This is a genomic window from Nocardiopsis terrae (assembly GCF_014651695.1).
GTDB lineage: Bacteria > Actinomycetota > Actinomycetes > Streptosporangiales > Streptosporangiaceae > Nocardiopsis > Nocardiopsis terrae.
On record NZ_BMXJ01000003.1, the window covers coordinates 312,345 to 368,528 of the forward strand.

Here is a 56,184-nt window from a genome sequence, read left to right on the forward strand (position 1 = left end):
ACCACCCCGGAGACGACCCCGCAGACGTTCTCGGTTCCGGCTGAGGCCGTCGCGTGTGAGTGAGCCCCGGACGCGCTTGCTTCTGCCGAACCGGACAGGGCAGCGGCGGCTGCCCTGATCTGCACCGCCCCGAAGCTCGGAAGAAAGGTGAGGTGAGGGCTCTGGCCAAACGGAAATTCGCAAACCACATGTTCGTTCTGTGGGCGGCTCCGTGGATTCTGGTGACGCTCGCCTGGTTCGTCCTTCTCGGGTTCGAGTGGTACATCAGCGGCCCGTCGTCCTGTCCGCTGGAGGACGGAACATCCCTGTACGGCACGAGCGCCTGGTCCTGGTTCCCTCCGGGGCAGGTGTGCGTCTGGGAGGTGACGGTGGGTGGAGAGCCCTACACCGTGACCGAGCGGCCCCCTGTGGCGCGGCTGGGAATCCTGGCCGTCCTTCTGCTCTGGGGTGTCTCCGTGCTGACTCTGGTGCTGCGGCGCAGGTCGGGCGCGGAGTGAGGACAGGCATCAGCCCGCTGGCCTCCAGGGTGTTGGCCAGCCCTCTCTGAACCCTGTCCGGGCCCGGCGCAGAGAGGGAAGGGGAAGGGAGGGGAGCCCTCGTGCGGAATTAGTTTAAGATTCAACTTGTTGGAGCGGGTGACCGGAAGCCACAGGAAGGGTGAAGGACATGGACGTGCGCCCCTCGGGGATCCACCACGTGACCGCGATCGCGAGCGACCCCCAGGCCAACGCCGACTTCTACCTGAACGCGCTGGGCATGCGCATGGTCAAGCGGACCGTCAACTTCGACGCTCCGGAGACCTACCACTTCTACTACGGCGACCGCGCGGGCAACCCCGGCACGATCATGACCTTCTTCCCCTGGCCCGACGCGCCCAAGGGCAGGCTCGGCGCCGGTCAGGCCACCACCACGACCTTCTCCGTCCCCGAGGGCTCCCTCGGCTGGTGGGCCGACCACCTCTCCGCCCTGAACGTGCCGATCACCCGGCCGAGCGAACGCGGCGAGGAGGACGTGCTCAGCCTGCGCGACCCCGACGGCCTGGTCATCGAACTGGCCGCCAGCGCCGACTTCCACGACACCGACCCCTGGGACGGGGGAGTGGTCCCCACAGAGCACGCCATCCGCGGCATCCGCGCCGTCACCCTCACCGAGCAGGACGCCGAGGGCACCGCCCGGATGCTCGGCGACCAGCTGGGGTTCCGCCTGCACAGCGAGGACGGCAACCGGATGCGTTTCCGCACCAACGACACCGGCGACGGGGTGGGCACCATCGTCGACGTCCTGGCCGACCCCGGGGCCGAGCGCGGCCTGGTCGCTGCCGGAACCGTCCACCACGTCGCCTACCGCGCCCCCGACACCCCCGTCCAGGACTCCTGGCGCCGGCGTCTGGAGCAGGACGGTGTGGGCGTCACCGAGATCCGCGACCGCACCTACTTCACCTCCATCTACTTCCGCGAGCCCGGCGGCGTACTGCTGGAGATCGCCACCGACGGCCCCGGTTTCGACTACGACGAACCGCTGCTGGAGCTGGGCCGCTCGTTGAAGCTCCCGCCGTGGCTGCAGCCCGACCAGGAGCAGATCGCCGCGAACCTGCCCCGCGTGGAGGTGCGCCAGTGACCGTCCTGGAGGAGTTCACGCACGTCTTCGAACCGGCGACCCGCCCGGGCGCCCCGACCCTGCTGCTGCTCCACGGCACCGGCGCCGACGAACACGACCTGCTGCCGCTGGGCCGGGCCCTGGCATCCGGGGCCGCCCTGCTGTCCCCGCGCGGCAGGGTCGACGAGAACGGCATGAACCGCTGGTTCCGCCGCCTGCGGGAAGGCGTCTTCGACGTCGAGGACCTCATCGAGCGCACCGCCGAACTGGCCGGGTTCGTCAGAGCCGCCACCGCTGCTTACGACCTGGACCCCGAGCGAATCGTGGTCAGCGGGTTCTCCAACGGCGCCAACACCGGCGCGGGCCTGCTGCTGCTCCACCCGGGGCTGGTCGCGGGCGCGGCGCTCTTCGCGGGCGGTGCCCCGCTCCAGGGGCGCGAACCCGGCCCGGTCGAGCTCTCGGGCACCCGGGTGTTCCTGGGCAACGGTGTCGCCGACCCGATCACCACCATCGACCAGGCCCGTCTGCTCGCCGACCAGTTGGGGGAGCGGGGAGCGGAGGTCGAGGCCCACGAGCACCCCGGGGGACACCAGCTGCCCCCGGACGTGCTGGGCCGGGCCAGGGACTGGTTCGACCGCGCCGGGTTCTGAGCGCGGCCCCGATCCGGGGCTCCGCAGAGGAGCACCCACCAGCGGCGGTGGCGCCCCGTGCACCCGGGCGTCACCGCTTCTCTCACCGCAATAACGAATCTACGTCGTAAAGGCGAGGGATTTCAGCAGCAGAAGAACATCAGGGGTCACCGCCCGCATGTAAGGGGACTAATGCCCCGGTCCCCTGACAAAGCGGTCCATGCCGCTGGCTAGATTGGCTCGCGCACCGATCCCCGCCACGGAAGAGAACCGATGATCCCCTCCCGCAGTGAGCAGTCCCGGTGATGGACCCCGAGATCCTCGGCCTGCTGTTGCTGGCCGCCGTCGCCGCGGGCTGGATCGACGCCGTCGTCGGGGGAGGGGGCCTACTGCTGCTCCCCGCCCTGATGGTCGCCGCACCCCACCTGCCCCTGGCCACCCTGCTGGGCACCAACAAGCTCGGCGCGGTCTTCGGCACCACCTCCGCCGCCATCGCCTACGCCCGCAAGGTCACGATCGACCGCCGCGTCGTGATCCCCACCGCGGGACTCGCCCTGCTCGGCTCGGGGCTGGGCGCGGGCCTGGCCGTCGCCCTGACCGCCGACGTGCTCAAACCGATCATCATGGTGGTCCTGGCCGGAGTGGCCCTGCTGGTGGTCTTCCGGCCCGCCATGGGCACCTCCCCGAATCCGGCCCTGCGCACCCGCAACCGGATCCTGGCCGCCGTGGCGCTGGCCGGACTCGGGGTGAGCTTCTACGACGGCATCATCGGCCCCGGCACCGGAGTCTTCCTCATCATCGCCTTCACCGCCGTGCTCGGCATGGACTTCCTGCACGCCTCGGCCTCGGCCAAGATCGTCAACGTGTGCACCAACATCGGCGCCCTGGTGGTCTTCGCCCTGGGCGGCCACGTGGACTGGCTGCTCGGTCTGGGCCTGGCGCTGTGCACCATCCTGGGCGCCCAGGTCGGCGCCCGGATGGCCCTGCAGCGGGGATCGGGGTTCGTGCGCGCGGTGCTACTGGTGGTCGTGCTGGCCCTGCTCGTCCGGATGGGCTGGGACGTCTTCGCCTGAGCCCTACACCGCCGGGTCCGTCTCACCGGTCAGCGCCGCAGTGACGTCCTCGATGATCCGGTGCGCACCGTGGTGGTTGGCCGAGCCCCAGAAGTCGTAGTCCACCCGGTAGATCTGCTCGTCCCCGACCGCGTCCAGGTTGGCCCACAGCCCGTCGGAGAAGGTCTCGGGGGCGTCCGGGTAGCCCGAACCGGCCAGGGCGAAGACCACGTCGCCGTCGGCCTGGTCCAGGTTCTCGTAGCTGCGCGGGACGAAGTCGGTGTCCCCCTCACCCTCCAGCTGGGTGTCGGGGCGGGCGAAGCCCAGGTCGCCGATGACCTGGCCGGGGAAGGACTCGGGGGTCTCCAGGCGGATCTCGGTGCCGCTCTGCAACCGCACCAGGGACAGCTCGGTCCCGGCGGGGTCCACACCGGCCGCCTCCAGCTCCCCGCGGGCCCCTTCGACCGCCTCCTCGTAGGCGGACACGGCCTGCTCGGCCTCGGTCTCGGCGCCCAGGACCCCGGCGACCTCCTCCAGGTGGCCGCGCCAGGAGCCGGTGCCCTCCCACTCCAGCAGGACGGTGGGCGCGATCGCCTCCAGTTCGTCGGCCATCTCGGCCTGGGCGCCCATCGGGGTGCTCACCCCGATGATCAGGTCGGGTTCGGCGGTGGCCAGCTCCTCGATGTTGACGTCGTCCTCGGCGGGGGAGTTGGTGACCAGGGTCAGGTCGGCGCCGTCCACGTCCTCGGGCAGGAAGGGCGCCAGCCCGTACCCGTCCGCGCCGGGGGTGCCCATGGTGCCCACCACGCCGTGGCCCAGCTGGGTGACGGCGGCCAGGGTGGGGCGCCACAGTACGGCGATCCGTTCGGGGGAGGCGGGCACCTCCACCGTTCCGTTGGCCGCCTCCACCGTGCGGGTCTCGGCGGTACCGTCGGGGGCGGAGCCGCCGCCACCGGTACCGCAACCGGTCAGGGCAAGCGCCCCGGCCAGGGCGAACACGCTCAGCGAGCGCAGGAGAGGTGTGCTGTGCGACATCTACGGGGACCCTTCCGTGCGAGCATGATGTAGGTAAGGCTAACCTGTCCGGGTGGGATTGGGTCGATCCCGGCCGATGACATACGATGCTTCGTCGGTTCAGGTGCAGGTCAGCCTCACCCACCACCCGCACCATTCACCACCCAGCAAGACGAACGGGGAAGCCGTGCTCCTGCGCGCGCCCACACCAACGCGCCCCACCCTCACCAGACGAGTCATACGCCCCATCGGTCTCGTCATCGCCCTGGGCGCCCTGGCCGTCTGCGCGCTCCTCAGCGTCACCGTCGGAGCCAAACCCATCCCCGCCGCCGACGTGTGGGCCGCACTCACCGACTACAACGGTTCCTACGACCACGACGTCATCCGCAGCCTGCGCGTCCCCCGCACCGTCATCGGCGTCTTCGTGGGTGCCGCCCTCGGCCTGGCCGGGGCCCTCATGCAGGCCCTGACCCGCAACCCCCTCGCCGAACCCGGCATCCTGGGCATCAACTCCGGAGCCGCCGCGGCCGTGGTCGTCGCCGTCTTCGTCCTCGGCGCCAGCGGATCCGCCCTGGTCTGGCCCGCCTTCCTCGGCGCGGCCCTGGCCGCCGTCGCCGTCTACGCCCTGGGCTCACGCGGGCGCTCCAGCGCCACCCCCGTACGCCTGGCCCTGGCCGGAACCGCGTTGGCCGCCGTCCTGCAGGGCCTCATCTACGGCGTCATCGTCCTCAACGACTTCGTCTTCGACCGCATCCGCTTCTGGCAGGTCGGCTCCCTCACCGGACGCGACCTCGACATCTTCCTCCAGGTCGCCCCCTTCCTGGTGGTCGGGATCATCGTCACCCTGGCCCTGGGACCCTCCCTGAACGCCATGGCCCTGGGCGACGACCTGGCCGCCACCCTGGGCGCCCGGATCCCCCTCATCCGCGCCGGAACCGCCGTCGGAGTCATCCTGCTGTGCGGGGCCGCCACCGCCGCCGCGGGCCCCATCTGGTTCGTCGGCCTGATCATCCCGCACGCCGCACGCGTGATCACCGGCCCCGACCAGCGCTGGCTCCTGCCCTACGCCGCGGTCCTGGGCGCCGTCCTGCTCACCGCCGCCGACACCGTCGGACGCGTCATCCTGCCCGGCTCCGAACTGGAGGTGGGCATCATCACCGCACTCGTCGGGGCTCCCCTGTTCATCGCCCTGGTCCGCAGCAGAAAGATGGCCCAGCTGTGAGCGACACCCTCGCACCCGCGTCCAGCGCCACCGGGTCCGCACGCCCCGCACCGCGGGGTGCGCGCGCCTGGCGCTCACCGGGCGGCCGGATCTCCTTCCTGGTACGCCCGCGCACCCTCGTGGTCTGCCTGACCCTGGCCCTGGTCAGCGCCCTGACCCTGGTCGTGTCGGTCTCCGTCGGTGACTACGGGGTCCCGCTCTCCGCCGTGCCCGCCGCCCTGATGGGCTTCGGTGAACGCCTCGACGTCTTCTTCGTCCAGGGGGTGCGCCTGCCCCGCGCCCTGACCGCCATCGGTGTGGGCGCGGCCCTGGGCATCGCCGGAGCGGTCTTCCAGAGCCTGTCCCGCAACGCGCTGGGCAGCCCCGACATCATCGGTTTCACCTCCGGAGCCGCCACCGGAGCCGTCGCCGCCATCCTCATCCTGGGCGCCGGACGCCTCGTGGTCTCCCTGGGCGCCATCGCCGGAGGCATGATCACCGCGGCGGTGGTCTACCTGCTGGCCATGAAGAACGGCGTCCAGGGCTACCGGCTGGTCCTGGTCGGTATCGGCGTCAGCGCCATGCTCGCCTCCGTCCGCGACTACCTGATGACCCGCGCCGACCTCACCGACGCCCTGGGCGCCCAGATCTGGATGATCGGCAGCCTCAACAGCCGCGGCTGGGCGGAGGCGGCCGCCGTCTGGATCGGCCTGGCCGTCCTGGCCCCCGTCATCTTCGCGGTGGGACAGCGCCTGCGCTTCCTGGAACTGGGCGAGGACACCGCCCGCGGCCTTGGCGTGTCCGCCCAGAGCACCCAGATCATCGCACTGGCCGCGGCCAGCGCCCTGACCGGCGCCGCCATCGCAGTGGCCGGCCCCATCGGCTTCGTGGCCCTGGCCGCGCCCCAGCTCGCCCGGCGCCTGACCCGCACCGGCGGCACCACCCTGGCCGGCGCCGCGCTCATGGGCGCCGCCCTGCTCGTGCTGGCCGACCTGGTCGCCATGCGCCTGATGGCCCCCACCCAACTGCCCGTGGGCGTCGTCACCGCCGTCATCGGCGGCAGCTACCTCATCTGGCTGCTCTACACCGAGTGGCGGGGCGGCCGCGCCTGACGCGCTTCCCCGCCCCGCAGCCACCGCCGAGCCACACCCGAAAGAGAACGATGACCGACGACGCCAGCACCCGCCTCAACGGCCGGGACCTGACCCTGTCCTACGACCAGCGCGTCATCTCCCGCGACCTGGCCGTGCGCATCCCCGACAACTCCTTCACCGTCATCGTCGGCCCCAACGCCTGCGGCAAGTCGACGCTGCTGCGCGCCCTGTCGCGCACCCTCAAACCAGCCCGGGGCAACGTACTCCTGGACGGCGAGGTGATCAGCTCCTACCCGGCCAAGGAAGTCGCCCGGCGCCTGGGCCTGCTCCCGCAGTCCTCCATCGCCCCCGACGGCATCGGTGTGGCCGACCTGGTCGCCCGCGGCCGCTTCCCGCACCAGAGCTTCCTGCGCCAGTGGTCCCAGCAGGACGAGGCCGTGGTCGCCGAGGCCATGGCCTCCACCGGTGTCTCCGCGCTGGCCGACCGTTCCGTGGACGAGCTCTCCGGCGGCCAGCGCCAGCGGGTGTGGCTGGCCATGGTCCTGGCCCAGCAGACCCCGCTGCTGCTGTTGGACGAGCCGACCACCTACCTGGACATCGCCCACCAGATGGACATGCTCGACCTGTGCGCCGACCTGCACGCCGAGCGCGGCCACACCCTGGTCGCGGTCCTGCACGACCTCAACCACGCCTGCCGCTACGCCACCCACCTGATCGTGATGCAGGACGGCGCCATCGTGGCGGAGGGCGAACCCGCCACCATCGTGACCGCGGACCTGGTCGAGAAGGTGTTCGGGCTCCCGGTGCGGATCATCCCCGACCCCGAGACGCACACCCCGATGATCGTCCCGGTGGACCGCAGGGGCGCCCGGCGCGAGCACGACTGACCCGAGGGCCCGCACCCTCGCACGGGACCCTCGCCCGCACCCCTGCGTGCCTCCGGCTCCGGTGGGGCCAGGTCAGCGCTCGAGCAGTTCCCTGACCTCCCGCACGACCCCGGCCGGGTCCTGCTCGGCCATGAAGTGCCCCGAACCCACCGTGGAGTGCCGCAGGTCCCGGGCCCACGCACGCCACAGCGCGAGGGCGTCGTAGCCCAGGGCCGCACCCCAGTCCTGCTGGAGTACCGTCACCGGCATCTCCAACCGCCTCCCCGCGGCCCGGTCGGCCGCGTCGTGCTCGATGTCGATCCCGGCCGAGGCCCGGTAGTCGGCCACGATCGAGGGCACCGCCCCGGCACTGGCGTCCAGGTAGGCCCTGCGCACCTCGGCGGGGAAGGCCCCCGGCCCGGTGGACCACGCGTCCAGGAAGTACCCGAAGAACGCCTCCGCGCTGGCGGCGATCATCCGCTCGGGCAGCCCCGGAGGCTGGGCCATCAGGTACAGGTGGAAGCCCACCGCCCCGCCCACCCCGCGCAGCGCCTCCCACATGTCCAGGGTCGGCAGCACGTCCAGGCTGGCCAGGTGCGTGACCGCCGCCGGGTGGTCCAGCCCGGCGCGCACCGCCACCAGCGCCCCGCGGTCGTGCCCTGCCAACGCGAACCGCTCGTGCCCCAGGACCCGGGCCAGCTCCACCACGTCCGCGCCCATGGTCCGCTTGGAGTACACCCCGGGCCCGGACTCCTCCGGTTTGTCACTGTCCCCGTACCCGCGCAGGTCAGGGCAGATCACCGTGTGGTCCGCCGCCAGGTCCGCGGCCACGTGCCGCCACATCAGGTGGGTCTGCGGGAACCCGTGCAACAGCACCAGGGGCGGCCCCGAACCCCCGACCGCCACGTTCAACGACACGTCCGGGGCCACCCGCACCCGCTCGTAGTCGAAACCCTCGATGACCGCAGCCATGATCACGCCCTGCTTTCTCTCGGTTGGTCCTTTCCCGCCGGTCCCTCGCCCGGGGGAGCGGTTCCAGCCTGTCGCCGCCCGATGAGCAACCGATGAGCGAGCGCTGCGCACCCCGGGGGGCGGCACGGGTCCGGGCCGACACGCTGTACGTTGACCACGGACCACACCGACCAGGGGAGGTGACGCCGGTGCGGGTGGGTTTCGGGGTGCTCGGACCCGTCACGGCCTGGGACGAGGCCGAACGGCCCCTCGCGCTGCGAGGACCGCGCCACCGCGCCGTCCTGGCCCGGCTGATCGTGGCCCGCCGCCGCATCGTGCCCGTCGAACTCCTCATCGAGGACCTGTGGCAGGGCGCCGCGCCCCCCGGGGCCATCAGCGCAGTCCGCACCTTCGTCGCCGCCCTGCGTCGCGCCCTGGAACCGGACCGCCCGCCCCGGACCCCCGCCGCCCTGCTCACCACCCGGGGGCCCGGCTACGCCCTGAGGGCCGCCCCCGACACCGTCGACGCCTGGCTCTTCGAGCAACGCTTCCGGCAGGCCTCCGCCCTTCCGCCCGCCCAAGCCCTGCCCCGACTCCAGCAGGCCCTGGAACCCTGGCGCGGCCCCGCCTACGCCGACTTCGCCGACGCCCCCTGGGCCCGCACCGAACGCGCCCGCCTGGCGGAACTGCGCCTGCACGCCCTCGAACGCCTGGCCCAGGCCCGCCTGGACCTGGGCCAGGCCGCACAGGCCGTCCCCGACCTGGGCGCGCACGCGGCCGAACACCCCTGGCGCGAGGACGCCTGGCGCCTGCTGGCCCTGGCCCTGTACCGCACCGGCCGCCAGGGGGAGGCCCTGGCCGTCCTGCGCCGATCCCGTGCCCTGCTCGTCGAACAACTGGGCGTGGACCCCGGCCCCGCCCTGAACCGCCTGGAACAGGACATCCTCCACCAGGCCGAACACCTCATCCCCGAACCCGCACCGGAGCACACCGGCGACCAGCTCTGGACCCGGGCGGCCGCCGCCTACCAGCGCACCGTCACCCCCGGCGCCCGTGCGCGGCTCGAATCCACCGTCAGCCTCCTGCGCGAGATGGCCGTCACCGGGCCCGAAGGCCTCCGGACCGCACGCTCCCAGCGCCTGGCCGCCGTCACCGCGGCCGAGGAACTCGGCGACCCCCGCCTCACCGCCCGCGTCATCGGTGCCTACGACGTCCCCGCCAACTGGACCCGCGTGGACGACCCCGACCAGTCCGCCCGGGTGGTCGCCGCCGCCGAACGCACCCTGGCCGTGCTGCCCGGCCCGGGCCACGAGGCCGCCCGCGCCCGCCTGCTGGCCACCGTGGCCCTGGAGTCACGGGGCTCCCGCCGGGACCGCGGACCCCGGGCGGCGGCCGAAGCCGAACGGCTCGCCCGTGAACTGGGCGACCCCACCCTGTTGGCCTTCGCCCTCAACGCCCGGTACATGCAGACCTTCCACCGCACCGGGCTGGCACCCGAACGCGACGCCCTGGGCGCCGAACTCCTCACCCTGGCGGACCGCCACGACCTGGTCACCTTCCAGATCCTGGGGCACCTCGTCCGGTTGCAGTCCCTGGCCGCGTCGGCCGACTGGCCCGGAGCCGACCACCACGCCCAGGCCGCCCAGGCGCTGGCCCGCCACCACGAACGCCCCCTGGCCGAGGTGTTCACCACCTGGTATCGGGCGCTGCGTACCGCCACCGACCCCCGCGTCCCGTTCGCCACGGCCGAGGCCGCCTACCGCGGGGCCGCCGACGGCCTGCACGGCGCGGGCATGCCCGGGCTCGAACAGGGGCTGTACCCCCTGGCCCTGCTGTGCCTGTGCCTGCGCCACGACCGCCCCGCGCCCACCGACCCGGGTACCGACCACGGCCCCCACGAACCCTGGGCCCGCCCCCACGTGCTGCTCGCCGAGGGACGCCGCACCGAGGCCGCGGCCGCCCTGGACGCCACCCCCGAACCGCCCCGCGACCTGCTCCTGGAGACCCGGTGGGCGCTCACCGCACGTGCCGCCCTGGCCCTGGACGACCGGCCCGCCATGCACCGTGCCCTGGCAGCGCTCACCCCCGCAGCCGGGGAGCTCGCCGGGGCCCAGACCGGCATGCTCGCCCTCGGGCCGGTCGCCGACCACCTCCGGGACCTCAACCGCGCCCTTCACTCATAGCGGCAAAGCTGCTTTGAGGGTTTGTGGAAAATCTCCCGGGGCCGGACAGAAAAATCCTCACCGGAGATTCAGGAGGAAAATAAAGACAATCCGCCAGGAGCATCGTGCCCCAGCGGGCGCGGGCCACGACGACCCGCACCCGACCGCCGACATCCGGCCCGCGAGCTACTCCCCGGCGAGAGCGGCCACCACCGGGCACGGGTCGTCCGGGTCCACACACGGCGCTTCCAGGACCCCGAGCAGCGCCGCGCGCATCCGGAGCAGGTCCTCGATACGCCCGTCGATCTCGGCCACCTTGGCCTGCCCGCGCCCCCTGACCCGACCGGGCAGGACCGTCCCGTCGCGGGAGCGGTCCGAGAGGGAAACGAACTCGGCGAGCTCGGCCAGGGTGAACCCCAACTCCTGCCCCCGGCGCAGGAACCGCACCCGGCGCACGTCCTGCGTGTCATAGGACCGGTAGCCGTTGGGCGAGCGCAACGGTACCGGCAGCAGTCCGCGGCGTTCGTAGAACCGCACCGTGGACACCTTGGCACCCGAGCGGCGCGCGAGCTCAGCGATCCTCATGCCGTGATCCTAGGACGTCCGCCACGGCCCCGTCCCCGGACCGCAGCGCCGAGAACACCACGGCACCCTGCACCGCCCCCCAGGCGACCTCGGCCACCAGGAGCCCCACCAAAACCGTGGAACCCCCGGCGACCAGGGCCGCCCCCATACCCAACGAGAACAGGAACCGGGCACAGGTGTCGGCCGCCCCCAGCGCCAGGCTCGGACGCAGCAGCCGGACCACGGACCAGACCACGACCACACTGCCCATGAGGTTGGCGAACAGGGCCGTGAACACCGTGTCGGTCGAGGGCAGCGCACCGGACAACCCCAGGGCCCCGTGGGTCCAGCCCACCGTCTGGAAGGCGAGGCCGACGGTCCAGGGCAACGCGAAGGCACCGGTGACCACCAGGTCGTACACCGCGGACGCACGGACCACACGCAAAGCTGTTGAAAGGTTCATGTCCGCCATGGTCGACCCCGCACCACGGTGCGGGGTCAAGCCCGCCGCGCCCGCATCCTCCGTCAGGCGCCCGACAACTCCAGGCGCAGCACCAGCGACACCAGCTCCACCACGACTTCCTTGACCGACTCACGCTCACGCGCGTCACACAACAGCACCGGCACCCCCTCGGCCACGTCCAACGCCACCCGCACGTCCTCCGCCCGGTGCGTGCGCTGACCGTCGAAGCAGTTCACCGCCACCACGAACGGCACCCCGCGCGACTCGAAGAAGTCGATCACGTCGAAGGAGTCCGCCAACCGGCGCGTGTCGGCCAACACCACCGCGCCCAGCGCACCCTGAGCCAACTCCTCCCACATGAACGCGAACCGCCGCTGCCCCGGCGTCCCGAACAGGTACACCACCGTCGAGGCATCCAACGTCACCCGGCCGAAGTCCAACGCCACCGTCGTCGTGGACTTGCCCTCCACCCCGCCCAGGTCGTCCACACCCACACTCTCGGAGGTCATCACCTCCTCGGTGTGCAACGACTCCACCTCGCTCAACGCCGAGACCAGTGTCGTCTTGCCCGCACCGAAACCACCCGCGACCACGATCTTCAACGTGTCCGGAACCGGGCTCTGCCCGGCCGGGTCCACCGATCCTCCCAACACCGCCACCTCACAACTCCCGAATGCGTTCCAGGACCATACGCAACGTCTGCGCGTCCGGACGCTGCCGCTCCCAACCCGAGGTGTGCACCATCACCTGCCCCCGGTCCAACAGGTCAGCCAGCAGAACCCGTAACACACCCAACGGAAAACCCGACCGTGAGGCCAGCTCCGCCACCGACACCGGACGCGCACACACCGACAGGATCAGCTCCAGCTCCGGGTCCACCTCCTGCGCATCCACCGACGGAGCAGCCACCACCTGCGAGGTCATCGAGAAGTCCGACCGCGAGGGCCGCGTGCGGCCCCCCGTCAACGAGTACGGGCGGATCAGGCTCGACTCCGCCGACCACCCCTCTTCCTCCGAGGACCCCGCGCTCACCCCTCACCTCCCCTCCCGCGCGGCAGCGCCGACAGGTACGGCCCCACCTGCCGCACCAGCCGGTGCACCTCGAACGCCGCCTGCCCCATGTCACAGGAAGCATCAGCCACCAGCGCCAACTGTGCACCCTGCCCCGCGGGCAGGACAAAGAAGAACACACTGTCCATCTCCACCACGCTCTGGCGCACCTCACTGGCCCCCAGCTGCGCACGCGCACCCCGCGCCAGGCTCGCCACCCCCGACGCGACCGCCGCCAACCGCTCACCCTCCTCCCGCTCCAACCCGGGAGAGGCCGAGAGCAGCAACCCGTCCGCCGACAGCAGCAGCGCGCTGCGCGCCCCCGCCACCCGCTCCACCAGATCACCCATCAACCAGTCCAGCCGCTGTCCCGCAGACGGATCCTCCGCGCCGTTCCCAACGACCCGGCCGCCCGTGGTGGCACCAGACGACATCGACATCACCCTTCCGAACTCTCGTCACGGGGCGCCTCCTGATCGAGGACACCCCCCTCGTCCTCCCCCTCGGCCGGTTCCGCGCGTCCGCGCTCCGTCCCGGCCTGGAAGGCGCTCATCATCGACCGGATCTGCGACAGCGACCGCTGCCCTCCGGTGCTCTCGGTACCGGGGTGCTCGTGCGCACCACGGGGGCGGACCGCCCCGGGAACCGCGGGGTCCGCCCTGTTGCGCCTGCGCAGGGGCAGCCCCTTGTAGGTCTGACCCGGTGCGGCAGGGGAGGGGGCGGGCCCGTCCGGGCCCTGCCCTGGCGGGTCCGCGCCGACCGGCGCGGGCGCCAGGGCCGCCGTCTCACGGGGGGCCTGCGCTCCGAGGGGGCGCACCGGCCCGGCGCCGGGGGAGTGCTCCGCCACCGCCGACGCCGGGATCCGCACCTGTGCCCTGGTGCCCTGGTAGGGCAGAGCCCGCAGCTCCACCTCGAACCCGTGCCGGGCGGCGACCGTGGCGACCACGAACAACCCCAGCTGGGAGTCCTCGCGGATTCGGGCCAGGTCGAACCGGGGCGGGTGGGCCAGCAGCGCGTTGGCTGACTCCAGCCGGCCTGCGGTCATACCCAACCCCCGGTCCTCGACCTCCACCAGGTGACCGCCTCCCTCCAGGGGCCGCCCGCCCACCGTCACCTCGGTCCCCGGGGGTGAGAAGGACGCGGAGTTCTCCAACAGTTCGGCGATCAGCCGTACCAGGTCGGCCCCCGCCCGCCCGGACAACCTCACCCGGGGCAGTGTCAGCACCCGCACCCTGGAGTAGTCCTCGATCTCGCTGGCCGCGGCCCGTACCGCCTCGTGCAGTCCGACCGGGACCGCCCCGCTGCGGGTGGGCTGGTCACCGCTGAGCAGCATCAGGTTCTCGGCGTTGCGCCGCATCTGGGTACTGAAGTGGTCGATGCGAAACAGCGACTCCAACACCTTGGGATCGGTCTCGGAGCGCTCCAACCGGTCCAGCAGCGCCAACTGGCGGTGCACCAGTGACTGGGTGCGCCGGGCGATGTTGCGGAACATGTTGCGCACCCCCGCCCGTACCTGGGCCTCCTCCACCGCGGCCACCACCGCGGCCCGCTGGGCGTCGTTGAACGCCTCGGCCACCTGGCCGAGTTCGTCGCGTCGGACCACCGGGAGCCGCGGGGCCTCGGCGTTCACGTCGACGCTGTCCCCGGCGCGCAGCCGTGCGGTGACCTGTGGAAGACGGAACCGGGCGTGGTGCAGGCTGTCGGTGCGCAACTGCTGGAGCCGCCGACCCAGGCGCTGGGACCCGGCCACCGCGACCAGAGCCGAGGCCAGGGCCACCACCAGAGCGGGGACACTCACCAGCAGTACCCCGCCGAGCAGATCGCGGGCCTGGCCGTGGCCCAGGTCGACCACGCGTTCGCGCCGCCCCTGTTCGACTTCGAGCATCCGTGCGTCCAGGGCCTCGGCGGCCCCCCGCCAACTCGGGGCGTTGATCGGGACCCGGGCGGCGGGACCGTGCACGGGGCTGCCGATGACACTCTCCTGGAGCAGTTGGACGGTCTTCATCTGGAAGGAGCCCTCCAGCGCCCGGTAGTCGTCGCCGCGGTCCTCGCCGAGTTCGGCGTCCACCCGTGACCAGGTGTGCTGTTGGGCGCCGACCGCGGCCGCGAACTGTGCGTGCGCCTGGGGGGTGAAGCTGTCGGTGGCCACCGCGTGCGCCAGGATCATGTCCTGCTGGTTGAGGAGTTCGCGTGCGCGCATCAGGGAGGTCAGGGAGCGCAGGTGGGGGGTGACGGCGGGGTCGGCGCGCTCGACCTGGGCGTCCCACACGCGCAGCCCGGTCTCGATCATGTGCGAGTAGGGGGCGGCCACCGCCTGGAGGGGGCTGGTGTCGGCGGGCGGATCGGCGGCCGTGGCGCGGTGGTGGTCGAGCCGCTCCAGGGCGGTTTGGAAGTCCAGGACCTGGGCGGGCAGGTCGTGGTGGTCGAGGCTGTCCACGGCGCGGGTCAGGGCGGTCACGGCCTGGTCGGTCTCCTCCTGGGCCTGGGGGAGGGGTGTGCCGCTGGTGGTGGATCCGGGGGCTGCCATGGTGGCGCGCCGTTCGCGCTGGAGGTGGCTGATGACGTCGACGACGGGTGCGCCGACCTCCTCGGTGAGGGTGGCCGTGGCGCGCAGGTCACGGATGTCGGTGGCCAGGACGGCGGTCAGTACCGCCCACAGGGCCAGCAGGGCGGCGCTGGGAATGAGGACCAGGGTGATCATGCGGGCGCGAAGCGAGGAACGCTTGTCGTGGGGCATGGGTTCGCTTTGGGGGAGTGGCGGGGTGGTTGGTGGGGGTCCGCCGGTGGGGGGTAGGGGGGGTGGAGTTCCACAGAGCTAATCGCTCCACGGGGGGATTTGCAAGGCTTTGCGGGTGGCCGGATCCGGTTGGGGGCGGGGGTTGTGCTGGTGACCGTGAGATGCGTGGGAAGGACACCGTCTGAATAAATCTACGTCGTAAAGGTGCTCTGTTTTTTGACCAAAAGCACAACCCATAAAGGAGCGGCTCACGCCGCACCGAATACATCAGGGCTCGCCCGTACGCATGAGGTGTTGCTCGTGGTCTCGTACATCCCGCAGACGGCTGTTCGGGACACCCGACCCCGGAACGGAACCGGCCAATCACGGATTGGCACCGAAACCGGCACCGCCGGGGGAGGGGCGCCCCGGCACCGGACACATCGGAAGACGTTCCGCGCTGTCCGCTCCGGCGCCTGTCCTGTTCTCCGGAGCCGGAGTCGCCGCACCCGACACCGATCCGGTGGTGATCGAACTGGGCTGAGGCCCCCGCTCTCCGGAGTCGTTTCCCCGCGGCGGGGGAGCATTCCTTTTCTCGTGCCCCTTGCGGCGCAGCTGTTGTCGCGGGGGGTGTGAACGGGTAGGTACCGCCCCAGCACTGATGTCCGGCACCGACAGAAGGGGGAGACGATGGGTCAGCTCAGCGAGGAGCAGGTCCTGGAGGGACTGGAGCGGTTGACCGACTGGGAGTGGGACGCCGAGGAGGTACTCATCCACCGGACGGTGCGGTTGCCCGGGTTCCTGGCCGCGGTGGCACTGGTGAACGAGGTCGCCCAGGCGGCCGAGCAGGCCGACCACCACCCGGACATCGACATCCGGTACGACACGGTCCGGTTGGCCCTGAGCACCCATTCGGAGGGCGCCGTCACCGACCGGGACATGGCCCTGGCGGCCCGGATCGACGAACTGGTCGCCGCGACGGCCCAGAACGCGCACTGACGTGTGCTCGGCCCGAGCAGGCGGATGCCGCAAGGATGTGGGGCAACCCCTGCCCGGGGCGACCGGCAGGCGCTAGGGTAACGGCGCTTTCCACCGTGCCCGCCTGACCGGACGAGGACCCCCGTTGCCGACCACCGCCCCCTCCCATGGTCCCGCGCCCCGTCTCGGGTCGGCCTTCCACCGCTTCTGGGCCGGGAGTGTGGCCAGCAACCTGGCCGACGGGGTGATGCTGACCGCGCTGCCCATGCTTGCGGCGACGCTGACCAACGACCCCCTCGCGGTGGCGGGACTGACCGTGGCCCGCTACCTGCCGTGGTTGTTGTTCGGTTTGTTCGCCGGGGTGCTGGTCGACCGGATCGACCGGGTTCGGGTGATGGTCGCGGCCAACCTGGTGCGTTCCGGGGCGATCCTGGTCCTGGCGGTGGTCATCGCCACCGGCCAAGCCACCGTCGTGTGGCTGTACGCGGTCATGTTCGCGGTGATGACCTGCGAGATCGGCTACGACGTGGCTGCGCGTGCGGTGCTGCCCAGTCTGGCGCGGGGCCAGTTGGACCGGGCCAACGGGCGGCTGGTCGGCGGCCGGGAGGTGGCCCAGGAGTTCGTGGGGGCTCCGCTCGGCGGGTTTCTGTTCGTGGTGGCGGCGTTCCTGCCCCTGGCCGTGAACGCGGGCGCCTATGTGCTGGGGGCGTTGGTGCTGCTGGGGCTGCCTCTGGTGGCGCGGGGGCCCGGGGCGCGTCCGATTCCCGGGTTGGGCTCGGGGGAGCGGGCGCCGTTGGCGGGGTCGGTGTTCTCCGACCTGGCCGAGGGGCTGCGGCATGTGTGGGGTGATGTGCCGCTGCGTGCTCTGGTGGTGTTCGCCGCGGTGTCGAACCTGGGGGCCGGGGCGTTGGCGGGTGTGTTCGTGTTGGTGGTCCGGGACCATTTCGGGGTGCCCGAGCAGTTGTTCGGGGTGTTCTTGTCCGTGGCTGCGGTGGGGGCGATCGTCGGTGCGGTGTGGGCTGCTCGGGCTGGTGCGCGGTTCGGTCGGTTCGCGGTGGTGGTGTGGGGGTTTTTGGGACAGGCGGGGTTGTGTGTGGTGTTCGCTTTCGCTCCGAACGCGTGGGTGGCGTTGGTGGCGTGGGCCCTGGTGGCGGGTGTGGGCACGTTGGCTGTGGTGCTGTTGGGCGGGATGGTGCAGTTGGTGGTGCCTGAGCGGCTGATGGGGCGGGTGCTGAGTGTGAAGAAGATGTTGAGTATGGGGTTGGTGGCGGTGGGGGCTTTGCTGGGCGGTGTGTTGGGCCGGGTGGACCTGCGGGCTCCGGCGTTGTTCGGGGCTGTGGTGTTCGTGGTGGTGACGGTGTGGTTGTGGGGTTGGTTGCGGGCCGCGTCGGATCGGGCGGATGAGGCCGAGCGGATGGCGCGTCAGGGCGGTTAGGGGCGGTGGGGGTCGTGCTGTGGGCTGCGCCCCCGGTGTGGCGGTGGGCTTCCGGTGCTGGTTCCGCTGGGGCGCCGGTGTGTTGCCCCCGGTTTCCGGTGCGCGTCTGTGGTGCGGTGTCCCTCTCCGCGACGGGCGGGTTCACGCCGGGCGCGCTCCGGGGTTCGGGGGTGCCTCCCGGCCCGTGGGTGTCTTCCTCAGCGGGGTGCGGGGCCGTCCAGGCGGTGAAACGGGGTCCGGGAGCGCGTTGATGGTTCCCTCGGGCCGTGGGAGTGGGGGCGGGCTCCCAGGTACCACCGCCGCAGGGTCTCGGCGTGCTCGTACCAGTCGTCCTGGGAGTCGAGCCGGTCCACTTCGTCCAGGGCGCAGGCGGCCGGGTCGGTGTTCGGGCCGGTGCCGGGGCCAGGGGCTGACGCGGGCGTGCAGGACGTGGGTGGCCTGGCGTTCGCTAGTCGCGCCAGAGGGCGGGGGGTTGGTTCGGGGCCGGGGTCATGGGCGTGGGGAAGCTGAGCGGGGTGTCGCGCCGGAGCGGTGGGGATGGTGTTCGGGGTTGGCGGTGTGCCAGGTCACCGCAGTCGGGCTCTGCGCATCTTGCCGGAGGCGGTGCGGGGGAGTTCCTCGACGAAGTTCACGGTGTGGGGTGCGGCGTGGGGGGCGAAGCGGGTGCTGACCCAGTCGCGGAGTTCCTCGGCGAGTTCGGGGGTGCCGGTGTGGTCGTCGGTCAGGACGATGCGGGCGCCGACGAGGTGTCCGGCGATGTCGTCGGGGATGGCGTAGACGCCGCATTCTTCGACGGCGGGGTGGGTGTTGAGGACGGCTTCGACTTCGGTGGGGCCGATGCGGTAGCTGCGGGTGATGATGGCGCCGTCGTCGCGAGTGGAGAAGTGCAGGTTGCCTTGGCGGTCCATGATGCCGGTGTCGCCGGTGAGGTGGTAGGTGCGTTCGGGGTTGAAGCGGATGTCGATGGTGTTCTCGTAGCCGTGGTAGCCGTCGAACCAGTCCAGGGGGCTGTGGGTGCGGTCGATGGCGATGCGGCCGTAGGCGCCCGGGGGTGCGGGTTCGTCGGTGATGGCTTCGAGGACCTGGATGTTCCATCCGGGCAGGGCGGGGCCGATGGCGGCGGGGGGTAGGGGGGTGTTGTGTTCGGGGAGGTCGGGGTTGTTGGGGATGCCGGCGCACCAGCCGAGTTCGGTTTGGCCGTAGTGGTCGCGGATGGGGACGCCGAAGAGGTCGGTTGCCCATTCGATGACGTCGGGGGCGAGGGGTTCGCCTGCGCTGGCCATGCGTTGGACGATGATTTCGGGGGGCAGGGTCTTGGTGGCGGCGCGCAGGGTGCGGTAGGTGGTGGGGTCGGAGGCGAAGTTGGTGACCTGGTAGAGGCCCAGGACGTCGAGGGTGAGTTCGGGGTCGAAGAATCCGGCGCGTAGGGCGAGGGAGTTGTGTCCGGCCAGGAGCGGGGAGATGAGGCCGTGGTAGAGGCCGTAGGCGGAGCCGGGGTCGGCGGTGTTCCAGTAGACGTCGTCGTCTTGGACGCCGAGGCCGAGGTGGTGGTAGGCGTGCATGGCGGTGAGGGCGCGTGCGGGGACGCGGACGCCGCGGGGTGGGCCGATGAGGTTGGAGACGTAGACGGTGGCGATGTCGCCGTTGCCGGTGGTGGTGTGGTTGGTGGTGTGTGGGGGGTGTTGGCTGAGGGTGTGGAGGGTGTGGTCGCCTTCGCGGAGGGGGTGGGTGCCGGTGGTGGCGATCTGCCAGGTGGGGTGGGTGGGCAGGTGGGGGCTGGGGTCGAGTTTGGTGCGGTGTTCGTCGGCGCAGATGACGATGCGGGCGCCGGAGTCGGTGAGGCGTTCGGCGATGGCGGAGGGGGCGAAGGAGGACAGGAGGGGGACGAGGACGGCTCCCAGGCGCCAGGTGGCCAGGGCGGTGATGGTGAGGTCGACGCCCTTGGGGATGAGGGTGGCGATGCGGTCGCCGGGGGTGATGCCTTGGGCAGCGAGTCCTGCGGCGAGGGTTTGGGAGCGTTCGCGGAGTTCGCCGAAGGTGAGGGTGGTGGGTTCGAGGGTGGGGCCGATTTCGGTGGTGGCGACGGTGTGGGGGTCGTGGCGGTCGCAGAGGAGGTGGGCGACGGTGGTGGTGGGTGTGTCGTAGGTGGCGATCCAGTCGCGCAGGAGGGGCGCCGGGTCGGACATCGGTGGTGTTCCTCGTTTTCGGTGGGTGTGGTGTTTGTTGGTGGGTTACCACAACACTATGCCCACCTGTGGGGCTGGTCTCACTGGTGGGCGGGGTGGTGGTGGGTGGGGGGTGTCTTCCCTCGGGGGTGGGGTGGGGGCCAGGATGTGCGCATGGACAGTGTGCGTGTGGTGGAGCGGTTCGGGTTGGACGAGGGTGTGCGGGAGTGGTTGGAGGCCTGTGCGGCGTTGCCCGAGCCCGGGGTGGGGTTGAAGGTGCCGACCGGTTCGGCGGCGGGCGAGGTGTTGGACATGTTCGCCCTGGCCGATGATGACCGTGCGGAGGTGGAGGCGTTGTGGCCGGGGTCGGGGCGTCCTGAGGGGGAGTGGCCCCGGGAGTTGTGGCATCTGGTGGGGTGCATGTACCGGCGGTTGTGGGCTGATGCCGACCTGCCCGTGGGGGTGTGGCGGTACTGGCCGACGTTGGTGGGGGCGGAGGACGCGCGGGTGCGGGTGGCTTCGCTGTGGGCGTTCGCGGCGATGGTGCCTGAGCACTTGGCGCGGCAGGCACGGCGGGGGATTGATCGTGCGGTGACGGTGGCGACGTTGGCTGATGTGGGTGTGCAGGTGGCGCGGTCGCGGTGGTTGTTCGGTCGTTTGAGTGTGGAGACGGCGTCGTGGGTGGCGGCGCAGTTTCGGGGGCGGTTGTTCTGGGTGGGGGGTTTGCAGTTGGAGCCTGCTGTGTTGGGGGATCAGGGTCCGGTGGGGTGGTACGGGGCCGAGGATGCTGCGGCGTTGGGTCCGGGGTTCGGGGTGGGTGATCCGGTGTTGAGGTTGCACATCCCTTCGGGTGGGTTGGCTCCGGGTTCGGTGCAGGATGCCTTGGAGCGTGCGCGGCCTTTTGCCCGGGAGCAGTTGGGTGTGGATCCGGTGGTGGCCACGTGTACGTCGTGGTTGTTGGATCCGTGGTGGGAGCGGGCGTTGGGGGAGGGGTCCAATATCGTGCGGTTCCAGCGCAGGTTCACGTTGGTGGGTGAGGGTGTGCCGGGTGAGGGTGACGTGTTTCGGTTCGTGTTCGGGATGCCGGTGGTGGATGCGGAGCGGGCTCCGCGGCGGACGCGGTTGGAGCGTGCTGCGTTGGAGCGGTTGGAGTCGGGTCGGGGTCTGCGGGTGTGTACGGGGTGGTTGAGGTTGCCCTGAGGTGGGTGTGGGGGCCGGTTGGTTGGGCTCCCTTTTTGTGGGTTTGTTTGGGTTGGGTCAGATGGTCGGTGTGGGTGCTGTCGTGGGTTCGTTCGGTGTGTGGGCAGGTGTGCGAACTGGGGGCCGGTGCGGGGCATCGGATCGGATCGTGAACACCCTGTACCAACACCCCGTGCTGAGGAGCATTACCGTTGAGGACCACCTCTGAATCCCCCGAACCCCGTGAGAGCGGCGGAGTGGGTGAGTCGGCCGGGATCTCCGATACCGCGCCGAGGTTGTCGGGAGTCGTGTGGGTCGTCGTGCTTCCCGCCGTGCTGGCGTTGGTGGTGACGCTCTCGGTGGTGTTGGCTCTGCTCGACGTCAGTCATGGCGGGGGCGGTGCAGGAGTGCTGGCCGCAGCGGGCGGTTTCGTTCTCGCCGGTGCGGTTCTGTGTTGGTTTCGGTGGTGGATGCGGCGGCGGGGCGCGGCGCGCCCGGGGGAGTTGCCCGTGGTGGTGTCCGTGGCCGTGGTGACCGGTGCGGGCGTGGGGTTTCTGCGGTTTGAGTGGTCGGTGTTGGAGAGGGTCGCCCCGTTGGTGTTGGCGCTGGGGTGTGTCGGGTTGGCGTTGGCGGGTGCGATGGTGGTGTGGGTGATGCCGCCTCGGCGGGTCCGGGTGGTGTTCGCGTCGGGGTTGGTGTTGGCCCTGGGGTTGGCTCTGGTGGGGTGGTCCTGGCTGGAGAAGCGCGCCGATGACGAGCGCAAGAACCGGGAGTTGTCGGAGCGGCTGGCGGCGGTGGACTATCCGGTCGCGGTTCTGGACGCTCCCGGGTGGGAGCCGGTGGCGATGGAGGTCGGTTCCCAGTCCGGAGTGCTGGTCACCTACTCGCCCCTGGATCAGCAGTTGAAGGGGGAGGGGTTCACGCTGAAACTGCGCACCGAGCCGGTGGACCCCGAGGACGCTCGGTGGCGTCCCGGGTGGGAGAACTGTTCGGAGGATGGCGGTTCGCTGCCGTGCGAGGGGCATGGTGCGGTGGTGTTGGTCGACCAGACCGAGAGGTACACGCCCTACATGAATGCACGGGTGGAGCTGGTGGAGGGTGTGGTCGCGTCTTTGTGGACCGATGTGCCCGGTGACTTCGAGGGAAGGCCGTTGATGGGGATGCCTGATGTGGACATGGTGGAGCTGGCTGAGCAGATCAGTCCGTTGGAAGGGGTGGAGGCTCAGCGGATGGTCGAGGAGCTTCGGTGACCACTGGGGTTTGGTGATTCTGATGTGGGGTGTGTTGGTGGTTGCGGGGAGGCCCCGCAACGCTCAACTTTACATAATGTGCATTATCGGCTTTTTGGGAGGGCCCGTGGGGAAGGGGTTTTCGGGTTCGGGTGGGTTCTGTGCGGCGGTGCGTGGGCGCTCGTGAGCGTGTGGGGTGGTCGGCTCTGGGCGTGGGTTGCCGGACGTCCGATGGGTCTGCCGCGGTGTGTCTCTGTGGGTGGAGTTTCGGTGCTCACCGGCGCAGTGGGCTGGCCCGGTGTCGATGTGTCTGTGTGCACGGCGTCGGGTTCGTCGTCCTGGGTGGATTCTGTCCTGCGGGTCCTGGGTGGGGCAAGCCGCTGGCCAGGAGCCTGTGGATAACCCCTGGGTGCCCGCTCGGGTGTGTGCGGGTGTCCGTCCTTCCGGCTGGTGTGCGGTCCCCTGGGGTGTGGGTCCGGGTCGGGTGCGTGGCGGGCTACTGGGTGTGCAGGTCAGGGGTGTCTCCAGGGTGGGGTCTTTTTTCGAACCCCTTCTGGCTGGCGATCTCTCCATGTTTCATGCATAAACGGTGTTATGCATCCTTTTGTGGTTGTTTGGCGACACGTGACTGTTTTTCCCTGCGGCCTCCGCTCGGGGTCGCCCGGCGCTTCGAGGGGCTGGTGCGCTTCCTCTCGTCCAGGGTGTGCTCGCTCCGGCGTGCTCATGTCGAACGCACGTTCGTATCTCTGTTGCCATGGGCGGCTTTCGAATCTCTGTGCGAGAGCTTGTCCGTGGCGCCCACTCCCCTGCTCGCACTCCGCTCCTCACCCCGGACACCTGGCATGATCACTCTCGGTGATTATTCGGTGTGTTCACGTCAGAGCTGTGGTCCGCCACTCCCCTGCCCCCAGCAAACCTCTGCGGCCCAGGTGTTCCGGTGGCGGACAGAATCTGTCCGCCCGTGATGCCAGGATGAGGCCGATGGCGGTCCGCGTCATCTGGCTCAGGAGCGGAGTACCACGATGATTCGTCAGATCCAGATCACCTTCGACGCCCGTGATCCCAGGGCGTTGTCGTTGTTCTGGCGTGAGGCGCTGGGGTATGTCATCCCCGGCCCACCCGGTGTCGACCTGCCCGAGGGCGCTGACCCCCTGGCTGCCTGGGACGGCTTCCTGGAGCAGGCCGGGGTGCCCGAGGCGGAGCGCAACTCGGCTTCGGCACTGGAGGACCCGCAGGGCCGGGGGCCGCGGTTGTTCTTCCAGCAGGTGCCGGAGGACAAGGTCGCCAAGAACCGTGTGCACCTGGACGTGCGGGCGGCCCCTGGGCTGCGGGGACAGGAGCGGATGGGGGCACTGGAGGCCGAATGTGAGCGGCTGGTGGCGTTGGGGGCCGCGCGGGTGCGTCGCCACGAGCCGGACCCGCCCATGGAGGAGGGGTTCATCGTGATGACCGACCCCGAGGGTAACGAGTTCTGCCTGGACTGAGGTGGCGCAGCGGCAGCTGCTCCCCCGCTGTCGGATCCGGGGGCGGCCGGGGCCCGGAGGGTGCGCTCCCCCGAGCCCCGGGCGTGCTATCTGCTGTTCTCCTCGAGGCGCAGGGCGATGCCCAGTGCGAAGAAGGTCGGTGCCCACTGGCCGACGAAGATCCCCCACCGGTCGGCACGGTCGGTGCCGGCGTTCTCCTTCTTCTTGGACAGGGCCCAGGTCAGGAAGGTCAGGCCGATGCTCGTGGTGCCGGCGGCGTAGGCCATCTCCGAGGTGACGCCGAGTTCGGACAGTTTCGCGATCATGATGCCCCATGGTCTTGAGTCGGATGCGGTGTCAGGGCTCCTGCCCCGGGCGGAGCCGCCCTATGGGTAACGGGGGGCAAAACCGGGGCCGTGGGGGCGTTCAGGGTGGGCGGGCGACACGTGGGCGCCGGGTGTGGTCTGTCCGCCGGGCGGCGGTTACGGTTGCTGCGAGCGGGCGTGGCCCCTCTCGGCTCGCTCCTGTTGTTGGTGAGCGGTCACTCCCCTGCCGTGTCCGGGAACGTCTCTGGTCGAGGAGTGAGGGTTCATGGTTGTGGATCAGACGGAACTGCGGTTGTTGGATGCCTACTGGCGGGCGGCCAACTACCTCTCGGTCGGCCAGATCTACCTGTTGGACAACCCGCTGCTGCGTGAGCCGCTCAGGCCCGAGCACATCAAGCCCCGTCTGCTGGGGCACTGGGGTACGACCCCGGGGCTGAACTTCGCCTACGCGCACCTGAACCGGGTGATCCGGGCCCGGGACCTGGACATGATCTACGTGATGGGGCCCGGGCACGGTGGTCCGGCGGCGGTGGCCAACTCCTGGTTGGAGGGCAGTTACAGCGAGGTCTACCGGCACGTGTCCCGCGACGAGGAGGGGATGCGGCGGCTGTTCCGGCAGTTCTCCTTCCCCGGTGGGATCCCCAGCCATGTGGCGCCCGAGACGCCGGGGTCGATCCATGAGGGCGGTGAGCTGGGGTACGCGTTGGCGCACGCCTACGGTGCGGCCTTCGACAACCCCGATCTGGTGGTCAGCTGTGTGGTGGGCGACGGCGAGGCCGAGACGGGGCCGTTGGCGGGCAGTTGGCACTCCAACAAGTTCCTGGACCCGGTGCGTGATGGTGCGGTGCTGCCGATCCTGCACCTGAACGGGTACAAGATCGCCAATCCGACGGTGTTGGCGCGTATCCCCGAGGACGAGCTGGTCAAGCTGTTCGAGGGCATGGGGTACCGGCCGTTGTTCGTCAGCGGTGATGACCCCGAGTACATGCACCGGCGGATGGCGCAGGTGCTCGACGAGGCCCTGGACGAGATCGCCGAGATCCAGCAGGTGGCGCGCACCAGTGGTCTTTCGCATCGGCCGGCGTGGCCGGTGGTGGTGTTGCGCTCCCCCAAGGGGTGGACCGGTCCGCGGGAGGTGGACGGGGCTCCGGTGGAGGGGACGTGGCGTTCGCATCAGGTGCCGTTGGCGCGGGTGCGGGAGGACCCCGGGCATCTGCGCCAGTTGGAGGAGTGGATGCGCTCCTATGGGCCTGAGCGGTTGTTCGACGCCTCGGGTGCGCCGGTGGACGAGTTGGTGGCGTTGGCGCCGCGGGGTGAGCGGCGGATGAGCGCGAACCCGCATGCCAACGGTGGTGCGTTGCTGCGTGACCTGGTGTTGCCCGATTTTCGTCGGTATGCGGTGGAGTTCGCCGGGCACGGGACGTCCACCAGTGGGGCCACCCAGGTGTTGGGGCGTTTCCTGCGGGATGTGGTGCGCGCCAACCCGGACAACTTTCGGGTCATGGGGCCCGACGAGACGGCCTCGAACCGGTTGTCGGCGGTGTATGAGGCCACGGACAAGGTGTGGGAGGAGTCGGTGCTGGCCACCGACGAGGACCTGGCGCGGCACGGTCAGGTGATGGAGGTGCTCAGTGAGCACATGTGCCAGGGGTGGTTGGAGGGGTACCTGCTCACCGGGCGGCACGGGCTGTTCAACTGCTATGAGGCGTTCGTGCACATCGTGGACGCGATGTTCAACCAGCACGCCAAGTGGTTGAAGGTGACCCGGCACCTGGCGTGGCGTCGGCCGATCGCCTCGTTGAACTACCTGTTGTCCTCGCACGTGTGGCGTCAGGACCACAACGGGTTCACGCACCAGGATCCGGGGTTCCTGGACGTGGTGATGAACAAACCGGCGGAGTTGGTGCGGGTGTATCTGCCGCCGGACGCGAACACGTTGCTGTCGGTGAGTGATCACTGTCTGCGTTCGCGTGATTATGTGAACGTGGTGGTGGCCGGTAAGCAGCCCGGGTTGGACTACCTGCCGATGCGGGAGGCGGTGGCGCACTGTACCCGCGGGATCGGGGTGTGGGAGTGGGCCAGTACCGGGGGTGGCGCGGATCCGGACGTGGTGTTGGGGTGTGCGGGTGATGTGCCCACGTTGGAGACCCTGGCCGCGGCGGACCTGTTGCGTCAGTACTTTCCCGAGCTGGGTGTGCGGGTGGTGAACGTGGTGGATCTGATGCGGTTGCAGCCCGCCAGTGAGCATCCGCACGGTTTGTCCGACGCCGAGTACGAGGCCCTGTTCACCACGGACCGTCCGGTGGTCTTCGCCTTTCACGGGTATCCGTGGTTGGTGCACCGGTTGACGTACCGGCGCCGGGGCCACGAGAACCTGCACGTGCGGGGGTTCAAGGAGGAGGGGACCACGACCACGCCGTTCGACATGGTGATGTTGAACGATCTGGACCGGTTCCATCTGGTGATCGACGTGATCGACCGGGTGCCGGGGTTGGCGCAGAACGCTGCCCATGTGCGCCAGCGGATGGTGGACGAGCGGTTGCGGCACCGGGAGTACACGCGTGAGTTCGGGCAGGATCCGGCGTCGGTGCGTGATTGGGTGTGGCCGTACTGATGCGGGTGCTGGTGGTGAACGCGGGGTCGAGCAGTCTGAAGCTGAGTGTGCTCGGGTCGCGGGACGAGGTGGTGGACCAGGAGCACATCCCGGTGGAGCGGGGTGAGTGGGACCGGTCGGTGCTGGAGCGGGCGTTGGGCCGTTTCCCGGGGGTGGAGGCGGTGGGTCACCGGGTCGTGCACGGGGGGCGGGAGTTCCTGGAGCCGGTGCGGTTGGACGCCTCGGTGGTGGGGCGGTTGCGGGAGTTGGGTTCGTTGGCGCCCCTGCACCAGCCCAAGTCGTTGGCGGGGATCGAGGCGGTGGGTCGGGTGTGGCCGCGGGTGCCGGCGGTGGCGTGTTTCGACACGGCTTTCCATGCCCGGCTTCCGGCGGAGGCGTACACCTATGCGGTGCCCGAGCGCTGGCGTGCGGAGTTCGGGGTGCGCCGGTACGGGTTCCACGGGCTCTCGCACGCCTATGCGTCGCGGCGGGCGCGGGAGTGGACGGGCGCGGAGCGGGTGGTGGTGGCGCATCTGGGTGCGGGGGCGTCGTTGTCGGCGGTCCTGGGCGGGCGGTCGGTGGACACCACGATGGGGTTCACGCCGTTGGAGGGGTTGGTGATGGCGACCCGTTCGGGGAGTGTGGATCCGGGGTTGGTGTTGTGGTTGAACGAGCATGCCGGTGTTCCGTTGGAGGAGATCGGGTGGGCGTTGGAGCACGAGTCCGGGTTGGTGGCGCTGGCGGGTTCGGCGGACATGCGCACGGTGTTGGGGCGTGAGGCCGCCGGGGATGAGCGGGCGTCGGTGGCGGTGGGGGTGTACGTGCACCGGTTGCGGGCGTCGGTGGCGTCGATGGCGGCGGCGTTGGGCGGGGTGGAGGTGTTGGTGTTCACCGGTGGTGTGGGTGAGCACTCGGCGCCGGTGCGGGCGCGGGCGGCTGCGGGGTTGGGGTTTTTGGGTGTGGGTGTGGATGAGGGGTTGAACGGGTCCTTGGCGGGTGAGGGTGAGGTCACCGCGTCCGGGGCGCGGGTGCGCGTATTGGTGGTGGCGGCTCGGGAGGATGTGGAGGTCGCGCGGGGGGTGCGGTCGGTGTTGGTGTGAGGTTGTGGTGTGGGGGTGTCGCCCGAGGGGGTGGCGCCCTCCTTTTTTGTGGGGTGGTTCCGGGGGGCTTCTCCCCCGGTGTTCGGGTGTCTTCGTGGTTGGGGGTGGGGTGTGGGTGTGTGTGGGGTGGGGATCGGTGATGCTGGGGTCATGAGTGGTGATGCGGTGTCGGTGGAGCAGGCGATTGAGCGGTATTTGGTGGCCAGGCGGGCTGCTAAGCCCTCGCCGCACACGGTGGCGGCCTATCGGCGTGACCTGGTGGCGGTGTTGGGGTGTGTGGGGCGTGCGTTGGGGCGTGATCCTGCGGGTGTGGGGTTGGGTGAGTTGGAGTCGGGGGTGTTGCGGGAGGCGTTCGCTGAGTTCGCGGAGGAGCGGGCGGCTTCGAGTGTGTTGCGGGCGTGGTCGACGTGGAACGGGTTCTTCGCGTTCTGGGTGGCGGAGCGGGTGGTGGCGGGTAATCCGATGTCGGCGGTGCCGCGGCCGCGGGTGAGGCCTTCGGGGCCCAAGCCGTTGATGGGTGAGGACACCCCGGAGCGGTTGTTGGAGGCGTTGGCGCGTGGGGCGCGGCGGGCGCGGGATCCGTGGCCGGAGCGGGATCTGGCGGTGTTGGCGTTGGCGTTGTTGACGGGGATGCGGTCGGCGGAGATGTTGTCGCTTCGGGTGGAGTCGTTGGGTGGGCGGTCTGGTGAGCGGCGGATTCGGGTGGTGGGTAAGGGCGGTGGTGAGCGGGTGTTGCCGATCGAGGTGCCGTTGGAGGCTTTGTTGGAGGCGTATCTGGCGTCGCGTCGGGTGCGGTTCGGGGTGGTGCGGGGGTCGGATCCGTTGTTGGTGGACAACCGGGGGCAGGGGTTGCGTCGGGGTGGGTTGCAGTATCTGGTGAAGCAGTGTTATCGGCATGCGGGTGTCAATGATCGGGTGGCGCGGGGGACGCTGGTGCATGCGTTGCGGCACACGTTCGCGACGCGGTTGGCGGAGGACGGTGCGTCGGTCACCGAGATCATGCATTTGTTGGGGCATGCGTCGGTGACGTCGTCGCAGGCCTATATCGAGGTGACGGCCCGGGCGCAGCGGGAGGCTGCGGGGTCGAACCGGACCTATGGGGTGTTGCGGCGTCTGGCCCGGGAGGGGGCGGAGGAGTAGGGGCGGGTGGCGTCCTGGGTTGGTGTGGGGGCGGGGGTGGTTACGCTGAGGGGCGTGAATCAGTCGAGTTTTGTTGTGTCCAGCGTCAACGTCAACGGGTTGCGGGCGGCCGCGGGGAAGGATCCGGGGTTCGTGTCCTGGTTGGCGGCCACTGAGGCGGACGTGGTGTGTTTGCAGGAGACGCGTGCTGAGCCCGATCAGCTTCCCGCCAAGGTGCACTCGCCCCAGGGGTGGCATGTGGTGTTGTGTCCGGCTCGGGCGAAGGGTCGTGCGGGGGTGGCGATCTACTCGCGTGTGGAGCCCGATGGGGTGCGGGTCGGGTTCGGGGAGGCCGAGTTCGAGGATTCGGGCCGGTATGTGGAGGCGGACTTCGGTGAGGTGACGGTGGCCAGCCTGTACCTGCCCTCGGGTGAGGTGGGTACTCCGCGTCAGGAGGAGAAGGAGCGTTTCATGGAGGCGTTCCTGCCCTACCTGGTCAGGCGGCGCGCCGAGGTGGAGGCTCTGGGGCGTGGTCTGGTGGTGTGCGGTGACTGGAACATCGCGCATACCGAGGCGGATCTGAAGAACTGGCGCGGTAACAGGAAGAACTCGGGGTTTTTGCCCGAGGAGCGTGCGTGGTTGTCGCGGGTCTTCGACGAGGCGGGGTATGTGGATGTGGTGCGTGCCCTGTATCCGGATCAGGAGGGCCCGTACTCGTGGTGGTCCTACCGGGGTAGGGCTTTTGACAACGACACGGGTTGGCGGATCGATTACCAGGTGGCTACGCCGGGGTTGGCTGCGCGGGCACGGTCGGGTCGGGTGGAGCGTTATCCCAGTCGTGAGGAGCGTTGGTCGGACCATGCTCCGGTGACGGTGGCCTTTGGGCTCGGAGAGTAGGGGCGGTCATGGGTGTACCGGTTGTGTTGGCGCACGGGTTGCGTTCGTCGTCGAGTATGTGGCGGCCGCAGGTGGAGTTCTTGGAGGCGCAGGGGCGTGTGGTGGTGGCGCCTGATCTTCCTGCTCACGGGTCGCGTCGGGGTGAGGATTTTTCGGTGGGGCGTGCGGTGGACACCCTGTTGGATGCGATCGACTCGGTGGGTGGGCGTGCCCTGTTGGTGGGTTTGAGTATGGGTGGGTTGTTGTCGATCGCGGCGGCGGGGGTTGCGCCGGGGCGGATCGCCGGGTTGGTGGCGGCCAGTTGTACGGCGCAGCCGGCGCAGTCGTTGGCGCAGGTGTATCGGATTCCGTCGGTGTTGATGGAGCGGTTGCCGGACAAGGGTGCGGCGGTCAATGAGCGTTTTCACCGGTTGATGTTGCCGGACAGTGCGGCTGATGCGGTGGTTGACGGCGGGTTGGCCGTGGAGGCGGCCACGGCGGTGATCGATGAGTTGGCGGGGATTGACGCGTTGTCGGCGTTGGGGTCCTATCCGGGGCCGGTGTGGTTGATCAACGGGGCGCGGGATCATTTCCGGATTCATGAGAAGCAGTTCTTTGATGCGTGTGTGGAGGGGCGGTTGGTGAATGTGCCTCGGGCTGGGCACATGGTGAGTTTGGATCAGCCGGTGAATTTTTCGCGGATCGTGTCGGATGCGGCTGATGTGGTGGGGGTGCGTGAGGCCCGGGTGGGGTTGGAGCCTGGTGCTGGGGTGCCTGATGTGGTGGATTCTCCTCCTTCTGATGTGGAGGAGGAGGTGGCTGCCGGGGTGGATTCGGTGGCCGGGGTGGATCCTGAGGGTCCCTGATCCGGTAGGTGCTGGGGCGCGCAGGGGTCGCGGACAGCAAAAGGGGGCGGTGGGCCGTGTGGCCTGCCGCCCCCGTTTTTGTTGGTGGGTTAGTTGTGGTGGGTGGGGTCGTCGGTGTGGGTGCGGGGGCGGGGTGTGGTGGGGATGGCTTGGCCGGGGCGGGGGCGTTCGGGCAGGCGGAAGAAGATCATGGGGTTGTGGGGGGATTGGCGTACGGGGGTGTCCAGGCCGAGTTCGGTTTTGAGTTCGTGGAGGGCTTGGTGGTGGTGGGGGGCGCGGGCGGCGGAGGCGGTGAAGTAGTTGGTGGTGTTGTTGGCGAGCCATTTGAGGACGACGGCGCCTTCGGTGAAGGGCAGGGCGTAGCGCTGGTGGAAGACGTCGTGGACGCTGACGGGGATGTGGGCGGGAAGGGTGGGCAGGAGGTGGTGGATGTACCAGCGGGCGAACCAGCCGTTGTGGGCGGCGTCGATGAACAGGTAGTCGGTGTTGGCGGGGATGTGGGTGATTTTTGCGCGTACGTCACCTTTGGTGAAGGTCCAGCGGTCGGTGGCCAGTTCTGGTGGGACGTGGGCGGTGGCGTGGTCGACGATGTCGAAGGAGTGGAGGTGGCCGGTGCCGTTGTCGCGGAGGGCGGAGAGGATCCAGGAGGTGGACCAGCCGTAGTAGGTGCCGATTTCGACGACGTTGGCGGGTTGGTGGTGGCGTAGGAGCAGGTAGGTGATTTCTGCTTCGAGGTCGTCGAGTTGGGGGGTCATGGTGGGGTCGGCGTTGGTGTGGTGGTCGCGTTGTTGGTCGCGTACTCGGGCCAGGTCGTCGCGGTGGGTGCGGTAGAGGGTGGAGATGAGGTCGAGGTCGATGGGTGGTGTGGTGGGCATGGTGGTTTTCCTTCGGGGTGTGTGGGCCACTTTTGGAGCTGAAGGTAACAGTGTTGTTGCTCCGTGTTTGGGGTTTGGTGGGTGTGTCGTGGTTTTCAGGGGCGGGTGGTGGGGCGTATGGGGTCGGAGTCGTGGGCGGCGATGACGGCTCGGGTGCGGGCGCGGGCGGGGTGGGTTTGGGGAGGAGGCCGTGGGTTCCGGTGCGTAGGGCTTCCCAGGCGTAGTCGTCGGGGCGGGGGCTGGTCAGGAGGGTGGGTGGCGCGTGGGTGGATGGTGGCATGGGCGGGTGGGTGTGTGCCTTCCTCCGGGAGGGTGATGGTTTTGGTCACGGTGGGGATGGTGCGGGGGTGGTGGGGCGTTGTAGGGGCCATGGCATGGGGGTTTTGTGGTGGTTTGGGCCTTGGTGTGGAGATGGGTGACCAGGCGCGTATTCGTTGGTTCATGGGTTGTTTACTGGGGTCGGTGAAAAATGTGATGAACCTTTCGTCCTATGGTGGGGCTCGTGACACGAAGTGAGACGTCGTCCGAAGAGACGGCACAAACAGACAACGGGCCGGGGCTGGCACACTCGCTGCGCCGCCGGCACATGGCACTGATCGCGATCGGCGGATCGGTGGGCGCCGGGCTGTTCATCGGCTCGGGCGCGGTGATCCAGACCGCGGGACCCGCGGCGGTTCTCTCCTACACGTTGGCTGGGGCCCTGGTCTTCCTGACCCTGCGGGCCCTGGGCGAGATGGTCGTGTCGGTCCCGGCCGGAGGGTCCTTCTCCGACTACGCCCGCCTGGCCTTCGGGCCCCGGGCCGGGTTCACCATCGGCTGGGTCTACTGGTGGATGTACGCGGTCCTGGTGGCCGCCGAGTCCGTGGCGGGGGCCGCCATCCTGAGCCAGTGGGTGCAGGTGCCCGGGTGGGCGCTGGCCCTGATCGTGCTGCTGGCCATGACGGCCGCCAACCTCATCTCGGTGCGCGTCTTCGCCGAGACCGAGTCCCTGTTCTCCCTGGTCAAGGTCGCCACCATCGTGGCCTTCCTACTGGTGGGCGGTCTGTACGCCTTCGGGTTGTGGAGCGGTTCGGAAGGGGCCACGGTCACCAACCTGTGGGAGCTGGGCGGGTTCGCCCCCAACGGTTGGGTCGCGGTCCTGGGCGCCACCGTGGTGGTGCTGTTCGCCTTCGGGGGCGTGGAGATCATCACCATCGCCGCCGGGGAGAGCGCCGAACCCGAGCGCGGGGTGGCCTCGGCCATCACCAACGTCCTGTGGCGTATCGGCCTGTTCTACGTGGCCTCCATCGTGGTGGTGGTCATGGTCGTGCCGTGGAACTCCACCGACCTGGACCGCAGCCCCTTCGTGGTGGTCATGGAGACCGTGGGGATTCCCGGGGCGGCGCTGATCATGGAGATCGTGGTCCTGATCGCGGTGCTCAGCGTGCTCAACGCCGCGATGTACACCTCCTCGCGGATGCTGTTCATGCTCACCCGCCAGGGTGATGCCCCCCGGCTGCTCAGGGGTGCCAACCGGCGCGGTGTGCCGGTGCGCGCCATCCTGTTGGGCACCGTGGTCGGTTACGCCGCGGTGGTCGCCGACTACCTGGCGCCGGGCAGGGTCTTCCCGTTCCTGGTGGCCTCCATCGGCGCGATCCTGCTGGTGCTGTTCCTGACCATCTGTGCTTCGCAGTTGGTGGTGGGTGCGCGGGTGCGCCGCAACGCCCCTGAGCGGCTGACGCTGCGCATGTGGGGTTTTCCGTACCTGACCTGGGCCACCCTGGTGGGGTTGGTGGCGATCTTCCTGGCGATGGCCACCCTGCCCGAGCACCGGCAGGCCCTGTGGGCCACGGTCGCCGCGGTGGTGGTGGCGTTGTTGGCCTATGAGGTGCGCCGTCTGTTCGGTTCCACCGAGCCCAGCCGCAGGGTGCTGGGGGTGGGGGGCCGGGCCACTCCGGAGGAGTTGGACCGTGTCGCCGGGACCGGGACCGGGCGGGTCCGGGACGGCGAGGCGCGGGGAGAGGATCTGTCCCCCCGGTAGGGCCGGGTCACCCCGTGGGGCCCGGGGTGTGATCGGGTCCCTGAGCGTTGCCGTGGCGCCGTCCTCCGTCGGGGGCGGCGCCGCGGTCGTTGGCGCCGCGGTTGCCGGGGGCCGGTGGGTTCTCGAACAGGGCCAGGTGGGTTCGCTGGTCGAACGTCTGCGCGGTGGCGCGTGCGGTGGGGGTGCCCGCGTCGGGGTCAGCCCCGGCTTCGACCAGCAGTTCCACGATCCGGTCCTCGCCCTTGAAGACCGCTCCGGCCAGGGGTGACTGGCCGCGGTTGTTGAGGCGGTCGGGGTCGGCGCCGTGTTCCAGCAGCAGGGCGACGGTGTCGGTGTGGCCGTGGTAGGCGGCCAGCATGAGCAGGGTGTCGCCGTTGTCGTTGGTCAGGTTGGGCGGCAGGCCCGCCTGGAGGTAGGGGGTCAGGTCCTGGGTGCGGCCGGCGCGGGCGTGGCCGAACAGGCGGGTGGCGAGTTCGATGACCTGGGGGTCGTGTTCTGGGTGGCTCACGGTGGGCAGCCTAGTGGGGGTCGGGGGCTGGTGTGGTGGGGTTCGGGGGTGGGCCCGTGGTGGTCGTTTTGGGGTGATGTGGTGCTGAACTCGGTTTTTGTCGCTAGGGTGCTGCGCAACCCCTGAGAGGAGCACCCTCGTGCGACATTTCGTCGGCTTCCTGTCGGGCCTGATCCTGGGCCCGGTTCTGTTACTGGTGACCGGCTGGGCCTTCGCACATCTGCGGGGCCTGCACGCGGTCGGTCTGAGCGCCCTGCAGGGCACCGGTCCGGTGGCGGTGGCCGGGTTGGTGGGTGTGGGCCTGTTGGTGGCTCTGGTCGCGGTTCCGCCGCGGTTGACCCCGATGCTTCCCTTCGCCGCGTCCCTGGTCCTGGGCGGGGTGAGTGCTCTGGCGTTGGTGCGTATGCACCTGTTGGAGCGTCTGCCGGTCCTGCCCGGTACGGAGGGCGCTCTGACCCTGTTGCCGCTGGGTGTGTTCCTGCCCCTGGCGTTGGTGTTGGCCGCTCCCCTGTTCGTGGGCGCCCGCTGGGTCCGCGAGGACGATGAGGGGGTGGGTGAGGAGGAGTACTTCGAGGGCCTGTACGCGCAGGACGGGGAGGACGAGGGTCCTGTCCGTTCCACCTCGACGCGGTCCGAGCCGGTGACGGCGCACCATGAGCCGCGGCACCGGTTGGAGGAGTGACCTTCCCCGCCAACACCGGGGCCCGGGAGCGGAACCGCTCCAGGGCCCCGGTGTTGGCGGGTCGAAGGGGTCCTAGCGCCAGGTGGGTCCCCAGGCGGAGCTGTTGGAGACTCCGCGGGGCAGGCGGGGCAGCCCGGTGGGGCTGGAGTTGGCCGGGGCGGGCGGGGTGGTGCCGGGTTCGCGGTCGGCGGGTGTGCTGGGCTGCTCGGCGGGTTCGTCCGCGGTGTCCTCGCCCGGGGCTGCCACGTCCTCGTCCGGCTCCGGGACCGGGGTCGGCTCCGGGTCAGGGGCCGGGGCGGGTTCGTCGGGTCGGGGGTCGCTGGGCTGCTGGTCGGCCCGAGGGACCGGTTCGGTTTCGTCGGGGGGCGTTTCGGCCCGGGGCACGAAGCCGCGTACGCGCTGGGCTTCGCCCTCGGGGCTCGGGTTGTGCAGGAGCACCGGTTCGGGCAGAGGGGTGGGTTCCTCTGCGGGGAGGGCGGGTTCGGCCGGGGCCACCCGCTTCCACCACAGGTCGGCTTCCTGGGGGCTGAGCTCGGACTCCACCTCCAGCCAGCCGTGTACCTGGCTGTGGCGGCGTCCGGCGTTCCAGGAGCGTGGGTAGGGCTGTTCGTCCAGGACCAGGACGTGTTCGCCGTCGATGGTGGGGATCTCGGCGGGGACCCCTTCGTTCCAGATCCAGGAGCCGTCGTGGGCGACCATGTTCCACCAGCCCCACACGGTCTGGGCCGCGGGGTCGACGGGGCCGTCGCGGAAGGAGGCGGTCCAGCGCGGGTCGGGGGGCTCGCCCGGCAGTCCCTGGCCGCGGGGGCCGATGAGGGCGTCGGCGAGCAGGGTGTGGAGTTGGAAGTTGTCGCCGATGCCGTCGAAGAGTACGCGGAAGGCGCGCCTGGAGTGGCGGTCCATGACCAGGGCGGAGGTGACTTCGGCCATCCGCAGGAGGGCGCGGAGCTGGTCGAACTCGGTGAGCAGGTCGCTGAGTTGGTTGGCGATGGCCACGAGTTCGGCGTGCAGGGAGGGGTCGCGGCGGGTGTGGGAGCGCACGCTGGGTTCGCTGAGCATGGTTTTGGCGGCCAGGCCGTGGCGGCGGATGGTCCACCAGCACATGGTGGCGGCGGGGGCGTCGGCGCCCAGGTCGGCGGCTACGCGGGCTTCGGCGTCGGCGGTGACGGTGTCGGGGTCGGGTGGGGTGCCGCCGCCGGTGCGTTCCCAGGCGCGGACGAAGACGATGGCGCCTTTGCCCATGGTGCGCAGGCGGTGCAGGATTTCGATGCCGGCGGGGCCGGGTTCGGTGCCCATCTCGACCAGGGCGCCGGCGACCACGGACAGGTCGGCGATGATGCCGGGGGCGGCGTGGTCTCCGGAGAGCAGGGGGGTGAGGGCTTCCAGGGCCAGTTCGCGTTCGGCGGGGGGGATGCGGGAGGCCAGGAGGTAGACCTTGTGGACCGCTGGTGGGAACTGTTGGGGGTCCGTGGAGACGGAGGCGTCGATCAGTTCTTGGAATGCCGCGCGAAACTCGTCGACCATGGGTCCGTCCCCTTTCTCACGCAACCAACCTAATGTCTCATCAGGGAAGGATCGCACTTTAACGGGCTGTATCAGGTGTTGCTGGTGGGTTTGTTGGTGATTCGAGATGAGGTGGTGGCCGATGAGGCGCAGGTCACTGTGGGTTTGGGGCCTCACAGCCCCAACCGGGTGACCGCGTTGTCCTCCAGGGGGTTCGCGGTACGGATGTAGTCGTGCACGGTCTGGGCGTTGGTCCACCGTCCCTGGCGCATGATCTCGCGGTCGGTGGCCCCGCCCAGGGCGGCCTGGGTGGCGAACCCGGCGCGCAGGGAGTGCCCGCCGAAGTCGTCGGGGTTGAGCCCGGCCCTGGCGGCGTAGCGTTTGACCAGGTTACCCACGGCCTTGGTGGTCATCGGGCGTTGGGCCAGGCGGCCGTGCCGGTCCACCCCGGGCAGCAGGGGCCGGTTCGCGCCGTCGGCCAGGTCGATGCCGCGCAGCTGCTGGCAGGAGTGTGCGGGTGCGGGGTCGGGTGCGCCCAGCGATTCCAGGTGGGCGCGTACCGCCTGCGCTCCCCCGTCGCGGTGCACCGCCACCAGGGCCGACCAGTCGGCCAGGGCGCACACCGGGCAGGTGGCGCGGTGGCGTCCGCGGGGCAGGGCCACCCGCTGGTGGGCCCGGCCCTCCTGGTCGGTCTTGGTGGCCCACAGGGAGACCACCAGGGTGGGGGCGCCCGAGGCCGGGTCGGTACGCAGGGCCAGGTCGTCGAAGGTCAGTCCGGCCAGTTCGGAGCGGCGCAGTGCCCCGGCGAACCCGGTCAGCAACAGCACGGCGTCGCGTCTGCGCGCCACTCCCCCGGGGTGGCCCTCGGCGGGGCGTACCGCCAGCAGCGTCTCCAGGGTGGACAGGACCACGGGGGCCTTGCGGTGAGGGCGGGCCTTGCGGGTGCGGCGGATGCCGCGCAGGGTCATGCGCACCACTTCGGCGCGGGTGGGTGAGTCCAGGCCGTGGGCGCCGTGGACGGCGGCGATGGCCGCGGAGCGGCGTTCCAGGGTGGCGGGGGCCAGGGCCCAGCCGGTGCCGTCGGGGGTGCGTTGCTCGGCGCAGGCCGCCAGGTAGACGGCCACGTCCACCGGGTCGGCCGGCAGGGAGGTGCGCTGTTCGGTCAGGCACCAGGCGCCGAAGGCGGTCCAGTCGGCGCGGTAGGCGCGCAGGGTGGCCGGTGACTGGGCGTTGGTCAGGTACCGGCCCAGGGCCTGGGCCTGTTCGGTGTCGAAGCGTTCGCGGACCCGTTCCAGGGCTCGGGTGTCCACGAGCACGCTGTGGTCGGGGTGCTCCAGGCGGGCGCGCACGGGCGGGGGCAGGGCGATCTGGTCCCGGGGCGCGGGTGTGTCGTCGGGGTCGGTGGTGTGCACGGGTTCCATTGTGTCCGGGGTCGGGGCCCGGGTGTGGCAGGCGGGGCGGGGCGGGTCGAAGCAGGTTCCCAGAGCGGGTGTCAGCCGAACAGGTGGGTGCTCAGTGCCGCCCACAGTTCGGTTGGGGGCATCACCCACAGTGTCAGGGCCACGGACAGGGCCAGGGCCGTGGTGAAGGCGATGGCGGCCATGGTGCGGCGCAGGATCAGGGCGGTGGTGGCACCTGCGGCCGGTACGGCCCAGGCCATGACCAGGAACCAGACCAGGGCGTTGCCGATGGCTTTGAGGTTTTGGTCCTGCTGTTCGGCGAGCAGGTCCGGGTCGGTCATGGTGGGGTCGGCGGGTGTGTTCATCGAGTCGAGTCCGGCGAAGAGCAGTGCGGCCAGGGCCAGGGGGGTGCCCAGGGCCCACAGGCACCACAGGATGACCCACAGCACGGTGATGCGCCGGTCGGGTGGTTCGGTGACCGTGAGGGGGGTGCGGTTCAGGGGTCGTTTCTCGGGGACCCGGCCGGGTGTGAGGCGGCCGGGTTCGGTGCGGCCCTGTTCGGTCTCGGCGGTGCGGGGGGCGGGCCCCTGGTGGCTCTTGCGGCGGTTGCGCTTCTTGGGTGACACGCCCGGGAGCCTACCCGGCCGAGCGCAGCAGGTGGATGACCACCACGAACACCACCGGCCAGGCCAGCAGGGCCAGGGACCACAGGGCCGCCTTGCGGTCGCCGGCGACGGTGGCCACGGCCGCGGCCAGGAAGGGGATTCCCACGGCTGCGCCGAAGGTCAGGGTGAGCCATTCGGCGGCCGATCCGGCGTGGGAGTCGGCGTCGATGCCCATCAGGTAGCCCAGGGGGCCCAGGACCAGGGCGAACAGGGCCAGGACGCAGATGACGACACGGATACCGGTGGGGTGGCGTGTGTTGCGGCCACCGCCGGGTGTGGAGGGACGTTCAGACACGGGGGCCGTGGTGCCTTTCGGAACTGGTGGCGGGCCAGGGCGGCAGGACCCCACCGCGGGGGTGTGGGGGGTGGGTCCTGCGGGCACGCCGTGGCCTGCCCGTGCGGGCGTGTGGGTGCCCGGGGCAGGCGTGGTGTGCTACCTAGAACGTACTCCACCTGGGAGGTGTCCGAAACCTGGGCGGCGGGTCCTTCAGCGGTCGGGCCAGGGGCGGGCCCGGGTGACCAGACCGGTGAAGGAGGCCAGCAGGCGGAGTTCGTCGATGGTGCGCGGGGCGGTGGTGAGCAGGTCGGGTGAGTGCACGACCAGCGCCAGGAGTTGGGCGCGGGACAGGGCGACGTTGAGGCGGTTGCGGTCCAGGACGAAGGAGGGTCCGCGGCTGGTCTCGGCGGCGTCGGAGGTGGTCATGGAGCAGATGACCGCGGCGGCTTCCTGGCCCTGGAACTTGTCGACGGTGCCCACCCGCACTCCGGCCAGGGCGGGGGTGTGCTGCTGTGCGTGGGCCAGGGCCTGGCGCAGGGTGCGCACCTGCAGGTTGTAGGGGGCCACCACCAGGATGTCGGTGCCGGTGAGGGGGCGCGGCCCCTGGCCGGGGTCGAGGGTGACCTGCTGGGTGAGCAGGGTGCGGGCGGCCTCGACGACGGCCTGGACCTCTTCGGGGCTGTGGGTGGTGCGGCCGGTGTGGGTGACGGGGTGGGCGTACACGCCCGGGGCCAGGGGACTCAGGTGGCGTTGGGTGGTGCTGGGGTGGGCCTGCAGGCGGCCCTGGTAGGACAGGTCCGAGACCGGGGCGCACACGGCCGGGTGCATGCGGCGGGTCTGGTCCAGGAAGTAGCCCAGGGCGGGGTCGATGATGGCTTCGGTGCCCATGAGGTGTTGTAGGGCCGAGGCGTCGGCGCCCTCGGAGTGCACGCCCTGGACGACCTGGGGTAGTTGTTGGGGGTCGCCGAGCAGGACGAGGTTGTGGGCCCCGGCGGACACGGCCAGGGTGTCGGCCAGGGCGAACTGTCCGGCTTCGTCGATGATCAGTACGTCCAGGGGGTCGGCGAGGGTGTCGGCGCCGGACATGCCCCAGGCGGTGCCGCCGATCAGGACGGGTTGGCCCTGGGTGGTGCGTTTGGTGCGCCAGTTGGCCAGTGCCTGTTGGGTGGAGGGCTGTTGCCAGGGGGCGTCGGGGTCCTTCTTGCCGCCGCGGGGGCGTTTGGCGGCTTCGATGTGCAGGCCCTGGTGGTCGGCGGCGCGCAGCGCGGCGGCCATGACGTTCTCCACGGCCTTGTGGCCGGTGGAGCACACGCCGACGCTGCGGCCCTCCTTGATCAGGTGGGTGATGAGTTGGGCGGCCAGGTAGGTTTTTCCGGCGCCGGGCGGGCCCTGCACAGCCAGGTAGGAGTGGTCCAGGCGGTCCACGGCGGTGATGGCGGCGCTGATGAGGTCGCCGTCGGCCGGTGCGGGCAGGGGGCCCGGCGGGTTCAGGCGGGGCGGGGTGCGGCGCAGGGCGTCCAGGCCGGGGTGGTGGGGCCAGTCGGGCAGGTGGTCCACGGCGGTGCGGGCGACCGTTTCCAGGGCGCCGTCCTTGGGTTTGGGGTCCACCGGTGAGCCGGGCAGGACTGCCAGGGGGGTGCGGGAGGGCAGGTCGTCGGGGTCGGCGGTCTCCAGCAGGGTCAGGGTGTCGGGTTCGGCCTTGAGGACCTTGGCGGGGCGGGTGGCGGCCCCCTGTCCGGGGGCGCCGGGGTGGAGCAGGTGGACGCTCTCGCCGGTGGTGAAGGGGTTGGGGTGGGCGCGGTCCAGGCGCATGGCGATCTCACGGCGGGCCTTCTTCTGCCTGCCGGTGGGTTCGGTCCACTCCCCCGCGTGCACCTGCCAGGGCACGGCGCAGTTGCTGTCGGTCTCCAGGTCCTGCAGGGGCGCGTTCTGGCGTTGGAAGTGTTCGCGCCAGGGCGGGGTGTTCTCGCGCTGGTAGTAGCCGATCAGGGAGGCCAGGGCTGCGCGGGGGCGGTCCTGTTCGGTGCGTTCCCCGGGTTGTTCGGGGACCTGTTCGAGCAGGGGTTGGGTCAGGGCGGTGTGGCGGGCGTTCTTCTCGGCGCGTTTGCGGGCGCGTTCGGCCTCGTCCTCGGTGAGTTCGAACTGGATGAGGGGGCGGTCGGTGATGCCCTGGCAGGTGCGTTGGTCCTCGAGCCAGTCGCGTAGGCGGGCGGTGGAGTGGCAGTCGTCGCGGTTGTAGGCGGCGATGTCGTCCAGGATCCGGGCGGCGGTGCGGGTGTCGCCCTCTTCCCGGGCGCTCAGGTAGGCGGCGTAGGCGTCGATGCTGGAGGCGGCGGTGGTGACGCCCCCGCCGCGGGCGGTGTCCAGGTAGAGGGGTTCGAGGTACTTGATGGAGTAGGAGCGTTGGGACACGCGCAGGCTTTTGCGGACCACGGTGTACAGGTCGACGAGGCGGTTCTCGCGCAGGAGGCGGTCGACCTCCTCCTCGCGGGTGTTGAATTCGGAGCTGAGGAGTTTGAGGCGGTCGACCTCGTAGGAGGCGTAGTGGTAGACGTGGGCGCCCTCGTCGGTGTCGATGCGGGCGGTGGCCAGGTCGACGAAGTCCTCCAGGGCCTTCTTCTCCTGGGTGCGGTCGTGGGCCCAGAAGGCGTGGAAGGTTTCGGTGCCGTCGGTGTCCTGGGTGGTGGCGCCGAAGAGGTACTCCAGGCCGCGTTCGCCCTGGCGGGAGTGGTAGGGGTAGCCCTCCATGTCGAAGAAGAGGTCGCCGGGGCTGGGGGCGGGCAGGCTGGCCAGGCCGTCGGGGGCGAAGACCTCGGCGGTGACCTGCCCCTGGGGGTTGGCGGGGGTGCGGGTGGTGTCCTGGTGCACCTGCAGGGCGGCTTGGGCGCGGAGTTGGTCGAAGGAGCGGCTGGGCAGGGTGGCGGGGCGGTCTTGGTCGGTGGCCCGGGCCAGGGCGTCGATGGTGTCCAGGCCGGCGTCGGTGAGTTTGGCGGCCTGGTCGGTGCGTAGTCCGGCGACCAGGGACAGGTGGCGGGCGGCGGTGCGTCCCTGGGAGCACCAGGTGTTGTAGCCGCAGCTCTCGCACAGGGGTCGGGGCTGGCCCCAGGTGGGGGTGGGCAGGGCGGGTTCGCGGGCCAGGTGGTCGAGCAGGCGTTGGGTGAGGGTGGTCAGGATGGGGGTGAATTCGGCGGTGGGCAGGGTGTGGGTGTGCTGGTCGCCGGTGAGCAGGTGCATGTGCTGGGGGGTGTGTCCGTGCAGGACGGCCACGGCCTGGGCGTAGGCGGTGAGTTGGACCACGGCTGAGGGGCCGGGGCGGCGGGCGAGTTTGGTGTCCCAGGGTTCGTAGGTGAAGGGGGTGGGGGTGTGGGGGTGCGGTTGGCCGGTGGTGGGGTCCAGGTCGGAGCGGATGAGGAAGTCGGCTCGTCCGTGGAAGGCCACGTGGGGGTTGAGGGGGTGGTGGAAGGAGGCCTGGTAGATGACCGGGGCTGCGGCGGCCATGGCCTGGGCGGTGGCATGGGCGGCCCGGGCCAGGGAGTGGTCGTCGGCGGTGGGTGCCTCGATGCGTACCAGGTCGTCGCCGAACAGGGTGCTCAGGCGTTGGAGTTCGGCCTGTTCGTGGAGTTCACCGTGGCGGGCGACGAGGGGGTCGATGTCCTCGGGGCGGGGTGCGCCGGGCAGGTGGGCGGCCAGGGCGCTCTTGAGGGCGGTGCGGTGGTCGCATTCCAGTGTGTCGACGAGGTCGGTGGGTGAGACGACCCAGCCGGTGGTGGTGCGGAACAACGCCCGTCTCCCCCTGGTGTTGTGGTGTTGGTCTGTGGCGGTGGTGGGGATTGTGCCACGTCGCGGGGGTGTGTGGGGCTTGTTGTGCGCGGGTGGGTGCCGGGTGCGGGTACGGCGGCGCCCCGCACCGGTGGGGGTGCGGGGCGCGCGGGGTGTGTTCGCGGGGTGGGGGGTTAGCCCACGACCTCCCATTGGACGGTGCCCACGCCGGCGCCGGTGCCGATGATCTGGTCGAAGGCGGCGGTGGACAGGTCCAGGCAGCGGCCGGCGATGAAGGGGCCGCGGTCGTTGACGCGCACGGTCACCGACTTGCCGTTGTCGGGGTTGGTCACCTTGACCATGGTGTCGAAGGGCAGCGTCTTGTGCGCGGCCGTCATGCCGTAGGTGTCGAAGGTCTCGCCGTTGGCGGTGGTGGCGCCGTGGAAGCCGTCGCCGTAGAAGGAGGCCTCACAGGTGCCGCCCTCGCCGCTGCTTTGGGAGGCGTCCGAGTCGCCGGAGGGTGTCTCGGGTTCGGGCTCCGGTGTTTCCTCTTCGGGTTCGAGGATGGCCGGGCCCGAGGCGCTCAGGGCCTGGGGTGCCGCGGCTTGGGCGCGTTCGGCCTCGTCCTGGGGTTGTTCGGGTTCGGAGTCGGGGTCCTGGGCGGTGAGGGTCCCGATCTGGGCCTGGGGGATCCCGGCGGCGCTGGTGGCGTTGTCGGGTTCGGCGCCGGAGGTGATGACGGCGGCCGCGGCGGTGCCGCCCACGAGCAGGGTCAGGCCGGCGGCCGAGGCCACGACCAGGGCGCGCTTCTTGCGTGAGCGTGCGGCTGCCAGGCGGGGTCCGACGGCCGGGGGTGCGTCCTGGGTGGTCGCATCGTGGTCGTCGGCCGGTGGGATCTGGGGCTCGTGTTTGCCCACAACGCAGTCCTTCGAACGGGAACAGGGGTGTGGCGGTCGCCTCCGGGCGTGGTGCCGTGGAGGGCGTGGTGTGTTCGGGTGGTGCGGGCCCCGGGGGGATGTGTGGGGCCGGGCACGGGCCGAACGGGCCCGCCGGTGGCATCGCACGGGGTCTGGGCGCAGAGCTTAGGGGTAACGCGACAGTAACGGTACCGGAAAGTGATGGTTTGTGGAACTTCTCACCCGGTGGCCCGCACGGAGCGCAGTTCGGGTCGGCGCGGGGGCAGGCCCTGGGGGAAGAGGGCCTGGGTCGGGTCGGGCAGGTCCAGGCCGCTGAGTTCGGCCACGGCCTGGGACAGGGTCGGGTTGTCCAGGTGTCCGCCCACGGTGCGGATGAGGGTGCTCAGGGTGGGCAGGGGCGGTGCGCCCAGGGCGGCGGTGGCGTAGCGGGCGGCCACGGCGGGGGTGCGTGAGGCGCCCGCCCAGCAGTGCAGCAGGACGCGTTTGCCCTCGGCGCGCAAGGCGGCCACGGCCGTGGCGGCCTCGTCCAGGGTGAAGTGCAGGTTGGTGTTCTTGCCGGGGGTGTCGTGCAGCCACACGCGTACCCAGTCGGGGCCGCTCAGGTGGGGGGCGTCGTCGGGGTGGGTGCGGCACAGCGAGACCACCGCGTTCACGTCTTGGGGGCGGGTGCGCAGGTGGTCGAGGTTGCCGAGCAGGACTCCGGGGTCCTGGGGGTGGGGTACGGCGAAGGGTGGCAGGCGCTGTTCGGGCCGTTCCCGGATGGGGTGCTGGGGCCACTGGCGGGGTTGGGTGCCGCGCACCTGGACCAGGGCGGCGGTGATCAGTGTGTGGGGGTCGGTGTGCCCGCTCAGTCGGCGCAGCGCTCGCAGGGGCAGGGCGGAGGCGCCCCAGCGGGCCCCGGCCAGGGCTCCGGTGTACATGGCGGCCGGGTCGCCGCCGGTGTGGCGGGCCCGGTGCAGGGCCTGTGTCAGGTGGGTGCAGGCGAAGGTGCCGTGGGCGGGATCGTGTGCGGGGTGGGGGGTGTGGGTCAGGGCCCGCCAGGAGGCGCCCAGGGGGTCGTGGTCGGTGGTGTGTTCCAACTCGGGTGAGTGCGGGGGCGTGGCGGTGCGCACCAGGGTGCTCAGGGCCCGTACCCAGGCGTGTGGGGCGGGGCCCCGGGGTGCGGGGAGGTCGGGGGTGTGCGCTGGGGGTGCGGTGGCGGCCCGGGCCAGGGCGGTGCGGATCAGGTGGGCCAGCAGCGCGGGGCCGGCGGGGGTGTGGGGGCCGGGCAGGTGGGGGGTGGTGGCCGCGGTGGTGAACTGTCGGATCCGGGCGGGTGGTGTGCCGACCAGGGCGGCGGCGGCCGCAGCGCCGAGCAGGGCTCCGGCGGCCCGGTCGTGGGCGGGGTCCTCGGGCGGGTGCGGTGGTGTTGGGGGCACGGTGGTTCTCCACGGGGTGGGAAGGGACGGGGGCCGGACCCGGTCGGGGGTCCGGGGGTGGTCTTCCCGGTGGAGGTGGTGTGCGTGCACGGGTTGCCGGTTGTGGCCACCCGGGTGCGGTGGGCGGGGTCGGCCGTTGAGGGGTGCCGTCAACGAGTGCGGCGCCGGTCGCGAATGCGGCTGAACCTCGACGTATCAGCGCCATGGTGGAGGGTCAGGGGCCCGACCGTTCACCCGGTGTGGAGAATTCGTCCGGATGCGCTTCACCTTCCGTGCCTTCGCTGCGGAAGGGCGGTGCCCCGATCCGGGTGCTGCCTACAGATGCGGGACTGTGCCGGCGCTCACCGGAGCGGGGTGTTTCATCGTGGGTTCCTGCGCGGGCTTCTCGTGCGCGGTCTTCGGGCGCGGCGGTATGCGTGGCGTGTGTCGGCGTCTACGCTGCTGTCGCGGCGTGGATCGCCGCCGTCGTCAGCTTCCCCTGATGAGGTCCTCACATGAAGAGGACGTGGATGTGCGTGATGAGTCTGGTCGGGATGGCCGTTTCGGCTTCCGTGTTGATCCTGCTCGTTCTGTCGCTGTTTCGCCCGGGCGGGCAGGGGAACGTCTGGGCGGTCGGAGCGCTCGCGTGCCTCACCGTGGTCTGCGCGGTGGGGGTGCGGTACTGGCGGCCGTGGACGTCGATCTCGGAGGACAGCTAGCCGGGCCTGCCCCGGGAAGGCCGTGGCGGACGCGGAGATCCCGTCGAGCGTTCGTCACGACCTTCGCCCGCGCGAACGCGCGCACGATCCGCGGGTCCGGAGGGGGGAACCGGAACGCAGGGGGGGCAGCGCGTCCGGCACCGTTCGGGACGCGCGCAGTTCCGGGAGAGCACCACAGGGCACTCCCGCACACTGTTAAGGAACGGTCAGGTCCGGGCGGGTTGGGGCAGGCAGGCGCTCAGGTAGCGGTCGGCCACGGCGTGGGCGACGGCGGCGTCGGGGCACAGGGGTGCGGCCACCGTGTCGGCGCCCGAGTCGCTCAGGCGGTCGTGGAACAGGCCGGGGGCCAGTAGCCATGCGGCGACGCTGATACGGGTGTGGCCCCTGGTTCGTAGTTCGGTGACCTTGTCGGCGACCGTGGGGGTGTTGGTGGCGGCGTAGGCCAGGTGGACGGGGGTGTCCATCTGTTGGGACAGGCGTTCGGCGGCCTGGTCGAGTTCGGTCTGGGCGTGGGGGTCGGAGGTGCCCGCACAGCCCAGGACGAGGGCGTCGCCGGGGCGGTGGCCGGCGGCTTCCAGGCGTTTGCGGGCGGTGGCCGTCAGGGCGGGGTGGTCGCCCAGGGCGGGGGTGATGACGGCGTCGGCTCGTCCGGCCAGGGCGAGTTGGTGGGGGATGTCGGTGCGTACGTGGTAGCCCGAGGTCAGGAAGGCGGGGACGACCACCAGGGGCCCGGGTGTGGTGGCGGCGACCTGTTCGACGGTGGGGTCCAGGACGTCGGCGAAGGCCAGGCGGGTGGGGCGGTGGGTGATCTCGGCCACGCGCAGGGCCAGGGAGTGGGCCACGGCGGTGCCGCGGGGTGAGCGGGTGCCGTGCACGGCCAGCAGCAGGGTGGGGATGTGGTTCAGCATGGGTGGGTGTCCAGGGCCAGGCGGTAGCCGCGTTTGACGACCGTTTGGATGATCTTGGGGTCGCCCAGGGCGGTGCGTAGGCGGGCCACGGCTGTTTCGACCGCGTGGGCGTCGGCGTCCTCGCCCAGGCAGGTGAGCAGGTGGGCGCGGTCGCGGACTTGGCCGGGGCGGTGGGCCAGGGCGCGCATCAGGCGCATGAGGGTGGGCGAGAGGGTGTGGACGGTGCCGTCGACCAGGACGGCGTGTCCGCGTAGGCGCATGCGGTGGCCGGCCACGTGCAGGGTGGGAAAGCGTGCGGGGAGTTCTTCGGTGAGTTTGCGGACCTGGGCGCCGATGCGGGCGCGGTCGGGCCACACGGTGGGGATGTCGTGGGCCATCAGGGGGCGTGCGGTGACCGGTCCCACGCACATGGCCAGGACGTGGCCGCGCAGGGCCTGGACGAGGGCGTGTTGTTGGCCGGTGGTGTGGGCGCGGGTCAGGAGTCCGGCGGCGGCGGGGGCGCTGGTGAAGGTGACGGCGTCCACTCCCCCGGTGGTGACGGCTTCGATGAGGCGGTCCAGGGGTGCGGTCTGTTCGGGTTGGGTCCACCGGTAGACGGGGACTTCGATGACCTCTGCTCCGGCCAGGCGCAGGGCGGCGGTGAAGTCGGGTAGGGGTTCGCCGTGGAGTTGGATGGCCACGCGTAGGCCTTGGACGCCGCGTTGGAGGAGGTAGTCCAGGACCTCGGCGGAGGATTCGGAGGGCGGGGACCATTCCTCGGTGAGTCCGGCGGCGCGGATGGCGCCTTTGGCTTTGGGGCCGCGGGCGAGTAGGCGGGAGGAGGCCATGCTGGTCAGGAGGGGTTCGGCCATGCCCCAGGTTTCGCAGGCCTCGATCCAGCCGCGGAAGCCGATGCCGGTGGTGGCCACGACGACGTCGGCGGGGGTGCGGGTGAGTTGTTCGGAGACGGTGGCCAGGCGTTGGTCGTCGCTGAGGGGGACGATGCGCAGGGCGGGGGCGGCGATGACCTGGGCGCCCTTGCGGTGTAGGAGTGTGCTGAGTTCCTCGGCGCGGCGGGCTGCGGTGACGGCGACGGTGAACCCGGCCAGGGGTGCGGTGGTGGCCTCGGCTGTGGGCGGGGAGGCTGTGGTGGGCGGGGCGTTGTTCATGGTGTCCCCTGTTCTGCGCGGGTGCTGGCGTGGGTGGTGGGGTTGGTGCCGATCTGGATGTTGTGGTCGTGGACGCGGACCGGCCAGGTGGCCAGGCGGGTGTGGGGGTCGTCCAGGCTCTGTCCGGTGCGCAGGGAGAAGACGTGTTTGAGCATGGGTGAGGCCACGGTGGGTTCGCCGTCGCGGTCGCCGACGATACCGCGTGCCAGGACGGCGGCGCCGGTGTGGGGGTCGAGGTTGTCCAGGGCGTACAGGTGGTGGTCGCGGGTGGAGAAGAGGGCGACCTGGTGTCCGTCGGGGAGCAGGGCGGCCAGGCCGATCTCGGGTTCGAGGCGTTCCTGCGGGCAGATGGTGACCCAGTCGGTGGTGGCGGGGGCGTGGGTGAGGACGCTCATCGGGTGCTCTCCTGCTGGTGGGTGCGGGGGGTGGGCATGCCGAGGTTGAGGGGGCCCGGGACGGGTTGGTCGCGGGTGGTGGTGAAGCTGATGGTGGGGTCGGGGGTGGTGGGGGCGTTGGCGAAGGAGACGAAGCGGGCGAGTTTGTCGGGGTCGTTCAGGACGGCGGCCCATTCGTCGGTGTAGGTGTCCACGTGGCGGGCCATGGCGGTTTCGAGTTCGTGGGCGATGCCCAGGCTGTCGTTGACCACGACCTCGCGCAGGTGGTCCAGGCCGCCGTCGAGGGATTCGATCCAGGGGGCGGTGCGCTGGAGGCGGTCGGCGGTGCGGATGTAGAACATCAGGAACCGGTCGATGTAGCGGATGAGGGTGTCCTCGTCCAGGTCTGCGGCCAGGAGTTGGGCGTGGCGGGGGGTGAAGCCGCCGTTGCCGCCCACGTACAGGTTCCAGCCGGTGTCGGTGGCGATGATGCCGAAGTCCTTGCCGCGGGCTTCGGCGCATTCGCGGGCGCACCCGGAGACGGCGGACTTGAGTTTGTGGGGTGAGCGCAGGCCCCGGTAGCGCTCTTCCAGGCGGATGGCCAGGCCCACCGAGTCCTGGACGCCGTAGCGGCACCAGGTGGTGCCCACGCAGGACTTGACTGTGCGCAGGGACTTGCCGTAGGCGTGTCCGGATTCGAATCCGGCTTCGACCAGGCGTTGCCAGATGGTGGGGAGTTGTTCGAGGCGGGCGCCGAACAGGTCGATGCGTTGGCCGCCGGTGATCTTGGTGTAGAGGTCGAAGTCGCGGGCGACCTCGCCGATGACGATGAGTTTGTCGGGGGTGATCTCGCCGCCGGGGATGCGGGGCACGACGGAGTAGGTGCCGTTGCGTTGCAGGTTGGCCAGGTAGCGGTCGTTGGTGTCCTGCAGGGTGGCGGTTTCGCCGTCCAGGATGTGGCCGCCGCCCAGGGAGGCGAGGATGGAGGCGACGGCGGGTTTGCAGATGTCGCAGCCGTGGCCGGTGCCGTGGGCGTCGATGAGGGCGGAGAAGGTGGTGGTGCCGGTGGCGCGCACGATCTCCAGGAGTTCGGCGCGTGACTGGGTGAAGTGCTCGCACAGGGCCTTGGACTGGGTGATGCCGGCCTGGGTGAGGATCTGTTTGAGCATGGGCACGCACGAGCCGCAGCTGGTGCCCGCCTTGGTGCAGGACTTGAGTTCGGCCACGTCGTGGGAGCCGCACTCGATGGCGTGGGTGATGTCGCCCTTGGTGACGGCGTTGCAGGAGCAGATCTGGGCGGTGTCGGGTAGGGCGTCGGCGCCCAGGGCTTCGCCGTCGGGGGTGATCAGGGCCAGGGGGTCGCCGGGCAGGGGTGAGCCGACCAGGGGGCGCAGGGTGGCGTAGGCGGAGGCGTCGCCGACCAGGACGCCGCCGAGCAGGGTGGTGGCGTCGTCGGACAGGACGAGTTTGGCGTAGCGGCCGCTGGCGGCGTCGTTGACGACCACGTCCAGGGCGCCGGGGGTGCGGCCGTGGGCGTCGCCGAAGCTGGCCACGTCCACGCCCAGGAGTTTGAGTTTGGTGGAGGTGTCGGCGCCGGTGAAGGTGGCGTTGCCGCCGACCAGGCGGTCGGCGACGACCTCAGCCATGGCGTTGCCGGGGGCGATGAGTCCGTAGACGGTGCCGCGGTGGTGGGCGGCTTCGCCGATGGCGTGGATGTGGGCGTCGCTGGTGGTGCAGGTGTCGTCGATGACGATGCCGCCGCGTTCGCCGGTTTTGAGGTCGCTGGTGCGGGCCAGGTCGTCGCGGGGTCGGATGCCCACGGAGAACACGACCAGGTCGGTGTCCAGGTGGTCGCCGTTGTCCAGGAGCAGGCGGGCGGCGCGGCCGTCGGGGCCGGGTTCGACGGCGGTGGAGGCGGTGTGGGTGTGGACGTGCACGCCCAGGTCGGTGATGAGGTTGCGCAGGAGCGCTCCGGCGCCTTCGTCGATCTGGGCGGGCATCAGGTGGGGGGCGAGTTCGACGACGTGGGCCTGTAGGCCCAGTAGGCGTAGGGCGTTGGCGGCTTCCAGGCCCAGGAGTCCGCCGCCGATGACCACGCCGGTGCGTGCGCCGGAGGCGGAGGCGGTGATGGCGTCCAGGTCCTCGATGGTGCGGTAGACGTGGCAGCCGGGCAGGTCGTGGCCGGGGACGGGGGGTACGAAGGGGGTGGATCCGGTGGCCAGGACCAGGCGGTCGTAGGGCAGGACGCGGCCGGAGGTGGTGGTGACGGTGCGGGCGGCGCGGTCGATGGTGGTGGCCTGTTCGGCGACGTGGACGTCCACGCGGGGGCCGCGTAGTTCGCCCAGGGACAGGTCCTGGGCGGTGGCGCCGTCGAAGTAGGTGGACAGGGCGACGCGGTCGTAGGCGGTGCGGGGTTCCTCGCCCACGACGGTGATGTGCCAGTGGCCGGCGGTGTCGCGGTCGCGGAGGGCCTCGACGAGCCGGTGGCCGACCATACCGTTGCCGATGACGACGAGTTCTTCCATGGGGCGGCTCCTGCGGGCTGCGGGGTCGGACGGTTTTCAGGCAACCTGCAGGGTGTTACCCGGTGGTTGGGCGGGTGTGTCGGGGGTGTTTCGTTGTGCTGTCACTGCAGGTGGGGGGTGAGTGATTGGTGTGGTGGGGGCGGGTATTGCCTGGCGGGGCGGGTGCGGGCCGGCGGTGGGGCGCTGTTGTGCGGGGTGGGGTGGTGTGCGGCACATCGGGGTGTGTCAGGGGTTTTGGTGCCTGGGGTTCCGGGGCTGTTCGGGGTGGTGGGGGGTGCGTTGGTCGATGAGGTGTTGGCGGTGGCTGCTGCGGCGTACCGCGGTGACGATGATGAGTAGGAGGCCGCCTGCGGCGCCCAGGAACGGCAGGGTCAGCTGGGAGGCCAGGGAGCTGAGGAGTCCGGTCAGGGTGTGGTCGGCGAGGTCGGCCCCGTAGGCCAGGGCGAAGCGGACGTCGTCGGGGGCCTGGCAGGTCAGGGTGTGTTCGCCGGCCTGGGTCAGTTCGGTCATGCCGATCATTGCCCAGGATCCTTCGGGGTCTTCGACCTCGTGGTTGAAGGTGGGGTAGGCGAAGGCGGGCTGTTGGCCGTCGGGGCCGGTCAGGGAGCAGGCGGTGTGGTCGACCGGGGTGGGTGAGCCGTACAGCAGCCACTGCGGTTGGGTGTGCACGGCGGGGTCGACGGTGAAGGTGGTGCTCTGGGTGCCCCGGGTTTGCGCTGTGAAGTCGGGTGGGGTTGTGGCCTGCAGGATGAGTGTGACAAACAGGACCGCGCCCAGGGCGAGGGAGAGCGGGATGAGGGCGCCGCCCACCCAGTACCAGGTGCGGGAGGGGCGTAGTTCTCGGGGGTCCACGTGGGGCGGTGGCCCGTAGGGGGCCGGGTGAGGTGCGGCCATGCGGTGAGTGTCGCATGGGTGACCTGCGGGGGTGTGTTTTCCGGGGCAGGTTTGGGTGGGTGTTGTCGAACCTGTGCCCGGGGTTGGTGGGGGTGCGGGGCGACGGTGCGGGCCGAAAACGGTGTGGTGTTGTAGAGCTTTTGAGGGTTTGGTGTCTTGATTTCTTTCTGGGGTGGGGTTTTTCGTCCCAGGGTTCACTGGGTTGTTCAATGACACACTTGAGGGATGGGGTGGCCGGAAGGGGCGCCTGAACTCTGGAGGGGGATCTGATGACCGAGGACGAGATCATCCGGTTCGTGGCCGGGCTGGGTGATGTGGACGTGATGACCGCGAGTCGGGAGGGCGGGGCGCCCGAGATCGCCTGGGGTGACTCCTTCTTCCTGTACGACCCGGACGGGGGCGCGCGTGAGCGCGGTGGTTTCACGCCGTTCGCGACCCTGGTGACCAAGGACTACCCGGGCTTTGACAGCGACTCCCGCCTTGATCGGCCCGGGGTGTTCCGGGTGAACGCCGCGGTGGGGCGGGAGTTGTTCGAGGAGGTCGTGGGCCACTCCCCCGCCGCGCACGCCGGGTTTCGCGACGGGTTCGACTTCACGGAGCTGGACCGGGCCCTGCCGCACCCGGCCTACGCCGCGCAGGGGTGGGTGTCGGTGCTCAACCCGGGTGAGCGGACCTCGGGGCGGGTGCGTGAGCTGTTGGTGCGGGCCCGGGAGCGGGCCGCGGCCCGGTACCGCCCTCAGGCCTGAACCGGCGGGTTCGGCCCGGTGGCGGGCGGAGTGGATCGCGGGCCCCGGTCGGTGTTGCGGCCACCGCTGGAACCCAGGAGGTACCGGGGCCCTCTCGTGTGCGGTGTGCTCAGCCGTGCTGCTGGTCCTTGGCGCGGTCGTGGCGTTCCCGGGCGGCGCGGATGTCCTCGCGGTGTTCGTTGGCCCAGTGGTCCAGGGCGGTGAGCGGTTCGAGCAGGGTGTGCCCGAGTTCGGTCAGTGTGTAGTCCACGCGCGGCGGGACGCTGGCGTGTGCGGTGCGCTCGACCAGGCCGTCACGGACCAGGGCGCGCAGGGTCAGGGTGAGCATGCGCTGGCTGATGCCGTCGATGGCGCGGGCCAGTTCGCCGTAGCGGTGCGTGCGCTGGCCGAGCATGACGATGATGAGCACGCTCCACTTGTCCCCGACCCGGTCCAGCACCTCACGGACGGGGCAGCCCTCGGTTGTGTCGGTGAGGTCGCGTTCGGTCAGGGGAACACGGGTGTTCGTTTCGGACATGAAAGTCCCTCCTTGTGACAACCCTGTCCTAACTGCATACTCACTGATAATAGGGTTACGAACAATATGTATGTAAAGGGCGGTGATGGGTGTGCTCAGCTCGGAGCCGGACAGGACGCGCGAACAGGGGCCGGAGGCTGCGGCTGAGCCGGGCGGGAACGAGGCGCCCCTGCTCGCGCTCGGGGGCCTGGTGACGCTGGGGTCCGAGGACGCGCCCGCGTGCTCGGACGGGAACTGCTTGTGAAGGGAAGATCCGTGCAGGTTGAAGTGTGGTCCGACATCGTGTGCCCGTGGTGCTACATCGGTAAACGGCGCCTGGAGAAGGCCCTGGCGGGCTTCGAGCACGCCGACGAGGTTGAACTGGTCTGGCGCAGCTTCCAGCTCGACCCCGCCTTCCCCAAGGGGGTCAGGGAACCGGTCTACGACTCCCTGGCCAAGAAGATGAACGCCACACGTGAGCAGGTCCGGGAGATGACCGGGCAGGTCAAGGAGGTGGCGGCGCAGGAGGGGCTCGACTACGAGTTCGAGAACGCCGTCATGGTCAACACCTTCGACGCCCACCGGCTCACCCATCTGGCCCGGGAGCGGGGGCTGGGCGGGGAGGCCCACGAGCGCCTGATGCGTGCCCAGTTGGTGGAGGCCCGGGTCCTGGACGACGTGGACACCCTGGTGGAGCTGGCCGAGGAGATCGGGCTGGACACCGGGCAGGCCCGCACCGTCCTGACCGGTGACGCCTACACCGCCGAGGTCGAGGACGACATCCGCACCGCCCAGCAGTTGGGTGCCACCGGTGTGCCGTTCTTCGTGATGGACCGCGCCTTCGGTGTCTCGGGCGCCCAGCCGCTGGAGGTGTTCGCCGCGGCGCTGGAGAAGGCCCACACCCAGCAGGCCTAGAGACCCCGGAGGCGCCCCGGGGCACAGAACCCGGGCACACGGCCCGAAGGAGACGTCGACAGGGGGCCGGGCCGCCGGCCATGAGGGCCCTGCTGCGGGGGCCGATCCCTGTTGCGGGGCGCTGTCCGCGGTGGTCCGGGGCCCCGCCGGCCCGACGACGGGGCGGCGCCCCGCTCCCCCGCTCGGGGAAGGGGGCGCCGCCCCGTGCGGCGTGTGGCCGGGTCCTACCGGACGGGGACCGCGGGGATCTCACCGAAGGCACCCGCGTACAGGGTCATCTCCTCGACCTCGGGGCCGGGGGCGGGGAAGACCGACAGGGCCAGGTACTCCTCGCCCGGGGAGAGGGTGAGGATCTGGTCGGCGAAGTCCTCGTACTCGCCCTCGGCGGTGCGGATCCGGATCACGTAGCGGATGATGCCGCTGTCGGGCTCCTCCAGGCGGAAACCGCCCATGGTTCCCTCGGTGTACTGCTGGGGGCTTCCGGGCAGGGAGGCCTCGTCGCCGTCCAGGTCCGCCTCCAGGTCGGACAGGGTGGAGTTCTGGAACCCCACCACCTGGAACAGGTAGGCGCCGTCGCGCACCATGGGGTAGACGTTCAGGTCCAGGTCGTTGTGGGTGACGGTGGTGAAGGGGTCCAGTTCCTCGTAGTAGGGGGCCGGTGCGCCGACGTGGCGTTTGGCGGCGTCGAGTCCGGAGCCGCCCTCCTCGGAGCCGGTCTGGCCCATGGGGACCTCGTAGGAGAACTCCACCCGCCGGTTGCGGGCGCGGGCCTGTTCGTCGTCGTTCCCGCCCTCCTGGGCGAGCAGTTCGTCGCTGCCGCGTCCCTCGGTGGTCAGGGTGAAGCCCGTCCCCAGTTCCTCCTCCAGGAGTTCGCGCACGGCCTCGGCGCGCTCCCGGGACAGGGTCTGGTTGTAGTCGTCGGCGCCCTTGCCGTCGGTGTGGCCGATGATGGTGATCTCGGCGCCCTCGACGAGGTTCTCACGCAGGGACTGGGCGGCCTCCCGGATGGTGCCTGCGGCCTCGTCGGTGGGTTCTGCCTCGTCGAACGCGAACATGTTGTCCGCGTGCAGGGCGATGACCTCCCGGTCGCCCGCGCGGGTGGTGGAGGCGGTGGTGGTGTCCACGAAGCTCTCCATCGACTGGACGGACCCGGTGGTGTCCAGGCCCGGTTCGGGGGGTGTTTCGGGGTAGACGAGCTCCTCGGGCAGCTCGTTGTCCATCAACCAGGTCTCGGGGTCGATGTAGTCGTGGACGTCGGGTTCGGGCAGGTCGGTGAACTCGTCGACGTAGCTGACGGGGATGCCTGGCACGTGCCCGGCGGTGGCGCCGGTCAGGGTCAGGAACTCCACGTCCTCGCTGGGGGCGGGGAAGTAGCGGCGGATGGGTGAGGGGATCTCCTCGTGGACGGGGGTGAGTTCGCTGCCCTCGATGAAGTAGCTGCCGTAGGGTTCGCCGTGCTCCTCACTGGTGATGGGGAGCAGGACCTCGCCGGAGACGGGGTCGACCAGTCGCAGGGGCGCACCGGCGTAGGTGACGTCCTCGCCGGTGATGTACTCCAGGATGTTGCGGCTGATGTCGAGCATGAGGTATTCGCCGTTGTTCTCCAGGGCCTTCACGGAGATCTCCACGGCGACGTCGTTGCCCCCCTCGACGAACATGCGTCCCTGGCGGACGAAGGGGAGTTCGACGTCCTCGGCCGAGACCTCCTGTGTGGGTTCCTCGGCGGCGGGCTCCTCCTGGGTGTGCTCCGGGTCCAGGTCGCGGATCAGGCCGCAGGAGCTGAGGGCCAGGCTCAGCGCGATGACCAGGCTGGTCGCGCCAAGGGCTCGTGTGGGCATGGTCGGGGGACTCCCTCGCGGTGGTGCTGTGGTCCGGCGGGGGTGCCGGGACCGTTCGTCAGCTGCTCAGACGCGTGGCGGAGCGGGCTGGTTCGGGGAGTGTACCGACCGGTGCCCCCGGCAGGTCCGGCACGGGTGCGGCCCCTCCCCCGGGAGATCGGGAAGGGGCCGCTGTCGGGGCCTGGGAGCGGGCTCTACAGGGTGACGGTCTTGGTGAGCGAGCCGGTGGCGCCGGTCTCGTCGGTGACGGTCAGGGTGACGGTGTAGGTGCCCGGGCCGGGGTAGAAGTGCCAGGCGCTGGCGCCGCTGGCGGTGCCGCCGTCCCCGAAGTCCCAGTGGTATCCGGTGATGGGGGCGTCTCCGGCGGTGGAGCCGGAGGCGTCCACCTCACAGAGGTAGAAGAAGCTGTAGCAGGAGCCGGTGAAGTCCGCGGTGGGCGCGGTGTGGTCGGGGGTGCCCACGGAGATCTGCGTTTCGGCGGAGTCGGTGCGGCCCTCGCTGTCGGTGACGGTCAGGGTGACGGTGTAGTCGCCCTCGGCCGCGTAGGTGTGCTCGGTGGTGGTGCCGGTCTCGGTGGTGCCGTCCCCGAGGTCCCAGTTCCAGTCGGTGATCTCACCCTCGGCGCCGGCCCCGTCGAAGGAGCAGGTCAGGGTGGCGTCGTCGCAGGAGTGGGTGAAGTCGGCCACGGGGCCTTCGGGCGGGGTGGTCTCACCGTCGGAGGGGAAGGTGGCGGGGTCGCCCACGTCGAGCAGGGGTTCGTGGTCGCCGTCACCGGAGGTGTCGGTCCAGTCGAGGTTGCCGGCCTGGGTGAGGGTCTCGTAGAGGGCCAGGACGCCGGCGCGGTCGGTGGGCTTGGCCTCGCCCGCGGCGAGCAGGGCCAGGCCGCCCGCGGCGTGCGGTGAGGCCATGGAGGTGCCGCTCATGCTGCCGT

General features: G+C 70.7%; 50 protein-coding genes (1 of these 50 cut by a window edge). 23 read left to right on the top strand and 27 right to left on the bottom strand.

All coding sequences use genetic code 11. The annotated features are described in order from the left end of the window. The first annotated feature begins 188 nt into the window (after window positions 1-188). From IE195_RS09195 to IE195_RS09210, 4 genes are all read left to right on the top strand, one after another. Window positions 189-497: a hypothetical protein gene (locus tag IE195_RS09195; RefSeq protein ID WP_191270568.1), complete on the top strand. Its 309-nt coding sequence runs from the start codon at window positions 189-191 to the stop codon at window positions 495-497. Window positions 498-666: 169 nt separating this feature from the next. Continuing rightward, entirely contained in the window at window positions 667-1,617 is a 951-nt protein-coding gene (locus IE195_RS09200) for a ring-cleaving dioxygenase (RefSeq protein ID WP_191269620.1), read from the top strand. Continuing rightward, window positions 1,614-2,246, top strand: a complete 633-nt coding sequence (locus tag IE195_RS09205) for an alpha/beta hydrolase (protein WP_191269622.1) — start codon at window positions 1,614-1,616, stop codon at window positions 2,244-2,246. The genes IE195_RS09200 and IE195_RS09205 overlap by 4 nt, the downstream gene beginning before the upstream one ends. Window positions 2,247-2,530: 284 nt before the next feature. Continuing rightward, window positions 2,531-3,298 (top strand): sulfite exporter TauE/SafE family protein, encoded by a 768-nt coding sequence (locus tag IE195_RS09210; RefSeq protein WP_191269624.1) that lies wholly within the window; start codon window positions 2,531-2,533, stop codon window positions 3,296-3,298. Between the two features lie 3 nt (window positions 3,299-3,301). Here IE195_RS09210 and IE195_RS09215 read toward each other — a convergent pair whose 3' ends face one another. After that, on the bottom strand, window positions 3,302-4,312 hold the full coding sequence (locus IE195_RS09215) for an iron-siderophore ABC transporter substrate-binding protein (RefSeq protein WP_191269626.1): 1,011 nt from the start codon (window positions 4,310-4,312) through the stop codon (window positions 3,302-3,304). 166 nt (window positions 4,313-4,478) lie between these two features. On the opposite strand from IE195_RS09215, the gene IE195_RS09220 reads away from it, so the two are divergent. Genes IE195_RS09220 through IE195_RS09230 form a run of 3 tightly spaced genes read left to right on the top strand, consistent with a single transcriptional unit; the run spans window position 4,479 to window position 7,473 of the window. Further along, the gene (locus tag IE195_RS09220) at window positions 4,479-5,513 is read left to right on the top strand and encodes a FecCD family ABC transporter permease (protein WP_191270483.1); all 1,035 of its coding nucleotides are present in this window, start codon (window positions 4,479-4,481) and stop codon (window positions 5,511-5,513) included. Further along, window positions 5,510-6,604, top strand: a complete 1,095-nt coding sequence (locus IE195_RS09225; protein WP_191269628.1) for a FecCD family ABC transporter permease — start codon at window positions 5,510-5,512, stop codon at window positions 6,602-6,604. The genes IE195_RS09220 and IE195_RS09225 overlap by 4 nt, the downstream gene beginning before the upstream one ends. Before the next feature lie 50 nt (window positions 6,605-6,654). Then, complete coding sequence (locus IE195_RS09230) at window positions 6,655-7,473, top strand: ABC transporter ATP-binding protein (protein ID WP_191269630.1); 819 nt, start codon at window positions 6,655-6,657, stop codon at window positions 7,471-7,473. 72 nt (window positions 7,474-7,545) lie between these two features. Here the strand turns inward: IE195_RS09230 and IE195_RS09235 are convergent, their stop codons facing one another. Beyond that, window positions 7,546-8,424 carry an alpha/beta fold hydrolase gene (locus tag IE195_RS09235; protein ID WP_191270486.1) on the bottom strand — a complete coding sequence of 293 codons (879 nt, stop codon included), beginning with the start codon at window positions 8,422-8,424 and terminating at the stop codon, window positions 7,546-7,548. A gap of 188 nt (window positions 8,425-8,612) precedes the next feature. Here IE195_RS09235 and IE195_RS09240 point away from each other — a divergent pair, with 188 nt between their 5' ends. Then, window positions 8,613-10,586: an AfsR/SARP family transcriptional regulator gene (locus IE195_RS09240; protein ID WP_191269632.1), complete on the top strand. Its 1,974-nt coding sequence runs from the start codon at window positions 8,613-8,615 to the stop codon at window positions 10,584-10,586. Window positions 10,587-10,751: 165 nt separating this feature from the next. Here IE195_RS09240 and IE195_RS09245 read toward each other — a convergent pair whose 3' ends face one another. The 6 genes from IE195_RS09245 to IE195_RS09270 form a co-directional block, all read right to left on the bottom strand. Further along, window positions 10,752-11,150 carry a heavy metal-responsive transcriptional regulator gene (locus IE195_RS09245; RefSeq protein ID WP_191269634.1) on the bottom strand — a complete coding sequence of 133 codons (399 nt, stop codon included), beginning with the start codon at window positions 11,148-11,150 and terminating at the stop codon, window positions 10,752-10,754. Next, a complete protein-coding gene (locus tag IE195_RS09250) occupies window positions 11,137-11,592 on the bottom strand; it encodes a hypothetical protein (RefSeq protein ID WP_225942437.1) in 456 nt (151 codons plus the stop codon). The genes IE195_RS09245 and IE195_RS09250 overlap by 14 nt, the downstream gene beginning before the upstream one ends. Window positions 11,593-11,654: 62 nt before the next feature. Continuing rightward, window positions 11,655-12,251, bottom strand: a complete 597-nt coding sequence (locus IE195_RS09255; protein ID WP_373295646.1) for a GTP-binding protein — start codon at window positions 12,249-12,251, stop codon at window positions 11,655-11,657. Window position 12,252: 1 nt separating this feature from the next. Then, window positions 12,253-12,624, bottom strand: coding sequence for a DUF742 domain-containing protein (locus IE195_RS09260; RefSeq protein ID WP_191269636.1), 372 nt, complete (start codon window positions 12,622-12,624; stop codon window positions 12,253-12,255). Next, window positions 12,621-13,082: a roadblock/LC7 domain-containing protein gene (locus IE195_RS09265; protein ID WP_191269638.1), complete on the bottom strand. Its 462-nt coding sequence runs from the start codon at window positions 13,080-13,082 to the stop codon at window positions 12,621-12,623. The genes IE195_RS09260 and IE195_RS09265 overlap by 4 nt, the downstream gene beginning before the upstream one ends. Continuing rightward, a complete protein-coding gene (locus IE195_RS09270) occupies window positions 13,082-15,379 on the bottom strand; it encodes a sensor histidine kinase (protein ID WP_191269640.1) in 2,298 nt (765 codons plus the stop codon). The genes IE195_RS09265 and IE195_RS09270 overlap by 1 nt, the downstream gene beginning before the upstream one ends. A gap of 669 nt (window positions 15,380-16,048) precedes the next feature. Between IE195_RS09270 and IE195_RS09275 the strand changes: the two genes are divergently transcribed. Next, window positions 16,049-16,357 (top strand): 4a-hydroxytetrahydrobiopterin dehydratase, encoded by a 309-nt coding sequence (locus IE195_RS09275; protein ID WP_191269642.1) that lies wholly within the window; start codon window positions 16,049-16,051, stop codon window positions 16,355-16,357. A 124-nt stretch (window positions 16,358-16,481) separates the two neighbouring features. Next, window positions 16,482-17,771 (top strand): MFS transporter, encoded by a 1,290-nt coding sequence (locus IE195_RS09280; RefSeq protein WP_191269644.1) that lies wholly within the window; start codon window positions 16,482-16,484, stop codon window positions 17,769-17,771. 566 nt (window positions 17,772-18,337) lie between these two features. Here the strand turns inward: IE195_RS09280 and IE195_RS09285 are convergent. Next, on the bottom strand, window positions 18,338-19,957 hold the full coding sequence (locus tag IE195_RS09285; protein WP_191269646.1) for an AMP-binding protein: 1,620 nt from the start codon (window positions 19,955-19,957) through the stop codon (window positions 18,338-18,340). A 153-nt stretch (window positions 19,958-20,110) separates the two neighbouring features. Between IE195_RS09285 and IE195_RS09290 the strand changes: the two genes are divergently transcribed. The 3 genes from IE195_RS09290 (at window position 20,111) to IE195_RS09300 (ending at window position 23,828) form a co-directional block, all read left to right on the top strand. Continuing rightward, window positions 20,111-21,136 carry an acyltransferase domain-containing protein gene (locus IE195_RS09290; RefSeq protein ID WP_191269648.1) on the top strand — a complete coding sequence of 342 codons (1,026 nt, stop codon included), beginning with the start codon at window positions 20,111-20,113 and terminating at the stop codon, window positions 21,134-21,136. 191 nt (window positions 21,137-21,327) lie between these two features. Next, a complete protein-coding gene (locus IE195_RS26455) occupies window positions 21,328-22,365 on the top strand; it encodes a hypothetical protein (protein WP_191269650.1) in 1,038 nt (345 codons plus the stop codon). Between the two features lie 1,001 nt (window positions 22,366-23,366). After that, on the top strand, window positions 23,367-23,828 hold the full coding sequence (locus IE195_RS09300; protein ID WP_191269652.1) for a VOC family protein: 462 nt from the start codon (window positions 23,367-23,369) through the stop codon (window positions 23,826-23,828). A gap of 86 nt (window positions 23,829-23,914) precedes the next feature. Here IE195_RS09300 and IE195_RS09305 read toward each other — a convergent pair whose 3' ends face one another. Next, window positions 23,915-24,133, bottom strand: a complete 219-nt coding sequence (locus IE195_RS09305) for a hypothetical protein (RefSeq protein ID WP_191269654.1) — start codon at window positions 24,131-24,133, stop codon at window positions 23,915-23,917. A gap of 265 nt (window positions 24,134-24,398) precedes the next feature. On the opposite strand from IE195_RS09305, the gene IE195_RS09310 reads away from it, so the two are divergent. The 5 genes from IE195_RS09310 to IE195_RS09330 all read left to right on the top strand — a co-directional run bounded on the left by IE195_RS09310 (window position 24,399) and on the right by IE195_RS09330 (window position 30,687). Further along, the gene (locus tag IE195_RS09310; RefSeq protein ID WP_191269656.1) at window positions 24,399-26,747 is read left to right on the top strand and encodes a phosphoketolase family protein; all 2,349 of its coding nucleotides are present in this window, start codon (window positions 24,399-24,401) and stop codon (window positions 26,745-26,747) included. Further along, entirely contained in the window at window positions 26,747-27,826 is a 1,080-nt protein-coding gene (locus IE195_RS09315) for an acetate/propionate family kinase (RefSeq protein ID WP_191270493.1), read from the top strand. The genes IE195_RS09310 and IE195_RS09315 overlap by 1 nt, the downstream gene beginning before the upstream one ends. Before the next feature lie 150 nt (window positions 27,827-27,976). After that, entirely contained in the window at window positions 27,977-28,966 is a 990-nt protein-coding gene (locus tag IE195_RS09320; RefSeq protein ID WP_191269658.1) for a tyrosine-type recombinase/integrase, read from the top strand. A gap of 54 nt (window positions 28,967-29,020) precedes the next feature. Next, window positions 29,021-29,842, top strand: a complete 822-nt coding sequence (locus tag IE195_RS09325) for an exodeoxyribonuclease III (protein WP_191269660.1) — start codon at window positions 29,021-29,023, stop codon at window positions 29,840-29,842. A gap of 8 nt (window positions 29,843-29,850) precedes the next feature. Next, on the top strand, window positions 29,851-30,687 hold the full coding sequence (locus IE195_RS09330; protein WP_191269662.1) for an alpha/beta fold hydrolase: 837 nt from the start codon (window positions 29,851-29,853) through the stop codon (window positions 30,685-30,687). Between the two features lie 89 nt (window positions 30,688-30,776). Here the strand turns inward: IE195_RS09330 and IE195_RS09335 are convergent, their stop codons facing one another. Then, a complete protein-coding gene (locus tag IE195_RS09335; RefSeq protein WP_191269664.1) occupies window positions 30,777-31,562 on the bottom strand; it encodes a class I SAM-dependent methyltransferase in 786 nt (261 codons plus the stop codon). A gap of 586 nt (window positions 31,563-32,148) precedes the next feature. Here IE195_RS09335 and IE195_RS09340 point away from each other — a divergent pair. Next, window positions 32,149-33,582, top strand: coding sequence for an amino acid permease (locus IE195_RS09340; RefSeq protein WP_191270495.1), 1,434 nt, complete (start codon window positions 32,149-32,151; stop codon window positions 33,580-33,582). 7 nt (window positions 33,583-33,589) lie between these two features. On the opposite strand, the gene IE195_RS09345 is transcribed toward IE195_RS09340, so the two are convergent. After that, window positions 33,590-34,090 carry an ankyrin repeat domain-containing protein gene (locus IE195_RS09345; RefSeq protein ID WP_191269667.1) on the bottom strand — a complete coding sequence of 167 codons (501 nt, stop codon included), beginning with the start codon at window positions 34,088-34,090 and terminating at the stop codon, window positions 33,590-33,592. Window positions 34,091-34,229: 139 nt separating this feature from the next. Between IE195_RS09345 and IE195_RS09350 the strand changes: the two genes are divergently transcribed. Continuing rightward, window positions 34,230-34,772: a hypothetical protein gene (locus tag IE195_RS09350; protein WP_191269669.1), complete on the top strand. Its 543-nt coding sequence runs from the start codon at window positions 34,230-34,232 to the stop codon at window positions 34,770-34,772. Window positions 34,773-34,844: 72 nt separating this feature from the next. Here IE195_RS09350 and IE195_RS09355 read toward each other — a convergent pair whose 3' ends face one another. The 7 genes from IE195_RS09355 to IE195_RS09385 all read right to left on the bottom strand — a co-directional run bounded on the left by IE195_RS09355 (window position 34,845) and on the right by IE195_RS09385 (window position 44,711). Continuing rightward, window positions 34,845-36,296, bottom strand: coding sequence for a hypothetical protein (locus tag IE195_RS09355; protein WP_191269671.1), 1,452 nt, complete (start codon window positions 36,294-36,296; stop codon window positions 34,845-34,847). Between the two features lie 152 nt (window positions 36,297-36,448). Next, window positions 36,449-37,696 (bottom strand): tyrosine-type recombinase/integrase, encoded by a 1,248-nt coding sequence (locus IE195_RS09360; protein WP_191269673.1) that lies wholly within the window; start codon window positions 37,694-37,696, stop codon window positions 36,449-36,451. A gap of 71 nt (window positions 37,697-37,767) precedes the next feature. Next, window positions 37,768-38,301, bottom strand: coding sequence for a hypothetical protein (locus IE195_RS09365; RefSeq protein ID WP_191269675.1), 534 nt, complete (start codon window positions 38,299-38,301; stop codon window positions 37,768-37,770). Between the two features lie 10 nt (window positions 38,302-38,311). Beyond that, complete coding sequence (locus tag IE195_RS09370) at window positions 38,312-38,635, bottom strand: hypothetical protein (protein WP_191269677.1); 324 nt, start codon at window positions 38,633-38,635, stop codon at window positions 38,312-38,314. Between the two features lie 192 nt (window positions 38,636-38,827). Continuing rightward, the gene (locus tag IE195_RS09375; protein WP_191269679.1) at window positions 38,828-42,397 is read right to left on the bottom strand and encodes a TM0106 family RecB-like putative nuclease; all 3,570 of its coding nucleotides are present in this window, start codon (window positions 42,395-42,397) and stop codon (window positions 38,828-38,830) included. 173 nt (window positions 42,398-42,570) lie between these two features. Continuing rightward, window positions 42,571-43,293, bottom strand: coding sequence for a septal ring lytic transglycosylase RlpA family protein (locus IE195_RS09380; protein WP_191269681.1), 723 nt, complete (start codon window positions 43,291-43,293; stop codon window positions 42,571-42,573). Window positions 43,294-43,511: 218 nt separating this feature from the next. After that, entirely contained in the window at window positions 43,512-44,711 is a 1,200-nt protein-coding gene (locus IE195_RS09385) for a dual specificity protein phosphatase family protein (RefSeq protein WP_191269684.1), read from the bottom strand. A 494-nt stretch (window positions 44,712-45,205) separates the two neighbouring features. Between IE195_RS09385 and IE195_RS09390 the strand changes: the two genes are divergently transcribed. Continuing rightward, window positions 45,206-45,409 (top strand): hypothetical protein, encoded by a 204-nt coding sequence (locus IE195_RS09390; RefSeq protein WP_191269686.1) that lies wholly within the window; start codon window positions 45,206-45,208, stop codon window positions 45,407-45,409. A 206-nt stretch (window positions 45,410-45,615) separates the two neighbouring features. On the opposite strand, the gene IE195_RS09395 is transcribed toward IE195_RS09390, so the two are convergent. The 5 genes from IE195_RS09395 to IE195_RS09415 form a co-directional block, all read right to left on the bottom strand. Continuing rightward, the gene (locus IE195_RS09395) at window positions 45,616-46,317 is read right to left on the bottom strand and encodes a sirohydrochlorin chelatase (protein WP_191269688.1); all 702 of its coding nucleotides are present in this window, start codon (window positions 46,315-46,317) and stop codon (window positions 45,616-45,618) included. Continuing rightward, window positions 46,311-47,465 (bottom strand): uroporphyrinogen-III synthase, encoded by a 1,155-nt coding sequence (locus tag IE195_RS09400; protein WP_191269690.1) that lies wholly within the window; start codon window positions 47,463-47,465, stop codon window positions 46,311-46,313. The genes IE195_RS09395 and IE195_RS09400 overlap by 7 nt, the downstream gene beginning before the upstream one ends. Beyond that, a complete protein-coding gene (gene nirD / locus IE195_RS09405; RefSeq protein WP_191269692.1) occupies window positions 47,462-47,860 on the bottom strand; it encodes a nitrite reductase small subunit NirD in 399 nt (132 codons plus the stop codon). Before nirD ends, IE195_RS09400 begins: the two co-directional genes overlap by 4 nt. Further along, complete coding sequence (gene nirB / locus IE195_RS09410; protein ID WP_191269694.1) at window positions 47,857-50,364, bottom strand: nitrite reductase large subunit NirB; 2,508 nt, start codon at window positions 50,362-50,364, stop codon at window positions 47,857-47,859. Before nirB ends, nirD begins: the two co-directional genes overlap by 4 nt. A 225-nt stretch (window positions 50,365-50,589) precedes the next feature. Next, on the bottom strand, window positions 50,590-51,258 hold the full coding sequence (locus IE195_RS09415) for a hypothetical protein (RefSeq protein WP_191269696.1): 669 nt from the start codon (window positions 51,256-51,258) through the stop codon (window positions 50,590-50,592). Between the two features lie 269 nt (window positions 51,259-51,527). Here IE195_RS09415 and IE195_RS09420 point away from each other — a divergent pair, with 269 nt between their 5' ends. After that, a complete protein-coding gene (locus tag IE195_RS09420) occupies window positions 51,528-52,004 on the top strand; it encodes a DUF6194 family protein (RefSeq protein WP_191269698.1) in 477 nt (158 codons plus the stop codon). 109 nt (window positions 52,005-52,113) lie between these two features. Here the strand turns inward: IE195_RS09420 and IE195_RS09425 are convergent, their stop codons facing one another. Continuing rightward, a complete protein-coding gene (locus IE195_RS09425) occupies window positions 52,114-52,521 on the bottom strand; it encodes a winged helix-turn-helix transcriptional regulator (protein ID WP_191269700.1) in 408 nt (135 codons plus the stop codon). A gap of 255 nt (window positions 52,522-52,776) precedes the next feature. Between IE195_RS09425 and IE195_RS09430 the strand changes: the two genes are divergently transcribed. Then, window positions 52,777-53,415 (top strand): DsbA family oxidoreductase, encoded by a 639-nt coding sequence (locus IE195_RS09430; RefSeq protein ID WP_191269702.1) that lies wholly within the window; start codon window positions 52,777-52,779, stop codon window positions 53,413-53,415. 224 nt (window positions 53,416-53,639) lie between these two features. Here IE195_RS09430 and IE195_RS09435 read toward each other — a convergent pair whose 3' ends face one another. Then, complete coding sequence (locus tag IE195_RS09435) at window positions 53,640-55,253, bottom strand: OmpA family protein (protein WP_191269704.1); 1,614 nt, start codon at window positions 55,251-55,253, stop codon at window positions 53,640-53,642. A 194-nt stretch (window positions 55,254-55,447) separates the two neighbouring features. After that, a protein-coding gene (locus tag IE195_RS26575) for a S8 family serine peptidase (protein ID WP_191269706.1) crosses the window boundary here: on the bottom strand, window positions 55,448-56,184 show its 3' end. The gene runs 1,027 nt beyond the window's last position; 737 of the gene's 1,764 nt are visible here — the last part of the coding sequence; the start codon falls outside the window, past its right edge; it ends in the stop codon at window positions 55,448-55,450.

Bases quoted from the DNA above. Each gene is read 5' to 3' on its own strand.
- IE195_RS09195 (WP_191270568.1), top strand. From the start codon at position 189: ATGTTCGTTCTGTGGGCGGCTCCGTGGATTCTGGTGACGCTCGCCTGG.
- IE195_RS09200 (WP_191269620.1), top strand. From the start codon at position 667: ATGGACGTGCGCCCCTCGGGGATCCACCACGTGACCGCGATCGCGAGC.
- IE195_RS09210 (WP_191269624.1), top strand. From the start codon at position 2,531: ATGGACCCCGAGATCCTCGGCCTGCTGTTGCTGGCCGCCGTCGCCGCG.
- IE195_RS09215 (WP_191269626.1), bottom strand. From the start codon at position 4,312: ATGTCGCACAGCACACCTCTCCTGCGCTCGCTGAGCGTGTTCGCCCTG.
- IE195_RS09230 (WP_191269630.1), top strand. From the start codon at position 6,655: ATGACCGACGACGCCAGCACCCGCCTCAACGGCCGGGACCTGACCCTG.
- IE195_RS09235 (WP_191270486.1), bottom strand. From the start codon at position 8,424: ATGGCTGCGGTCATCGAGGGTTTCGACTACGAGCGGGTGCGGGTGGCC.
- IE195_RS09245 (WP_191269634.1), bottom strand. From the start codon at position 11,150: ATGAGGATCGCTGAGCTCGCGCGCCGCTCGGGTGCCAAGGTGTCCACG.
- IE195_RS09250 (WP_225942437.1), bottom strand. From the start codon at position 11,592: ATGAACCTTTCAACAGCTTTGCGTGTGGTCCGTGCGTCCGCGGTGTAC.
- IE195_RS09265 (WP_191269638.1), bottom strand. From the start codon at position 13,082: ATGTCGATGTCGTCTGGTGCCACCACGGGCGGCCGGGTCGTTGGGAAC.
- IE195_RS09270 (WP_191269640.1), bottom strand. From the start codon at position 15,379: ATGCCCCACGACAAGCGTTCCTCGCTTCGCGCCCGCATGATCACCCTG.
- IE195_RS09275 (WP_191269642.1), top strand. From the start codon at position 16,049: ATGGGTCAGCTCAGCGAGGAGCAGGTCCTGGAGGGACTGGAGCGGTTG.
- IE195_RS09285 (WP_191269646.1), bottom strand. From the start codon at position 19,957: ATGTCCGACCCGGCGCCCCTCCTGCGCGACTGGATCGCCACCTACGAC.
- IE195_RS09290 (WP_191269648.1), top strand. From the start codon at position 20,111: ATGGACAGTGTGCGTGTGGTGGAGCGGTTCGGGTTGGACGAGGGTGTG.
- IE195_RS09300 (WP_191269652.1), top strand. From the start codon at position 23,367: ATGATTCGTCAGATCCAGATCACCTTCGACGCCCGTGATCCCAGGGCG.
- IE195_RS09305 (WP_191269654.1), bottom strand. From the start codon at position 24,133: ATGATCGCGAAACTGTCCGAACTCGGCGTCACCTCGGAGATGGCCTAC.
- IE195_RS09310 (WP_191269656.1), top strand. From the start codon at position 24,399: ATGGTTGTGGATCAGACGGAACTGCGGTTGTTGGATGCCTACTGGCGG.
- IE195_RS09315 (WP_191270493.1), top strand. From the start codon at position 26,747: ATGCGGGTGCTGGTGGTGAACGCGGGGTCGAGCAGTCTGAAGCTGAGT.
- IE195_RS09320 (WP_191269658.1), top strand. From the start codon at position 27,977: ATGAGTGGTGATGCGGTGTCGGTGGAGCAGGCGATTGAGCGGTATTTG.
- IE195_RS09330 (WP_191269662.1), top strand. From the start codon at position 29,851: ATGGGTGTACCGGTTGTGTTGGCGCACGGGTTGCGTTCGTCGTCGAGT.
- IE195_RS09335 (WP_191269664.1), bottom strand. From the start codon at position 31,562: ATGCCCACCACACCACCCATCGACCTCGACCTCATCTCCACCCTCTAC.
- IE195_RS09340 (WP_191270495.1), top strand. From the start codon at position 32,149: ATGGCACTGATCGCGATCGGCGGATCGGTGGGCGCCGGGCTGTTCATC.
- IE195_RS09355 (WP_191269671.1), bottom strand. From the start codon at position 36,296: ATGGTCGACGAGTTTCGCGCGGCATTCCAAGAACTGATCGACGCCTCC.
- IE195_RS09360 (WP_191269673.1), bottom strand. From the start codon at position 37,696: ATGGAACCCGTGCACACCACCGACCCCGACGACACACCCGCGCCCCGG.
- IE195_RS09390 (WP_191269686.1), top strand. From the start codon at position 45,206: ATGAAGAGGACGTGGATGTGCGTGATGAGTCTGGTCGGGATGGCCGTT.
- IE195_RS09395 (WP_191269688.1), bottom strand. From the start codon at position 46,317: ATGCTGAACCACATCCCCACCCTGCTGCTGGCCGTGCACGGCACCCGC.
- IE195_RS09400 (WP_191269690.1), bottom strand. From the start codon at position 47,465: ATGAACAACGCCCCGCCCACCACAGCCTCCCCGCCCACAGCCGAGGCC.
- nirD (WP_191269692.1), bottom strand. From the start codon at position 47,860: ATGAGCGTCCTCACCCACGCCCCCGCCACCACCGACTGGGTCACCATC.
- nirB (WP_191269694.1), bottom strand. From the start codon at position 50,364: ATGGAAGAACTCGTCGTCATCGGCAACGGTATGGTCGGCCACCGGCTC.
- IE195_RS09415 (WP_191269696.1), bottom strand. From the start codon at position 51,258: ATGGCCGCACCTCACCCGGCCCCCTACGGGCCACCGCCCCACGTGGAC.
- IE195_RS09420 (WP_191269698.1), top strand. From the start codon at position 51,528: ATGACCGAGGACGAGATCATCCGGTTCGTGGCCGGGCTGGGTGATGTG.
- IE195_RS09425 (WP_191269700.1), bottom strand. From the start codon at position 52,521: ATGTCCGAAACGAACACCCGTGTTCCCCTGACCGAACGCGACCTCACC.
- IE195_RS09435 (WP_191269704.1), bottom strand. From the start codon at position 55,253: ATGCCCACACGAGCCCTTGGCGCGACCAGCCTGGTCATCGCGCTGAGC.